The sequence below is a fragment of the Marinilactibacillus piezotolerans genome (assembly GCF_900114235.1).
Taxonomy (GTDB): Bacteria; Bacillota; Bacilli; order Lactobacillales; family Carnobacteriaceae_A; genus Marinilactibacillus; species Marinilactibacillus piezotolerans.
The window spans coordinates 1-43,275 of the sequence record NZ_FOSJ01000009.1; the positions used below are offsets into that span (position 1 = coordinate 1).

General features: G+C 35.2%; 38 protein-coding genes. 30 read left to right on the forward strand and 8 right to left on the reverse strand.

Features of this window, described 5'->3' with window-relative positions; all coding sequences use genetic code 11:
• Positions 1-127: 127 nt before the first annotated feature.
• Entirely contained in the window at positions 128-1,234 is a 1,107-nt protein-coding gene (locus BM212_RS03565; RefSeq protein WP_091896327.1) for an aminopeptidase P family protein, read from the reverse strand.
• A 254-nt stretch (positions 1,235-1,488) separates the two neighbouring features.
• Here BM212_RS03565 and ccpA point away from each other — a divergent pair, with 254 nt between their 5' ends.
• On the forward strand, positions 1,489-2,496 hold the full coding sequence (gene ccpA, locus BM212_RS03570) for a catabolite control protein A (RefSeq protein ID WP_091896331.1): 1,008 nt from the start codon (positions 1,489-1,491) through the stop codon (positions 2,494-2,496).
• A gap of 81 nt (positions 2,497-2,577) precedes the next feature.
• Here ccpA and BM212_RS03575 read toward each other — a convergent pair whose 3' ends face one another.
• Both BM212_RS03575 and trhO read right to left on the reverse strand, forming a co-directional pair.
• Positions 2,578-5,280 carry a transglycosylase domain-containing protein gene (locus tag BM212_RS03575; RefSeq protein WP_091896334.1) on the reverse strand — a complete coding sequence of 901 codons (2,703 nt, stop codon included), beginning with the start codon at positions 5,278-5,280 and terminating at the stop codon, positions 2,578-2,580.
• A gap of 242 nt (positions 5,281-5,522) precedes the next feature.
• Positions 5,523-6,488 (reverse strand): oxygen-dependent tRNA uridine(34) hydroxylase TrhO, encoded by a 966-nt coding sequence (gene trhO, locus BM212_RS03580; RefSeq protein WP_072695451.1) that lies wholly within the window; start codon positions 6,486-6,488, stop codon positions 5,523-5,525.
• 301 nt (positions 6,489-6,789) lie between these two features.
• On the opposite strand from trhO, the gene BM212_RS03585 reads away from it, so the two are divergent.
• Positions 6,790-8,208: a C40 family peptidase gene (locus tag BM212_RS03585; protein ID WP_083540576.1), complete on the forward strand. Its 1,419-nt coding sequence runs from the start codon at positions 6,790-6,792 to the stop codon at positions 8,206-8,208.
• 86 nt (positions 8,209-8,294) lie between these two features.
• Here BM212_RS03585 and BM212_RS03590 read toward each other — a convergent pair whose 3' ends face one another.
• Entirely contained in the window at positions 8,295-10,106 is a 1,812-nt protein-coding gene (locus BM212_RS03590; RefSeq protein WP_091896337.1) for a M3 family oligoendopeptidase, read from the reverse strand.
• Positions 10,107-10,136: 30 nt separating this feature from the next.
• Entirely contained in the window at positions 10,137-11,945 is a 1,809-nt protein-coding gene (locus BM212_RS03595; protein ID WP_091896340.1) for a M3 family oligoendopeptidase, read from the reverse strand.
• Positions 11,946-12,060: 115 nt separating this feature from the next.
• Between BM212_RS03595 and BM212_RS03600 the strand changes: the two genes are divergently transcribed.
• The 22 genes from BM212_RS03600 to BM212_RS03705 all read left to right on the forward strand — a co-directional run bounded on the left by BM212_RS03600 (position 12,061) and on the right by BM212_RS03705 (position 31,132).
• On the forward strand, positions 12,061-12,591 hold the full coding sequence (locus tag BM212_RS03600) for a VanZ family protein (protein ID WP_072695445.1): 531 nt from the start codon (positions 12,061-12,063) through the stop codon (positions 12,589-12,591).
• A gap of 117 nt (positions 12,592-12,708) precedes the next feature.
• Entirely contained in the window at positions 12,709-13,434 is a 726-nt protein-coding gene (locus tag BM212_RS03605; protein ID WP_072695443.1) for a YebC/PmpR family DNA-binding transcriptional regulator, read from the forward strand.
• A gap of 167 nt (positions 13,435-13,601) precedes the next feature.
• On the forward strand, positions 13,602-14,672 hold the full coding sequence (gene comGA, locus BM212_RS03610) for a competence type IV pilus ATPase ComGA (RefSeq protein ID WP_072695441.1): 1,071 nt from the start codon (positions 13,602-13,604) through the stop codon (positions 14,670-14,672).
• Complete coding sequence (gene comGB / locus BM212_RS03615; RefSeq protein WP_072695439.1) at positions 14,626-15,693, forward strand: competence type IV pilus assembly protein ComGB; 1,068 nt, start codon at positions 14,626-14,628, stop codon at positions 15,691-15,693. The genes comGA and comGB overlap by 47 nt, the downstream gene beginning before the upstream one ends.
• 3 nt (positions 15,694-15,696) lie before the next feature.
• A complete protein-coding gene (gene comGC, locus BM212_RS03620) occupies positions 15,697-16,041 on the forward strand; it encodes a competence type IV pilus major pilin ComGC (RefSeq protein ID WP_091896343.1) in 345 nt (114 codons plus the stop codon).
• Between the two features lie 4 nt (positions 16,042-16,045).
• The gene (comGD, locus tag BM212_RS03625; RefSeq protein ID WP_177206295.1) at positions 16,046-16,501 is read left to right on the forward strand and encodes a competence type IV pilus minor pilin ComGD; all 456 of its coding nucleotides are present in this window, start codon (positions 16,046-16,048) and stop codon (positions 16,499-16,501) included.
• Positions 16,479-16,820, forward strand: a complete 342-nt coding sequence (locus tag BM212_RS03630; RefSeq protein WP_072695435.1) for a hypothetical protein — start codon at positions 16,479-16,481, stop codon at positions 16,818-16,820. The genes comGD and BM212_RS03630 overlap by 23 nt, the downstream gene beginning before the upstream one ends.
• Positions 16,774-17,271, forward strand: coding sequence for a competence type IV pilus minor pilin ComGF (gene comGF, locus BM212_RS03635; protein WP_072695433.1), 498 nt, complete (start codon positions 16,774-16,776; stop codon positions 17,269-17,271). The genes BM212_RS03630 and comGF overlap by 47 nt, the downstream gene beginning before the upstream one ends.
• The gene (locus BM212_RS03640) at positions 17,261-17,593 is read left to right on the forward strand and encodes a hypothetical protein (protein WP_072695431.1); all 333 of its coding nucleotides are present in this window, start codon (positions 17,261-17,263) and stop codon (positions 17,591-17,593) included. The genes comGF and BM212_RS03640 overlap by 11 nt, the downstream gene beginning before the upstream one ends.
• A 351-nt stretch (positions 17,594-17,944) precedes the next feature.
• Positions 17,945-19,006, forward strand: a complete 1,062-nt coding sequence (locus BM212_RS03645; protein ID WP_072695429.1) for a M24 family metallopeptidase — start codon at positions 17,945-17,947, stop codon at positions 19,004-19,006.
• A 183-nt stretch (positions 19,007-19,189) separates the two neighbouring features.
• Positions 19,190-19,747, forward strand: coding sequence for an elongation factor P (gene efp, locus BM212_RS03650; protein ID WP_072695427.1), 558 nt, complete (start codon positions 19,190-19,192; stop codon positions 19,745-19,747).
• Between the two features lie 42 nt (positions 19,748-19,789).
• A complete protein-coding gene (locus tag BM212_RS03655) occupies positions 19,790-20,212 on the forward strand; it encodes an Asp23/Gls24 family envelope stress response protein (protein ID WP_072695425.1) in 423 nt (140 codons plus the stop codon).
• Positions 20,209-20,691 (forward strand): transcription antitermination factor NusB, encoded by a 483-nt coding sequence (gene nusB, locus BM212_RS03660; protein ID WP_072695423.1) that lies wholly within the window; start codon positions 20,209-20,211, stop codon positions 20,689-20,691. Before BM212_RS03655 ends, nusB begins: the two co-directional genes overlap by 4 nt.
• A gap of 207 nt (positions 20,692-20,898) precedes the next feature.
• On the forward strand, positions 20,899-22,242 hold the full coding sequence (xseA, locus tag BM212_RS03665) for an exodeoxyribonuclease VII large subunit (RefSeq protein ID WP_091896346.1): 1,344 nt from the start codon (positions 20,899-20,901) through the stop codon (positions 22,240-22,242).
• Between the two features lie 22 nt (positions 22,243-22,264).
• Positions 22,265-22,501 (forward strand): exodeoxyribonuclease VII small subunit, encoded by a 237-nt coding sequence (locus BM212_RS03670; protein WP_091896349.1) that lies wholly within the window; start codon positions 22,265-22,267, stop codon positions 22,499-22,501.
• 10 nt (positions 22,502-22,511) lie between these two features.
• A complete protein-coding gene (locus BM212_RS03675; RefSeq protein WP_091896352.1) occupies positions 22,512-23,402 on the forward strand; it encodes a polyprenyl synthetase family protein in 891 nt (296 codons plus the stop codon).
• A gap of 44 nt (positions 23,403-23,446) precedes the next feature.
• Positions 23,447-24,262, forward strand: a complete 816-nt coding sequence (locus BM212_RS03680; protein WP_091896355.1) for a TlyA family RNA methyltransferase — start codon at positions 23,447-23,449, stop codon at positions 24,260-24,262.
• Positions 24,263-24,484: 222 nt separating this feature from the next.
• On the forward strand, positions 24,485-24,934 hold the full coding sequence (gene argR / locus BM212_RS03685; RefSeq protein ID WP_072695412.1) for an arginine repressor: 450 nt from the start codon (positions 24,485-24,487) through the stop codon (positions 24,932-24,934).
• A gap of 44 nt (positions 24,935-24,978) precedes the next feature.
• The gene (gene recN, locus BM212_RS03690; RefSeq protein ID WP_091896358.1) at positions 24,979-26,688 is read left to right on the forward strand and encodes a DNA repair protein RecN; all 1,710 of its coding nucleotides are present in this window, start codon (positions 24,979-24,981) and stop codon (positions 26,686-26,688) included.
• 462 nt (positions 26,689-27,150) lie between these two features.
• Complete coding sequence (gene gndA / locus BM212_RS03695) at positions 27,151-28,590, forward strand: NADP-dependent phosphogluconate dehydrogenase (RefSeq protein WP_091896361.1); 1,440 nt, start codon at positions 27,151-27,153, stop codon at positions 28,588-28,590.
• Between the two features lie 302 nt (positions 28,591-28,892).
• On the forward strand, positions 28,893-29,585 hold the full coding sequence (locus BM212_RS03700; RefSeq protein WP_091896364.1) for a response regulator transcription factor: 693 nt from the start codon (positions 28,893-28,895) through the stop codon (positions 29,583-29,585).
• Positions 29,582-31,132 (forward strand): HAMP domain-containing sensor histidine kinase, encoded by a 1,551-nt coding sequence (locus BM212_RS03705; protein WP_281244376.1) that lies wholly within the window; start codon positions 29,582-29,584, stop codon positions 31,130-31,132. The genes BM212_RS03700 and BM212_RS03705 overlap by 4 nt, the downstream gene beginning before the upstream one ends.
• Before the next feature lie 24 nt (positions 31,133-31,156).
• Here BM212_RS03705 and yidC read toward each other — a convergent pair whose 3' ends face one another.
• Positions 31,157-32,116, reverse strand: coding sequence for a membrane protein insertase YidC (yidC, locus tag BM212_RS03710; protein ID WP_245750924.1), 960 nt, complete (start codon positions 32,114-32,116; stop codon positions 31,157-31,159).
• Between the two features lie 75 nt (positions 32,117-32,191).
• Positions 32,192-32,563, reverse strand: coding sequence for an acylphosphatase (locus tag BM212_RS03715; protein ID WP_091896367.1), 372 nt, complete (start codon positions 32,561-32,563; stop codon positions 32,192-32,194).
• Between the two features lie 176 nt (positions 32,564-32,739).
• Here BM212_RS03715 and BM212_RS03720 point away from each other — a divergent pair, with 176 nt between their 5' ends.
• The 5 genes from BM212_RS03720 (at position 32,740) to BM212_RS03740 (ending at position 40,329) form a co-directional block, all read left to right on the forward strand.
• Positions 32,740-35,076, forward strand: a complete 2,337-nt coding sequence (locus BM212_RS03720) for an FtsK/SpoIIIE family DNA translocase (RefSeq protein ID WP_091896371.1) — start codon at positions 32,740-32,742, stop codon at positions 35,074-35,076.
• A gap of 324 nt (positions 35,077-35,400) precedes the next feature.
• The gene (locus tag BM212_RS03725) at positions 35,401-36,471 is read left to right on the forward strand and encodes a BMP family lipoprotein (RefSeq protein ID WP_072695400.1); all 1,071 of its coding nucleotides are present in this window, start codon (positions 35,401-35,403) and stop codon (positions 36,469-36,471) included.
• A 258-nt stretch (positions 36,472-36,729) separates the two neighbouring features.
• On the forward strand, positions 36,730-38,304 hold the full coding sequence (locus BM212_RS03730) for an ABC transporter ATP-binding protein (RefSeq protein WP_072696174.1): 1,575 nt from the start codon (positions 36,730-36,732) through the stop codon (positions 38,302-38,304).
• Positions 38,288-39,376: an ABC transporter permease gene (locus BM212_RS03735; protein ID WP_425434168.1), complete on the forward strand. Its 1,089-nt coding sequence runs from the start codon at positions 38,288-38,290 to the stop codon at positions 39,374-39,376. Before BM212_RS03730 ends, BM212_RS03735 begins: the two co-directional genes overlap by 17 nt.
• A complete protein-coding gene (locus tag BM212_RS03740; protein ID WP_072695396.1) occupies positions 39,373-40,329 on the forward strand; it encodes an ABC transporter permease in 957 nt (318 codons plus the stop codon). The genes BM212_RS03735 and BM212_RS03740 overlap by 4 nt, the downstream gene beginning before the upstream one ends.
• Before the next feature lie 59 nt (positions 40,330-40,388).
• On the opposite strand, the gene mnmM is transcribed toward BM212_RS03740, so the two are convergent.
• Positions 40,389-40,949, reverse strand: coding sequence for a tRNA 5-(aminomethyl)-2-thiouridylate-methyltransferase MnmM (mnmM, locus tag BM212_RS03745; RefSeq protein WP_335629001.1), 561 nt, complete (start codon positions 40,947-40,949; stop codon positions 40,389-40,391).
• A gap of 288 nt (positions 40,950-41,237) precedes the next feature.
• Between mnmM and BM212_RS12910 the strand changes: the two genes are divergently transcribed.
• A partial coding sequence (locus tag BM212_RS12910; protein ID WP_143744895.1) for a LysM peptidoglycan-binding domain-containing protein occupies positions 41,238-43,275 on the forward strand: 2,038 nt, incomplete at its 3' end.

A 43,275-nucleotide genomic window follows, 5' to 3' on the forward strand; every position in this document is an offset into this window, starting at 1 on the left:
AAATTGCCCCCTGTTCATTACAGGGAACAATTTTTATCAGGTATTGCATAAGGTCTCTTTTTTTAAATGTCTTTGACATAGGGTCCATTTTAATAAGTTCTGTTATCATAGAAAGTCTTCTTTAATATCATTTTTTTTGTGACTGAACATTCGTCAATGTTTTCCTGGTAGTAGTGAATGGAATACAACCATCTGCTGTAACATATACACAGTCCTCTATTCTTATCCCAACTTTATTTTCAATATAGATACCAGGTTCAAGTGAAAAACACATACCTTCTTTAATTTCCATAGTACTTCCTTTGGATAAACTAGGAAACTCATGAACCGTTTTTCCCAATCCATGTCCTAATCGATGCGTAAAGTAATCTCCATAGCCAGCTTCTTCGATAACCGTTCGAGCAATATTATCCAGTTCTCCAGTTGTGATTCCAGGTTTAACTGCTGCTTGTGCTTTTTCTTGTGCTTTTAAAACAACTTCATAAATAGAAGCGATCTCAGAAGAAACCTCTCCAAAAGCAAAGGTACGTGTTACATCACTAGTATATCCTTCTGCAACAACACCTAAATCAAATAATACCAATTCATTTTCTTTAAGTTTACGTGAACCAGGAGTGCCATGAGGACTGCCTGCGTGATCTCCAAATAAGACCATTGTTTGAAAGCTCATTTCTGAAATCCCTAATTTTTTTAATTGATATTCAATTTCTGCAACCACTGCTTGTTCGCTAATTCCTACCTTAAGAGCATTTGCACCAATTTCCAATGCTTTATCAGCCATTTTACCAGCAATAGTCATTTTATTAAATTCTGCTTCCGATTTTATTAACTGAATAGATTGCAGTGTATTAGAAATATCTATAGTTTCAGATGCATTAGTAACGGCAAGTAGTTGTTTATAACGATCGACAGTCAAGCTGCTTTCTATAATACCGATTTTTTGGAAAGATTTACCATAACTTTTTAATTTCGCCTGAATAATTTCCCACGGGGTTTCTTCATCTTTATAACTGATAATATCTGAAACTGTGGAAACATTTTTAGCATCACTTGCTTCTAGGAAAGGAGTAAATAGAAATTCCTCGTTATTTATGATAAATAATGCCAAAAGTCTCTCATGAGGTTCGCTTTCAAAATCAGTAAAGTACCCAATTAAGTTTGGATCATCTATATACAGAAGATCTAATTTTTGATCTTGTATTTTTTGTTTAAGTCTTTGTAATGCAGGGTTCATCAAATTCCTCTTTTCTTACATATTGGTTGATATTTCTATTGTAACATGATTATAATAAGAGAGCATATTAATTAAAGTAAGCCTTTTCTGAAAAAAATAAAGAAATTTTCATGAAAACACGAATTACCTATTGAAATCTCTTACATGCTTTGCTAAAGTTAATAAAGTAAGAATACGCATAATTAAAATTAATGGAATGAATTTTGACACTTTGTATGCATGGCGCTTCAAAATATGAATAAAAGGAGAAGAAAATGGATAAACAAACGATTACGATTTATGATGTAGCAAGAGAAGCCGGAGTATCTATGGCTACTGTTTCTAGAGTAGTTAATGGAAATCCTAATGTAAAACCGACTACTAGAAAAAAAGTTTTGGATGTAATTGATCGTTTAGACTACAGACCAAATGCAGTAGCAAGAGGGCTAGCAAGTAAGAAAACAACCACTGTTGGCGTAATCATACCTGATGTTACGAACTTATATTTCTCATCTTTAGCAAGAGGAATAGATGATATTGCTACAATGTATAAATACAATATAATTTTAGCTAATTCAGATGAAAATGAACATAAAGAAGTTCAAGTATTGAACACTTTACTTGCTAAACAAGTAGACGGTGTAATATTTATGGGAAATAAAATTACAGAAGAACTACGAGCAGAATTTTCTCGTTCACGCACACCGGTTGTTTTAGCAGGCACAGTTGATCCTGATGGACAAGTTGGAAGTGTCAATATTGATTATAAAACTGCAACTGAAGATAGTGTGACTTCACTGATTGAAAACGGAAATAAGAAAATTGCTTTTATTTCTGAAAGTCACGATGAACCAATCAATGGAATGTATCGTTTAGAAGGATACAAATCTGCGCTGAAAAACGCTGGAATTGACTATGACGAAGAATTAGTTGTTCAATCTGAGTATACTTACAAAGTTGGGGAAGCTGTATTTGAACAGATATCTAAAGTAGGAGCCACAGCAGCAGTAGTTGCAGATGATGAATTAGCTGTTGGAATATTAAATGCTGCTTTGGATAGAGGAATTAATGTGCCGGAAGAATTTGAACTAATTACTTCAAATAATTCTAAACTGACAGATATGACTCGTCCGCAATTAAGCACGATAGTACAACCTTTATACGATATCGGGGCAGTTTCAATGAGACTTTTGACTAAACTGATGAACAAAGAAGAAATTGACGAGAAAACAATCAAGTTGCCTTTTCACATTCTTAATAAAGGAACAACAAAAGAAAATTAAACTATTAAAAAAGGAGTTTGAGGATTATCCTCAAACTCCTTTTTATTAATTATTGTTATTTTCTGAATCTTGTTCAGGATCCTAAACTGAATCATCTGGTGTTTCTTCTGTATTGTTTTCTTCTTCAGGTTGATCCGCTTCAGGATCTTCTTCCGGTTCCTCCGGCTCTTCAGGTTGAGAAGGGGGCGCAGTTTCCTCTTCTTCCTCTTTTTCTTCTGGATTTTCTTCGGGTTCATTTTCTGAATTGTTGTTCGAGTTACCACCGTTATTACTATCATCATTTGGTCTTGATTCATTCTCCTCATTTTCAGGAGTTTCTTCTCTATTAGATGGAGGGGAAGGGTCTTCTTCTTCATTGTTTTCCTCTTCATCATCTTCTTGATTATCGCTACTACTTGTCTCTGCAGCATTCCAGAATTCACTTAATTCTGCATCAGTTGCTCCGAGAGCAAAATCATAAACAGTAGTTTGAGGAAGATGAGCAGTATTGAAATATTCAGTAAAAGTATCCCCAGAGATAGAACGAGTTCCACCTTCAGGTAAATCAACAGTTCCTGGTAGCATACCTGTTTCTGCTAATACAGAACGCTGAGTAATATTACTAGGTTGTTGGAATTGTTCACCCACTCCCAAAAGTTCAGGGCGGACTTCATACATCTGATTTACAACCTTAGCCCAGAAATTACGATTTCTAAGACTAGGGGATTGGCCGTATTCATCAATCAAACCAACAACTTGGTTATCATAACCTATCCAAGTTCCAAAGGTAATACTTGGTGTACTTCCAATGTACCAGATATCATTCACTTTATCTGAAGTTCCTGATGTTCCTGTCTTGGAGATCCAGTCTGAATTGAAATTCAATTGACTAATTGTTCCTCTAGCTGTACCTTCTGTATGAACATCACGTAAAATATCTAGCAATAAGAAATTAGTTTGAGGGCTCCATACTTGAGCTTCACTTTGTTCATGTTCATAGATAGCTTCCCCAGCTGAATTTTCAATTTTTTCAATAACATAAGGTTCTACATGAGTTCCGTTATTTGCGATACTTGAAAATGCACTGATCAAATCGACAGGAGCAGCACCGCCGCTAACGCCACCGATAGCCGTAGAAGGATTGGCAATATAATCTTCAGCCGGGATTACATCCTCACTTATTCCCATTTTAGTCATATAATTTACTGGATTAACCTGTTTTACTAATTCATTATAAATTTTGATAGTAGGAATGTTTTGGGAAACGGTTAAAGCTTCTCTGGCAGTCATCCAGCGATTAGTCGTTCGAACAGCATTAGTAGGTTCATATACTTCACCAGTGACCAATGGTATAGACACGTCAGTATCAGGTACTATAGTTGCAGGGGTAATCAAACCAATATCCAAAGCTGGACCATATGTTGCTAAAGGTTTAATGATAGATCCAGGACTTCTCTCTGATTCAAAAGCCCGATTGTATTCTGAATCTTCGTATTCTCGTCCACCTATAAATGCTAAAACTTTACCGGTGGCATTATCAATCACAGAACCGCTTACTTGGATTGGCATAGTATCAGTATGACTAACGCCATCATCGTCTACCCAAGTGTAACTGCGGTCAGCTCCTAATGTATCAACTTGCTCTTCTACAACTTGTTCCACAGCATTATGGAGGTCTCGATCAATTGTAGTATAGACTTTATAGCCACCATTAATAAGTGCGGAATCTGCTTGTTCAAAATATTGATTATATAAGTCAGTATCTGCATTTAATTCATCCATCGTAAGATCATCAGCTTCAGCAAAGTATTGAATCAATAAATCTCTTGATTCTTCAAGGGCTAGGTCATATACATAAGAGCGGCTGTCTTGTTCAGCATCTGCTTTAGGAAGAAAATCCTGACTCAAATCATAACCAACTGCATCATTATAATCGTTTTCAGTAATATAACCTTCTCGGTACATTCTGAATAAGACTTCATCTTTTCGTCCAAGTCCCACGCTGTGATCTTCTTTAAGATCACCTGTTTGAGTATAAGGACTATATACAATTGGACTTTGAGGAAGGCCAGCTATAAATGCTGCTTGTGGTAACGATAGATCGGCAGCAGATACACCGAAAATTCCTTGCGCAGCTTCTTGCACACCAGCAATGTTTTGACCTTTATTATTACGCCCAAATGGAGAGATATTCAGATAAGCCTGCAAAATATCTTCTTTTGACATATAATTTTCCAGTCGCATAGCCAGTAGAATTTCGTTTGCTTTACGTGAATGAGAGACTTCATTTCCAACTAATTGCTGCTTAATCAATTGCTGGGTCAAAGTTGAACCACCGGAAGTGGAAGAACTATTTGTCAAGTCTTGAACTAATGCTCGAGCAACTGCTTTTGGTACAATTCCATTGTGTTCAAAGAAATATTCATCTTCTGTTGCTACAATAGCATCAACGACGGAAGATGATACATTTTCTAGATCAACGGGCGTTCTAATTAAGTCACTACGGACATCACTGATCACTTCACCACCAGCATAATACATTGTTGATTTTAATACGAAGTCATCAATTTGAGCTTCCATTTCTTCGTATTCAGGGATTTCACTACTATGAACCAATGAAGCAAAATAGCCAACAGCTGCACCGGCTCCAAGAGAACCTCCAACTAAGAGGGTTACAATGAAGAAGATAATAAGTGCTTTTGATACTCTATAAAAAATATCAAAGTAATAAAAAAATCCTCTTTTTGAAGAAGTCTCGGTAGTTTCTTCTGGATTATGTTCGTTTTTATGTTCAGATCGATTCATGCTAGACTCCTTTATTCGTTATTTATCATTAATATAAAATATATAGCTTGCTACATTATAGCAAATAGGGGATGAAAGTAAAACTAGGATGAAAGCCATCTATAAAAAAGATCAGTTTATTCAGTATATTGATAAATTATATAAGAATGTACGTTCTTTTAGTATGGATAAAAAAACCTCCATTAAATAGTAATTGATTAAATCAATCGTTTATTTAATGGAGGCTTATCAGAGGGAATACATTAAACCGTTTCGGGCAATTTCTCTCCAATGGCTTTTAATCTTGCAGCAACGTCTTCGCGACTTAAATGATGTTCTTTAACATAACGATTTTCTGGAGATATACGGCATTCATGAGAGCATCCTCGTAAATATTTATGTTCATTTTTTTCAGAAGTAATATATTGGCGGTTACAGAATGGATTACCACAGTTTACATAACGTTCACAGGGTGTTCCGTCATACCAATCTCTTGCAATGATTGTTTTTTCTTTACGGTTTATATCTACACTGATTCTTTCATCAAAAACATACATTTTCCCATCCCATAGTTCTCCTTGAGTTTTTGGATCGGTACCGTAGTTATGGATTCCGCCATGTAGCTGTCCTACATCCTTAAATCCTTCTTTTAATAACCAGCCACTGAATTTTTCACAACGGACACCACCAGTACAGTAGGTAACAACTTTTTTATCCATGAATTTTTCTTTATTTTCTTTGATCCATTGAGGTAGTTCTCTGAAACTACGAATATCTGGTCGAACGGCACCCCGGAAATGGCCTAAATCATATTCATAATCATTTCTAGCATCTAGAACGATTGTATTTTCATCTTCTAGTGCTGCTCGAAATTCTTCCGGTTTTAAATGTTTTCCCGTTAGTTCGTTTGGATTAAGATCTTCTTCGCCTAATTTCAAAGAAACGATTTCTGGACGGTAACGGACATACATTTTTTTGAATGCATGTGCATCTGCTTCGTCAATTTTGAACATTATATCACTAAAGCGATCATCAGAACGTAGAGCAGTCATATATTTATCAGTGTCAGAGACCGATCCAGAAACTGTACCGTTCAAGCCTTCATCTGAAACAAGAATACGTCCTTTTAAGTTTAATTCTCTGCATAAGTTTAAATGGTCAACTCTAAATTGTTCAGGGTTCTCAATCGTTACATATTTATAATAAAGTAATACACGATAATCACTCATGTAATGTTCCTCCTTGATTGATCTTTCGTTATTGGAAATTTTCTATCCTTAAACATTAAAATTATACTAGATTACTAAAGTAAATGCAAGATAGCATTAAGTGACAAGGATATGTAGTCAAAAAAGAAATTTATATGTAATATGATTGAAACCTTTTAGCAGAAAATAAGAGCTATACTCTTTCTAGACCTCAAAAAAGAAGAGGCAATGACAAAGTACTTAAATGAACGCAGAAATTGACTGTAAATATAACTAAAACTAACTTAACTTATATAGGATACTTTCTTGGAGGGAAAAAATAGTGAAAAGTAAATTAATCTTATTTTCCGCAACTACAACAATGTTATTAAGCTCAGTCATGGCAGCTCCAATCGTATCTGCTGCTGATTACGATACAAAAATCGATGAAGCAAAGAAACAAGTAGAAGAAAACGAAGAGCAAGTAAACTCCTTAAATGAAACAATTGATTCATTAGAAAACGAAACTACTGATACTGAAGCTGAATTAACTGCAATCAATGACGAAATATCAAAAAATAAAGCGTTTATGCAAGATGCAGTCAAGCGTCTAGAACAAGCTCAGGAAGAATATAAAACTTTGCAAGAAGACATTACTAAATTGGAAGAAATCATTGAAAAGCGCAATGGACAACTTGAAGAACAAGCACGTAAAATCCAAGTCGATGGTCAAACAGCAAATTACATAGAATTTGTTCTAGATTCTGAATCGATTACAGATGTTATCGGACGTATGAATGTTGTAACGAATTTAGTGGAATCTAATAGTGAATTAGTGAAAGCACAAGTTAGTGACAAAGAAGAAGTCGCTGCAAAACAAGAAAAAACTGAACAAACAATTTTACAACAAAATGCATTAGCTGAAGAGTTAGAACTTACAGCAGCAGATCTTGAAGAACAACAACTTGAACAAGAAGTATTAGTTGCACAATTAGCAGCTGAAAAATCTACTGTAGAATCTGAACGTTCAGAATTTCTTGCTCAACGTGATGCAGCAGAAGCACAAGTAAGCCAATTAGTTGCTTCAAGAGAAGAATCTGCTAAAGCAGCTCAAGAAGCCCAAGCTCAAAGTGAACAAGAAGAAGTATTAGCTTCAGCACAAGCTGAAGAAGAAAATGATGAAGTGGTATCAACTTCATCATCTCAAAATACGGTATCTTCAACTAATGATAATTCTGATGATTCTAGTGCCAATGTTTCGAATAATAACAATACTAATACGACTACCACGAATTCTGGTGCTTCAAGCGGCAGTAACAATGGTAATTCAAATAGTGGTTCTTCTGAACCTGCTAAAAAGACAGAGACAGTAGAGAAAAAAGAAACACCTCAACCAAGTACACCAGCAGTAACTGGAACTTCTTGGAGTTCTCTTAAATCTATTGCAGAAAGTAAACTTGGAAAACCATATGTCTGGGGTGCAAAAGGACCAAACTCCTTCGATTGCTCTGGATTTACAAGTTGGGTATTCAGTCAAGTGGGAAAAACAATTCCTGGTGACTCAAGAACCCAATATGCCAATTCAACGAAAGTTTCTAATCCTCAACCAGGAGACTTAGTATTCTTCGGCAAAAATGGAGTTGTCACGCATGTAGGTATTTATGCAGGAAATGGAAAATTTATTGGAGCACAAAATAATGGTGTTGCTTATGACAACGTGAATGCCAGTTACTGGGAATTGATAGGATATGGACGGTACTAATAAAATAAAATTATAGGCCAAACAAAAAGCAGTGATTGAGATTTTCTCAATCACTGCTTTTTTACTTTTTTAAAATCTAAATTAAATTATTCTGGAATATAGGACTCTGTCAGTTCTATAAAGGTTTGAATATCTTCTTTGATGATATTGATTCCTTTTACCCAGAAATCAGTAGAAGTCAGATCGACATTCAAATGTTTTTTTGCAAGATCTTCTGTATTCATTGATCCAGTATCCTGGAGTAATGCAATATATTGATCTTCAAAATTCGATCCTGATTCTAAAGCTTGAGCATAAATCCCTAAACTGAATAAGTATCCAAACGTATAAGGGAAGTTATAGAAAGATATACCACTAATATAAAAGTGTAATTTACTTGCCCAGAAGCTTGGATGATAGGAAGCAAGACTATCTTGATATGCTTCTTTTTGAGCTTCTTCCATTAATTCATTTAATCGTTCAGCTGAAACTAGTCCTTTTTCACGTTCTCGGTAGAAATTAGATTCAAAAATAAATCGTGCGTGAATATTTAAAAACATTGCCAAAGAATTTTGTATCTTTGTATCTAGTAAAGCTATTTTATCTTCATTTGAAGTTGCGGATTTAACTGTTGCATCTGATACAACTAATTCGGCAAAAGTAGAAGCAGTCTCAGCAACATTCATCGCAAAGTGCTGTTTAAGATAAGGCAAATCAAAAATAACATGATTATGGAAGGCGTGTCCCAATTCATGAGCTAGGGTTGCGACTTCACCTGGTGAATTTGAATAGGTCATAAAAATACGAGATTCTTTTGAAACCGGCAACTCTGCGCAATATCCACCTGGAGCTTTTCCAGGGCGATCTTCTGCTTCAATCCAACGATTTTCGAAAGCCATTTTTGCAAAATCAGCCATCTTCTCACTGAATTTTCTGAAGTTTTCAATAATAAACGCTGCGCCTTCGTCAAAAGTATAAGATTTTGGTTCACTATTTCCAACCGTTACAGGAGCTTCGACATCTTGCCAACCTAATTTATCTTTTCCTAGTAAAGCTGCTTTTCTAGAGAGGTATGAAGTGAAAGGGTCTTTGTTATCAGTAATGGCTTGCCACATTGCATCCAGTGTCTCTTTTTTCATTCTACTTGCTTTTAATGGTTTTTCCAAAAAACTATCGATACCGTGGGCTTTATAATCAGTCAATCTGAATCCTGCAAGGTGATTTAATGTATCGGCATATAAATCTGCCTGATTTCCCCAGGCAGATTCCCATTTTGAAAATAAGGAAGCTCTTACGTCTGGGTTTGGATCATTATACATACGATTTTCTGCTTGTCCAGCAGATAGCAACTGTTCCTGGCCTTCTTTATCAGTTACTGAGATTTCGATTTTAGATACCAGGGTATCATAGTGTTGTTCCCAACCTTGAAATCCATCGACTGCTAATTTAGACAGTAGAGCTTCTTCTTTTTCACTTAATAATTTTTTAGCGTCTTCACGGTCTTCATTTAAATTAAAAGCGAATTCTTCAAATTCAGGTAAAGACAATAAAGACTGCCAGTCTTCATCTGATACTAAAGCCAACTTTTTATAAAACGGAACTGTAACAGTAGATAATTCACTATATAAGACAGAAATTCTTCCCAAAAGAGTTTTGGCTTTCCCATTATTAACATCGGCTGATAATGTACCATTAATGAACATACCCGCTTCGGAAATCTCAGGCTGGAGGTTGTTTAACGAATCTAATATGAGTTTCATTTTGTTATAATCAGGTTTATCTTGCTCTGGATCCCAAGCAGCAATTGTTTGTCCAAGTTCTGGAATTTGTTTTTCCCATTTTGATAATGCTTCTTCAAGTTCAGTAGAGTTTACACTCGGATAAATTGACTCTAAGTTCCATTTCATGCTATAACTCATTTTATCAATCCCTTTTTTTATTTATTTTTGTTAAATATATTTTGCAGTCAGCTCTAAATACTCATCAATATCTGTGTGTACCATATCGATAGCAGATTGCCAGAAATCCGGTTGCGTTAAGTCTACATTCAAGTGCTTTTGTGCTAATGCTTCTGTAGTCATACTAGCTGTGTCACGAAGCAAAGCAATATATTTTTCTTCGAAACCTGATCCTTCTTCAAGCGAACGAGCATAAATTCCTAAACTGAACAAGAACCCAAAGGTATAAGGGAAATTGTAAAAAGGGACACCGGTGTTGTAAAAATGCAGTTTGCTTGCCCAGAATGTCGGGTGATAAGTAGATAACGAATCCTGATAAGCTTCTTTTTGAGCATCGACCATTAGCTCTGATAAGCGATCATCTGTCACGATTCCGTTCTTGCGTTCCTCATAAAAAGCTGTTTCGAATAGATATCGAGAATGAATATTCATAAACATTGTTGCTGCACGAGCATTTTTGCTGTCTAATAGATTGATTTTTTCCGCTTCAGATGAAGCTTCACGAACAGTTGCATCTGAGATGACTAATTCTGCAAAGGTTGATGCCGTTTCAGCAACATTCATTGCATAGCGGCGATTCATAACAGGTAAGTCTCTCATGACATAGCTATGGAAAGCATGCCCCAATTCATGTGCTAAAGTGGAAACATTACCTGCTGAACCAGAAAATGTCATGAAAATTCGCGATTGTTCTGATTCGGGAAGATTGGCACAATATCCTCCAGGACGTTTTCCATCACGATCTTCTGCTTCGATCCAGCTATCTTCAAAAGCAGTTTTAGCCAGCTTTTGCATCTGATTACTAAAAGAAGAGAAGTTTTCCATTATAAATTCAGCTGCTTCGTCATATGAATAGTGACGAGGCTCGAAATCTCCTACAGAAACAGGCGCTGTAACATCTACCCATGATAACTTTTCTATACCCATCAATTGGGCTTTACGGTTCAAATATTCTACCACTTTAGGTTTATTTTTGGTAATGGTATCCCACATTATATCCAGTGTCTCTTTTTTTAGACGATTATATTCTAAAGGACGAGCCATGAAATCTTCTGTACCATGCAATTTATAATTTTCTAAGCGAAAACCTGCAAGATGATTGAGCGTATCTGCAAATAAAGAAGATTTACTTGCCCATGCAAGTTCCCACTTTTCAAGCATTTTCTGACGAGTTTCAGGATCTTTAGCTGATCCCATAAGATTGGCAGCTTGTCCTGCAGAATAAGAATTAACTTTTCCATCTTTATTCTCAAAATCAACTTGGACAGTTGCAACTAATGAATTATATAAATCACCCCAACCTTTGAATCCATCGTTAGTTAAAGCATTTATGACAGCTTCTTCATTTTGTGACAGCAGCTTTTTCCCTTGTTCTCTTTGTTCATTTAAAGGAAAGGCACTAGCATTAAAAGGTTCGATTTCTAATAAATCTGCCCAGTCAGCGTCATCAATTCCTACGTATTTTTTTGTAAGTACTGTGGTGCTATTACTTAAACTACTGTATAAAGTACTTAATTCATTAGTTAGTTTAGCAGCATTTTTGTCTCTAACATTGGCAGATAAAAGTCCTCGAGAAAAGGTCATAGCTTCTGAAAGACTATTTCCGATTTTTTCGCTTAAATTTAGAACTTCTTTTAAATGGTTATAATTTAAACGATCTACCTCAGGATCCCAAAGCTCAACAGTTTGATGAAATTGCTCGATCTGTTCTTTTAGAGTTTCGATCTTTGTACGTAATTCGGATGATTGACTTCCCCCTGTAAAAACTGAATCCATATCCCAATTAAGTTGATAACTCATAATATAACTCCCTCTCATATAAATTGTATACTTCTTTATTCTACAAGTTTTTCCTTTTCATATCCATATACATAAGCTAGAATATGTATATTCGATAGAAAGTAGGGTATCAAAAATGCGGAAAACTCATGAATGGAAAGATACAATATTTATTTTATTAGCATTTTGTATAATGATCTTATTATATTTTAGTTCTAGCATGTCTTATCAGGATCAGAATGTTCAGCCCTTTTTAGAGAGAATCTTATCAGGAGAACCGCTTAAAGGTCTACTGGAAGTGGTCAGATTTTCATACGCCGGTAATGAAGTCAGTATACAAGCATCTGGTTATGCAGGCTTTGTAGAATTCTTTATCCGTAAAGCAGCCCATTTTGGATCTTTCTTTTTGCTGGGTGTATTCTGGTTTTTAGGGCTGAAAAATAAAAGCAGCAGTTATATATTAGCTGCTTTATTAGCTTTGTTACTAGCTGCTGGATATGCCGGGTTTGATGAACTCAGACAATCGTTTAATCCAAATCGTACAGCTTTAATGGAAGACGTATACCTGGATTCATTAGGAGCGATGACGGGAATTGCCATCTCTTGGTTAATGAGCACAAGAGGGTCGAATAAGAAAAGTAACCGCAGAAAACTGAAGTTTAGATAAATAACAGATATAGAAAATGGAAGCGTTCAACAGGTGTTTGAACAAAATAAAAATTTTGCTATAATAAGATAGGTTCCAAGTCTGTTTGAAAATGTAAATAGGAAAGTAGGAATAAAGATGGCAGGACATTCGAAGTGGAAAAACATCCAACACCGTAAAGGTGCACAAGATGCCAAACGTGGAAAGATTTTCCAGAAACTATCAAAAGAAATTTATAAAGCAGCTAAAGACGGAGGTGGAGATCCCGAAACCAACGCAGCGCTTCGTTTAGCAGTAGATAAAGCAAAAGCAAACAACATGCCTAATGATAATGTAGATCGTGCAATTAAACGCGCCACAGATGCTGGTCAAGGAGATAACTTTGTTGAAGTCATGTATGAAGGGTATGGACCTAATGGGATTGCTGTTTTAGTAGAAGGTCTGACGGATAATTTGAATCGAACCAGTACAAATGTCAAAGTTGCCTTCAATAAAAATGGTGGATCATTAGGGGAAAAAGGCTCAGTGAACTATATGTTTGATCGTAGAGGTTATATTGCGATTGACAGAGAAGGTCTGGACGTAGACGAAGATACAATGTTGATGAGTGTACTAGAAGCTGGTGGAGAAGAATTAGAGACTTCAGATGAAGTATTTGAGATTTATACCGAGCCTCAAGATTTTACAGATGTACGAGATGCATTGACAGCAGCTGGCTACACATTAGATCAGGCAGAGTTAACTATGGTTCCACAAACGACTGTAGCAGTTCCAGAAGATAAAATCCAAACATTTGAAAACATGATTGATGCATTGGAAGACGATGATGATGTTAGTGAAGTTTACCATAACGCAGAGATTTAAGATAAAATCCAAATTATACGAACTACTGAAGGATGACATTTTGTCATCCTTTTTTTTATGAAATGAACTTCTCGAAATTTGAACAGTATATATAGATGAGAAGATAATTCTCAAACAGCAATATCAGAATTAAATACCTTATAAGTAAAAAGGAGGATAAAAGAAAAATGGAAATTGAATTATTTGCGAAACATTTAATTACACTAGCAGATTCATATGATACCAGTGATATTCATATCTTACCGGAAGAAAAGCACTATTCTGCTTACTTTAGACTATATGGAAGAATGGAGAAACAATTCTTCTTGGATATGGAAGAAGGAAAGAGGCTCATATCTTATTTTAAATTTATATCGAATATGGATGTAGGAGAACGAAGAAAACCGCAAAGCGGATCTTTATCGTATGAATTGAATAATAAATTTATTGATTTAAGATTTTCAACAATCACTAACTATCATGCGAAAGAATCATTAGTCATTCGTTTGCTGCAGGAAAAAAAGCGAACAGATCTGTATAAAAGTTCCTTCTTTAAATATGAACTTGAGCAACTGCAGACGCTGATGACTTTCAAAAGTGGCTTGATCGTTTTTTCAGGACCAGTTGATTCGGGTAAGACGACTACAATTTATCAATTAGTCAAAAACAGAATTTCAGATGACAAACAGCAGGTAGTCACAGTTGAAGATCCCGTAGAAATTCATGAAGAGCAGTTTCTGCAGACGGAAGTTAATGAAAAAGCAGGAATCACTTACGAGCATTTACTTAAATCAAGTCTTAGACATCATCCTGACGTCTTGATCGTCGGCGAAATCAGAGATGAAGAAACAGCGAAAATGGTCATTAGAGGCGCTTTAACAGGACATTTGATTATTGCATCAGTGCATGCCAAAAATGTTCAAGGAGTGGTTTCAAGGTTGATGGAATTGGGAATCTCAATTGAATTATTACAACAAACAATCATTGGAATTACTTTCCAGAAATTGCTTCCGATTTATTGCCCGCTTTGTGTTAAAAATTGTAGTCCCTATTGTACACATCTTTTTCAGAAACAAAAAAGAGCAGCATTATATGAAGTAAGGTCTGGAGAAAATTTGAAAATTCTGTTTGATCCTTCTTTTAAATTAAATCTGAGTGAAAAATTATCAGCAAACAGAGAGTTTAATCATTTATTAAGAAAGGTGCAAATGTATGGGTATATTTCAGAAAAAACTTACCAGCAATACTATATACCGTAGCCAAAAGGAAACCAGAGAACAAGGATTGTTTTTGAAGCGAATGGGAACATTACTCTTGGAAGGATTTTCGCTTAAAGAAGCACTCCGTTTCTTGTTAACGATCACAGACAGTAAGCAGGTGAAATGGGTAAAAGTAATTGAACAGAACGTAAATACAGGCAATTCATTGTTCCAGGGGTTGAGGGACGTTGGATTCAGTGACTTGATATGCACGCAAATCTATCTGTCTACGATACATGGGAAATTTTCTGAAACAATTTTTAAGGCTGGTGAGCAAATGATTGAATCAGCAAAAAGAAAGAAAAAAATACAATCGATTATCCAATATCCAATAATGCTCCTTATATTTATTGTGATTATGCTCTTTTCTATGCGTTATATTTTGCTTCCTCATATTAAAAGAATAGCTTCTCCAGAAGAAGCATCCCTAGGAGCAGGAACAAGATTGATTGTAGGTATCGTCGAGACTGCTCCTTATTGGATGCTTGGAACTGTCTTATTAATGACAGTAACATTTTTTGTACTCTCTATAATTACAAAGAAAAAATCAGCTATTGAAAAACTGAAATTCTATAGTAAAAATAGGCTGATACGTTCATACCTGCAACTATATTGGACAAGGTTTTTCACTCTTGAGTGGAGTCAGCTACTTAAAACTAACTGTACATTGATTCAAATTGTTCACTTGATGCAGGAAGATAAATCTTCAGTCCTATTTCGTGAAGTTGGTAGGTTAATTGAACATAAAATGAGAAAAGGATACTCGTTTAAAGAAGCGATTTCTTCCCTCGATTTTTTGAAGCCGGAAGTCGAGGAGATTATAATGCATGGAGAATTAACTGGAAGGATGGGAATTGAGCTAATGCTTTATTCTTCAGATTGTGAAGCAGAATTAAATCAAAAAATTGAAAGTATGATGGAACGTATTCAGCCGATCGTTTTTATATTTGTTGCGCTTATGATCATTGCAATTTATGCAGCACTGTTACTGCCTACGTTTTCAATAATGGAAGGACTGTAGAAAATGATAAAACAATTGAAAAATAAAGTACAAAACACACTAAAAGAAGAAAGTGCTTTCACCTTGATAGAAATGACTTTGGTCCTTTTCATTATTTCAGTATTGCTGCTGCTGATTATTCCAAATATCGGATCATATCAAGGGACAGCTCAAGATACAGGAAACAGTGCATTAGAAACTGTTGTTCAGACACAAATGGATCTTTACGAAATGGAAAAACACGCTGCTCCAAATACTTTAGAAGATCTTCATGGGGATGGATTTTTAAGCGAATCTCAATATAGCGAAGTGAAAAAATTGTTTACTATCGATTCTAATGGGAATCTAGTCAAATTGAATGGAGAATAATGGATTGATAAAGAAATTGCAAGAACAGAATGGATTTACTTTGATAGAATCATTAATTGTTTTAAGCCTAGTTGGTATATTCTTGCTCATACCCGTTATCCCATTTAATAAAATGGAAGCGGATATAGAAAATTCTTTGTTTTTTGAAGAACTACAGTCGAGTATAACACTTCTGCAGAATGAGTCAGTATTGAATGACGAATGGACAGAAATCGAAATGCGCCCGAATGCTCGTGAAATAGTTTTTAGAGTAATTGGAAAGCGAAACCATATACTTAATCGGTCTATAGCGTTACCTGATACAATAGAAATTTTAGGAGGTTCTAAAGTGTATAGATTTTTATCAGAGTCAGGAAATCAAGGGAATTTAAATAAGACAAGGTTTCAAGTAGGAGATAAATTTTACACACTCAGTTTTAAATTAGGAAGTGGACGATTTGAACTATCGGAAGAAAAATGATTTTTTAACTATTCAAGACGGTTTTATATTGTTAGAAAGTCTGGTGAGTTTGAGTTTACTGACTTTTATTTTGATGTTTTCTATTCCACTGACAGTAAATCTGATTTCTTATTTAGAAATGCAGAGAATTGAAGTTGAGATTGATCGGGCTTTATACGATTCATCAAGAGTTTGGCAGCGAAGAAACTCCTTTTCAGAATCTCATGAATCTTATAACCAAAGTTTAGACATTATAGAAACTGAAAATGCAATTACAGTGGAGGGGAACCAAGGTGCAGAAAAAAGACTGGAAGTCATATCTGTCAGTTGGAATGAATGATAGTGGATTCACGTTACTGGAGACAATGGTTGCTATAAGTCTAATGAGCCTTGCAATATTACTGCTATCCACTTTTACTGAACAGTCATCCAGAATACAAAAGGATATTAAGTCAGACAGGCAGATTGAGTGGCATCTTTTCCTGAATCAACTTGAATATGATTTAAGAGATAGCAAACTGATTTCTATTAGTTCAGAGAGATTTGTAGTTGAACGACCAAATAAAGAAGATGAAATCGAAAAAATTTCCTATGAAAGATACTATAAACTGCTTAGAAGAAAAGTTGGAAATGAAGGACATCAACCTGTTTTGACCAGGTTGAGAGAAATCCACATGAAAAGTAAAGAAGATCAGCTATGGATAGCTGCTACTTTTCAAGATGGAGAATCATATACTGCTAGTCTGTTGTTGCCGCTAAAAGAAGAGGAGCAGTTTAGTGATGGAAAATGAAAAAGGAAGTATTCTGATATCGACTTTATTATTTGTCTCGGTATCCGCTGTTCTTATAGTAGGTATTGCTAAGGTTGTAAGTACGCAAACAACTCAATTAAAACAAATACAATATAGTTATGAAGCTAGAAGTATGATTTCTATGACAGAGACAATTTTATTTGAAGAGCTCAAACAGAATCTGGAATTAAAAAATGGAAAGGTAATGTTTAATAATGGAGAAGTAAAAATTACGAAACAATCAGACAAGATTTTTTTGCTAAAAGCATCATTAGACGATGGGTATGCTGTAAGTAAAGAGTGTAGTATAAATACAGAATAGAAAAATGCATAATGACAAAATACAACAATATTTTGAAGAGATTTACTTGATCATTGATCTGGTTGATCTCTTCAATACATAGGTGACGTTTATTCATAGCAATAAAACTTATTCAAATCTGTAAAATATTCAAATCTTTAATTTGAAATTTATACTGAAAATATGATAACCGTATAGGGAATGCATAGTTACGTTTCTTTTTTTTCAATGGTTTGTTATAATGAAGAATGTAAAGACAACTCTTACTATCCACTATATTTATCCATTTTTATAGTGAAGATAATGGATGAATAGAAACGGATAGTCCATGCTGATATGGAAAAGAGATAATTAATTAGATAGGGTGTTTAGATGTCACGAGTAAAAAATATACAAAGAAAACTGAATGAAAAACAGATTGATGCTCTGCTTGTTACCAGTAGTTATAATCTGGAATATGCTTCAGGCTTCACCGGGACAACAGGATTGAGTGTGATTACGGCGGATAAAGCACTATTTGTGACTGATTTTCGTTATACTGAACAAGCTGCTAAACAGGCGGTAGGATTTGAAATCATACAAAATACAGGTTCGATATATGATGAAGTTGCTCAAATCATTAAGGATGAAAATATTACTAAATTAGGTTTTGAAGAAAATCATGTAACATATGCTACTTATCAGTCAGTGAAAGAATTGTTTGACTGTACGCTTGTCCCAGTGAGCACGCTCATTGAGGAATTAAGAGAAATTAAAGATAGAGATGAAATAGATTTGATTCAAAAAGCCATTAATATTACCGAAGCGGCTTTTGAGCATATATTATCTTATATCAAACCTGGAATGACTGAGATTAAAGTTGCAAATGAACTTGATTTTTTCATGCGCGAAAAAGGCGCTACTGGTGTATCTTTTGATACAATCGTAGCCAGTGGTGTTCGTTCTGCTATGCCTCATGGTGTTGCAAGTGATAAAGTGATTGAAGCAGGAGATATGATCACAATCGATTTCGGCTGCTATTATAAAGGCTATGTATCTGATATGACTCGTACATTCGCACTAGGAGATCCTGGTGAGGAATTAAAAAAAATCCATCAAATCGTTTTAGAAGCAAACCAAAAAGTTACAGAGGCTGCTAAAGCTGGAGTAACTGGAGCTTATCTAGATAATATTGCAAGAAGTTACATTACTGAACAAGGCTATGGAGATGCATTTGGACATTCAACTGGTCATGGTATTGGACTTGAAGTACACGAAGGACCTGGTATTAATTTTAAGAATGACCAACCTTTAGTAGTTGGGAATGTAATTACTAACGAACCTGGTATTTATATCCCGGGATTAGGTGGAGTCAGGATAGAAGATGATCTTTTGATTACTGAAGAAGGTAACCTTAATTTAATGAAGTCATCTAAGGAATTGATTATTTTATAAACGACTATTCTTTCAATAAATCTTAAAATAAAGTAATATACTTTATCGGTGTATTAAAGCATTATTGCCAGAATCATGGTACAATAATCATATATATATTAAAGAAATTCATATAAAAAGTGGTATTAAAACCAATTTAAAATGCAAGTAATGATAAGAACCCCCTAGGAGGAAACATAAATAATGATTTCAACAAATGAATTTAAAACAGGACTAACCATCCAATATGATGATAATATCTGGAGAGTAATTGAATTTCAACACGTAAAGCCAGGTAAAGGAGCAGCTTTCGTTCGCTCTAAACTAAAAAACTTACGTACTGGTGCTGTACAAGATAAGACTTTTCGCGCTGGTGAAAAAATGGAAGCAGCACATATAGAAAATAAAACAATGCAATATTTGTATGATAATGCCGGAAGTCATGTGTTTATGGATTCCGAAACATATGAACAACTTGAAATTCCTCAAGAACAGATTACGGATGCTTTAAAATATATGAAAGAAAATATGCTTGTGGATATCATGATGTTTGGAAATGAAGTATTAGGAGTGGAATTACCTACTAAAGTAGAACTTAAAGTAGTAGAAACTGAACCGGGCATTCGCGGAGATACTACTTCAGGTGGATCTAAACCGGCGACTCTTGAAACTGGAGCAGTTGTAACTGTGCCTTTGTTTGTAAATAAAGATGATGTATTAATCATTAATACGTCAGAAGGAACATATGTCTCACGTGCTTAGTTGAATTGATATTAAATGATAAATAAAGAAGGAGGAATAAAAGTGGTAGAACAAACGCATATTACTAAACATAATATCAACCCTTATGGCGAAATTGAAGTTGCTCCCGAAGTGCTGGAAGTTATTTCTGGTATAGCAGCTAATGAAGTTGACGGCGTATACGCTATGCAAGGTAGGTTCACAACAGAATTTAAATCAATATTTGGAAAAACAAGTCATAATAAAGGTGTTCATCTTGTTTCTAACGAAGAAGGATTAAAAGTAGAAGTTTATTGTTACTTTAAGTACGGCGTTAACGTACCCAAAGTGGCGCTTGATATTCAACAACGCATTAGAGAACAAGTATATCATATGACAGAAATTGAGCTGTCAGAAATCAATATTCATATTGTAGGAATTGTCCCTGAAAAATCAAATCTCCAAGAACTATTTGAATTGGAATCGGAAGAAGATGAGGAAAAGTGAGAACGGTTAGGCGTGTGATTCGGGAAAAAGCCTTTCAGTCTCTTTTCCAGTTGTCCACAGATATTGATTGTACATTTGAGGAAGTAATTCAGTACTCTTTAGAAAGTGAACTGGATATGAAAAAAGAATTCAGTTTAGAAGAAGCAATGAAGCAGGTATTACCACAAGATAAAAACGGAAATCAGATCGTTAAGGATGCATTGGATTATCTATCTATACTCGTCTCTGGTGTTAAAGAAAATGAAAGTGTAATAGATGAAACAATCACTAAGCATTTGAAAAGCTGGACACTGTCTAGACTAGAAAGAACTAATTTACTGATTTTAAGATTAGCTGCTTATGAATTGTTGTACCAAAAAGAGATAGATAAACGTGTTGTAATGAATGAAGCAATTGAATTAACGAAAGACTTTAACGATCAGAAAGCCAGCAAATTTGTTAATGGAGTACTTCAAAGCATTGTTGATACGCAATCTTAATACTATTTTCTAATTAAAAAAGTAGTGACTCCAAAATGTACACATCAACTTAACTTCTAAAGTTTACGGCTATGTCTTAGTGGAAGATATAAAGACAGTCAAAATTAAGAGGGAAGAAAAAGGAGTGCAGTGAGCTATAAGCATTCCTTTTTCTTTGCTCTATTTCTTTTTTGAAAAATAGAAACGTATAGAGAGGAGGATAATAGATTGAACGAACAGTACCTGACGATTTCGCAATTAACCAAATATGTAAAAAGGAAATTTGATAACGATCCCTATATGGAAAGAGTTTTTTTAACTGGTGAAATTTCTAATTTTAATCGTAATCGTAAAAATAGTCATCAATATTTTAGTTTGAAAGATGAACAGGCAAAAATATCAGCGGTGATGTTTTATGGAGATTTTAAAAAGCTGAAATTCCAGCCTGAAGAAGGTATGAGTGTATTGGTAATTGGCAGGGTTTCGGTTTACGAAAGAACAGGATCATACCAAATTTATATTGAACATATGGAACCTGACGGAATAGGTGCTTTATATCAGGCTTATGAAGAATCTAAAAAGAGACTTTCAGCAGAAGGTGTTTTTGATCAATCACGTAAACAAAGTCTTCCAAGGTTTCCAAAACGAATAGGTGTGATCACAAGTCGAAGCGGTGCGGTAATTAGAGATATTATTACTACAGTTAATAGAAGATTTCCCTCTGTTCAACTTGTTTTATTTCCTACGTTAGTACAAGGAGAAAAAGCCGCTGGATCTATCGCTGAGAATATTCAAGCCGCAGATGCAAAAAACAATTTAGATATTCTGATAGTAGCTAGAGGCGGTGGCTCTTTTGAAGACTTATGGCCATTTAACGAAGAAGTTGTAGTTAGAGCCATAGAAGCTGCGAATACACCAGTTATTTCATCAGTAGGACATGAAACGGATACGACTTTATCTGATTTAACAGCTGATGTTAGAGCTGCTACGCCGACTGCAGCTGCCGAACTAGCAGTTCCTGTCTTATCAGACGAGCTAATAAAGATAGAACAGCAAGAACATCGTTTGTTTAGATCTTATAAAAATCAGATTTCAGCACTAAAAGAAAGATTAGAAAGAATAGAACGGTCTTATATTTTTAGACAGCCGCAACGGCTTTATGAAGGGTACAGCCAGAATGTAGACCAACTACAACAACAATTGATCCAAGTTATGAAAGAAAAAATTCTACTATTAAATCAAGATAGTAATTTATTAACTCAAAGATTAAAGGCTCTTGATCCAACTCAATCAATTGAACTATATAAACGAAATGTGGAGCAGTTGGAAAAACAACTCCTTAGAGCACAAAAGCAAATTGTTCAGCAATCTGATAAACAGTTGACCTATTACATTCAATCTTTAGAGCATCTATCTCCATTGAAAATTTTAGGCCGAGGTTATTCATATGTAAGAAAAGATAATCAAGTAATTAAAACTACAAAGTCTTTATCAGTTTCTGATAAAATTTCAGTACAGATGTCAGAAGGATCATTTACAGCAGAAATTACCGATATAGAAAAAGAAAATTAATTTTTTGAAAGTGAGGATCAGTATGGCAAAAGAAGTGAACTTTGATACAGCTTTAAAGCAATTAGAAGAAATTGTTTCTAAATTAGAACAAGGGGATGTTCCTTTGGAAGAAGCGTTAGATCAATTTCAAGAAGGGATCAAGTTAAGCAGACAATGTAAAAAAACCTTGCTAGCCGCTGAAGAAACGATGACAAAGATTATCAATGAAAATGGTGAAGAAGAACCATTTGAAGAAGATCTAAATAATCAAGAAAAATAGGAGTGAATAAATGAAGTTTCAAGAATTTTATCAAAATGAATTTGATGGTTTTGAAGAATACGGTCTTAATCTAATAGCACCTAAAAGCGGAACGGTCATTGAAGAAGCTATGTCTTATTCACTTACAGCAGGAGGAAAGAGACTTCGTCCCATGCTGCTTCTTGCAGTTATTAAAGCCTATGGAAAAGATCTGGTTCAAGGTTATCCTGCAGCAGCAGCATTAGAATATATCCATACTTATTCATTGATACATGATGATCTTCCAGCAATGGATAATGATGATTTACGCAGAGGTAAACCGACTAGTCATATTAAATATTCAGAATCAACGGCGATTCTAGCTGGTGATGCATTGTTGACGAAAGCTTTTGAACTGATCACTATTGGAAATCTTTCTGCTGAAAAAAAAGTAACGTTAATCAGAGAGCTAGCAATCTGTTCTGGTTATGAAGGAATGATTGGTGGTCAGCAAGCAGATATAGATGGTGAAAATAATAGTCTGTCCATTGACGAATTAGAAGCGATTCATGCACGAAAAACCGGGGAATTATTACGCTTTTCTATGTTTGCCGGTGGTATAATTGCAGATGCGGATAAGGAATCGTTAACTCTATTAGAAGACGTAGCGAGAAAAATAGGAGTTGCTTATCAGATTAGAGATGATTTATTAGATGTTGTAGGTGACGCTGAAGAACTGGGGAAAGCAACTGGAGCTGATAATAAATTAGGAAAGAGTACTTACCCTGCTTTGCTGGGACTTGACCCGGCATTTGAAAAATTAAGCTCAGAATTGGAGAAAGCCAAAGAAAATGTCAGTAAAATCAGCGATAAATCTCCTTCATTTGATGAAGAAATACTCTTGACATTTATTGATTCTTTGTCAATTACTAATGATAGATGAAATAAATTAAAAGTGAGTGTTTCTGATTGAAAGGAGAAGTATCTTTGAAAAAGCAACGAGCTGACAAATTATTAATCCAGCAAGGATGGGTAGAAGATAGCGAAAAAGCTAAAAGAGTAATTATGTCTGGAAAGGTCTATACTCGTGAGGAAGTACAAGTGCTCACTGCAGGAGAAAAATTGCCTCTTTTTACTGAACTTTATATTAAAGGAAAACAGTTAAAATATGTTAGTCGTGGTGGGTTGAAGTTAGAAAAAGCAATTGATCTTTATAAATTAGACTTAGAAGATAAAATAGTATTAGATATTGGTTCTTCAACGGGTGGCTTTACAGATGCTGCATTGCAGAACGGAGCTAAAAAAGTCTATGCGGTAGATGTGGGTACCAATCAGTTAGCATGGAAATTGAGAAATGATGAGCGTGTTATCGTAATGGAACAGACTAATTTCAGACATAGCAAATTAGAAGATTTTATTGAAGGACGGCCGCAGTTTGCAACAATAGATGTCTCTTTCATTTCCCTGAAACTCATATTACCAGTCTTGAGACCAATCATAGAAGCTGAAGGTGAAGTTATAGCGTTAATCAAACCTCAGTTTGAAGCGTTTAAAGAAGAGGTTGGAAAAAATGGAATTATAACAGATAGTGCGGTCCATAAGCGGGTGTTGGGAGATATACTTTCATTCGTATATCAGCATGAATATACATTATCTGGATTGACAATTTCCCCTATTACAGGAGGTAAAGGAAATATTGAATTTTTAGCATATTTAAAAAATATCAAATCCAAAACTGATTTAAATACAGATGTAATTGAAAAGGTTTTAAATAGCGAAGAATATAGTTTGAAAAAAAATTAGATGGGTAATCGTAATTTTTTTAATCAGTTCAGAAAATAATATTGATTGATCAACTTATCACTTTTATCTGTGAGAGTTCTAGAGTATACTATAAAATAAGTGTATGTATAAATATACTCTATATGTATGCATAAACTGAAAAATCTTATAAAAAAAATATAGCCCATACTTACTAACAACTATTGATTTAGTGTACTAGTACTTAGAGTAGGAGTGATAATAGTGAAAAAAAAGGAACGACATCATTTACTAAAACAATTAGTTCAACAAGAGACAATTCAAAAGCAAGAAGATTTTGTTGATATTTTACTTGAACGGGGAATTGAAGTAACTCAAGCAACGATCTCTCGCGATATTAAAGAGATGCAGTTGATTAAAGTTCCTTCTCAATCGGGAGGATATCAATACAGCTTACCTCCAGAAATGAATTTTAATATATCAAAAAAATTATCTAGATTGATGAAAGATGCTTTCGTATCAATTGATACACAAAAAGAATTTGTTATTATAAAAACATTACCTGGAAATGCTTTTGCATTAGGAACTTTAATTGAAACGGCGAATTATGAAGAAATATTTGGCTGTATCTCTGGAGATAATTCAGTACTCATTATTTGTAGATCAGAAGACCAGGCAGATACATTCCAAAGAAGAATGATTTCATTTGTATAAATCAATCAAAATGTCTATTCAATTTTAGAGTGGGAGGGTTTGCTTTGCTGCAAGCATTGCATATTCAGAATTTTGCTATTATTCAAGAATTATCATTAGACTTCAGCCAGGGAATGACCGTATTGACTGGCGAAACCGGTGCAGGTAAATCAATTATAATTGATGCAGTTGGACTACTTGCTGGTGGCAGAGGATCGGCAGAATTTGTAAGATACGGTACAAAAAAATGTTTATTAGAAGGCCACTTCTCTTTGAACGAAAATCAAGAAGTTATAAAGCTGCTTGATGAACATGCGATTGATTCAGAGGATCATGTTATCATGATCCAGAGAGAAATTTTTGCTACAGGGAGAAATGTTTGTCGTGTTAATGGAACGATTGTAACGATATCTGTTTTAAAAGAAATTGGAAATGCATTGATCGATATACATGGTCAGAATGAACATCAGGAACTGATGGTACCGGAAAGTCATATTGAATTACTTGATCAATATGGCGATAAAGATTTAGCAACAGCAAAAAAACACTACAAAGAATACTATAAGCAGTATAAAGCTGTAAAAAAAGAACAAAATGAATGGCAGTATAATGAACAAGAGCTAGCTCAGAGAATGGATATACTAAGGTTCCAGGTTGATGAAATAGGGGAAGCACAGCTTGAGGATCATGAGGAAGAAACCTTAAAAGAAGAAGAGCAAAAGCTTTCAAATCATCAATCAATAGTTGAAGCTCTTTCATCTAGTTACAATGCACTCCAAGGAGAAGAAATTAGTGGGTTGGATCTCGTTGGACAGGCAATGGATAGTTTGTCTTCGATAGAAGGAATGGATGATAAATTTAAACAAATCTCTGATACAGTTTCGGCTGCCTTTTTTCAGATTCAAGAAGCTTCAAGTGATATTTATAATGAAATGGATAATTTGGAATACGACGAAGAACGCTTAAATGATATTGAGACAAGGTTGAATCTTATTCAGCAACTCAAACGGAAATACGGACAGTCGATTGAAGAAATCAAAGCCTTCTATGACAAAGCGGTAGCCGAACTAGAAAAAATAGAAAACCGCGAAGGCCAGATGGATCATTTAAATAAGAAGATAAAAGATTTAGAAGCTAAATTGTTGAAAGAGGCTTACGAGTTATCTAAATACAGAAGACAAGCAGCAAAAAGATTAGAAAAAGCTATACATGAGCAATTAAAAGAATTATTTATGGATAAAGTTATTTTTTCGGTAAATTTCAGTAAAGAAATGAAAGAATTTGTAATCAAAGATGCTTATGAAAATGGGATGGATAAAGTGGAATTCTATGTAGCTACCAACCCGGGAGAACCTTTAAAGCCTTTGGTAAAAGTTGCCTCTGGTGGAGAATTATCGAGAATGATGCTAGCAATGAAAACAATTTTCTCTAAAGAGCAGGGAATGACAAGTATTATTTTTGACGAAGTGGATACGGGTGTAAGTGGTAGAGTTGCTCAGGCAATAGCAGATAAAATATATTCTGTAGCACAATATTCTCAAGTATTATGTATTACTCATTTGCCCCAAGTAGCTGCGATGGCAGATCAGCATCTTTACATCAGTAAAGTAATAGTGGACGAAAGAACTAGTACACACGTTGAAAAACTAAGTGAGGGCAGTAAAGTTGAAGAAGTGGCTCGTATGCTTGCGGGAAGCGAGATTACAAAGTTAACGATTGACACTGCTAAGGAGCTTTTAATATTAGCTTCTAAGAAAAAAGCAGATAAATACTAATAAAAAATAGAAAAAGTCATGGAAAAATATCCATGACTTAACTTTACATTATAGCGCCTAATAGGGATGCTATGGCTGGAACAGCCATAGTGATGACCATTGCCCAGATAATGATTTTAGTAATGACGTTTGATTTTTTATTTTTATCGTTTTTTGCCACGAGTCTACACCAGCTTTCTTATTGATGGTTATTATTCGTTATTAGTGTAAGCAAAATGAGCTTTTTTTTCAAGAGTGTAGAAGATTGTTTTAAAAATGTTCAAAGTTTGATACTATAAAGCTAAGCAATAAAAGTATTATGCGCGATCAGTCGTTTTAATATTGATGAGGGTGTATACTTTAATCATAACGTTGGGAATTTGATCAGATAGATTGAGTAGATTCGAATAAAGGCATAACTTTTGTTCTGTGTTCTGACTGTACTTAGTCTTCAAGATCATCCTGAGAGGAGAGTTAAATAATTTGAGTAAACAACAAGTCGGCGTAGTCGGTATGGCAGTAATGGGGAAAAACCTTGCTTTAAATATTGAAAGTCGCGGATACAGTGTATCCATCTATAATCGTACTGGATCAAAAACAGATGCAGTAATCGCTGAAAATCCAGGTAAGAATTTAGTCGCAACACATGAGTTAAAAGAATTCGTTGATTCATTAGAGAAACCTCGTAGAATCTTGTTAATGGTTCAAGCAGGTAAAGGAACAGATGCCGTTATCCAACAACTTCTTCCTTTCTTAGACAAAGGAGATATCCTTGTAGATGGAGGAAATACGTTCTACAAAGATACAATTCGTCGTAGTGAAGAATTAGCAGAATCAGGAATTAACTTTATTGGAACTGGTGTATCTGGCGGAGAAGAAGGCGCACTAAAAGGTCCTGCAATCATGCCGGGTGGACAAAAAGAAGCGTATGACTTAATCGCTCCTATTTTAGAGAAAATCGCTGCTAAAGCACCTGCAGACGGTGAACCATGTGTAACATACATCGGCCCTAATGGTGCTGGACATTATGTAAAAATGGTTCATAACGGTATCGAGTATGGAGACATGCAGTTGATTGCTGAAGCCTATCATTTGCTTCGTGATGTTGCAGAATTAACCAATGAAGAAACAGCTGAAGTCTTCCGTGAATGGAATACGACTGAACTAGATAGTTTCTTGATTGAAATTACTGCAGATGCATTAACGAAAAAAGATCCAGAAACTGGTCAGCCAATGGTTGATGTTATTTTAGATCGTGCTGGAAACAAAGGTACAGGTAAATGGACTTCTCAAAGCGCGTTGGATCTTGGTGTACCATTACCATTGATTACTGAATCTGTATTTGCTCGTTATATCTCAGCGTTGAAATCAGAACGTGTTGCTGCAAGCAAAATTTTACCTAAACCAGATAAAAAAGCCTACGAAGGCGACAAGAAAGAATTAGTAGAAAAAATTCGTCAAGCATTATACTTTAGTAAAATCATGAGTTATGCTCAAGGTTTTGCACAAATGGGGACAGCTTCCAGAGAATACGGCTGGGATCTGAAATATGGTGAAATCGCAAAGATTTTCCGAGCAGGATGTATTATACGTGCGGGCTTCCTTCAAAAAATCACTGAAGCCTATGATAGAACTCCTGAATTGAAAAACTTAGTACTAGACGAATATTTCATGGACATTACTAAAAATTATCAACAAGCAGTTCGTGATCTTGTTGGAGTAGCTGTTCAATCTGGTGTTCCTGTACCAGCATTTTCTTCAGCTATTGCGTACTACGACTCTTATCGTACAGAAAACTTGCCAGCTAATATTATCCAGGCACAACGTGACTACTTTGGAGCACACACTTACGAACGTACAGATAAAGAAGGTACTTTCCACTTTGACTGGTACGGAGATAACGGACAAGAGCAGTGGGATTGATTTGTTCTCACTAGTAAATTTATGAAGTTAGGCGTATAAGAAAAAATGTGGGATCCACTTTTTTGGATCTCGCATTTTTTGTGCGCATAGACTGAAACAAATGATAAATTCAGATATTAGAATAAAATTAGAAAAAATTATAAGCTTGCATTTTTTCTATCTGTAAACTATGTTAAACTAGTTGTGTATAGATAGTCAGAAAAGTCCATACGCAAATTCTTATTCTTTTTTAATTTATCTAGAAAATAACAAATGAATAAAATCGTATTAAAAAAACTAAAAGATAGCTAGGAGCTGAAAAAATGGGTAAAATTTTAATAATTGAAGATGAAAAAAACCTTGCTCGTTTTGTTGAATTAGAATTGAATCATGAAGGATTTGAGACTGAAGTGCGTTTTAATGGACGTACTGGTCTAGAAGCTGCCCTTGATGAAAACGAAGTATGGGATATTGTATTGCTTGATTTAATGTTGCCTGAGTTGAATGGGATAGACGTTGCCCGACGTATACGTCAAGTAAGCAATGTTCCAATTATAATGATGACAGCGAGAGATTCTGTCATTGATCGCGTTTCAGGATTTGACCATGGTGCAGATGACTATGTTGTAAAACCTTTCGCAATTGAAGAATTATTAGCAAGAATGCGCGCATTACTTAGACGTATTGAAATAGAAACAGAAGAAAATGCCAACAGACAAACAACTGTAACGTATAAAGATTTAACTGTTGAAAAAGAAAATAGAGTTGTACGTCGCGGAGAAGATGTAATTGAATTGACTAAACGTGAATATGAATTATTAGTTGAGTTAATGGAAAATGTCAATGTTGTATTATCCAGAGAAGTACTCCTCAACAAAGTATGGGGATATGAAACAGAAGTGGAAACTAACGTAGTTGATGTTTATATTCGTTATTTAAGAAATAAAATTGATGTTCCAAATCGAGAAAGTTACATTCAGACTGTACGTGGCACAGGGTATGTGATGCGCACGTGAATCGGTCGTCAGCTGTAGAAAATGCACTTAACCAGAAAAAACGAATTTCATTAAGATGGAAATGGACAACTGGTGCAGCTATCGCAATATTTTTAACATATACGATTTTTTCTACAGTCTTGTATGTTACTTTTCAACAGATTATGCTGGAGAATGAAGAAGATTCACTGAGAGAAACGGTTCAAAGCCTATCAGATCGCTTTGGTCAACAATATTATGCTTTGACAGAAGAATCAGTGGCTGAAACTCTTGAACTTCGTCAGTTGCAGCTGCTGCCATCTTATTCTGAGCAAACTGGTCCTGAAACAACAGAAGAAAGTATATTATCAACTACCCCTTTGAGTACTAGTCATGGGGGTATGTTTATACGAGTATATGATCCTGATGGTGAATTGTTATATGAATCTTCCACAGTTGAAGCGTCGTTTGAACGAACAGATAAAATGAGAATTGATACAATCGATGGACCTAACGGAGAAGCATTCTCAGCTCGTACGCCTATTTTTTCTTATCTGAATAATGAACATATTGGGTATTTGCAAGTAGTCAATACACTTGAATCGTATCACAGATTATCCAACAGTATTTTAATGGCTATTCTAGTTACAGGTTTAATCGCATTAATGTTTAGTGCCATTATTGGGTATATTATTGCTCGTAGATTTTTACAACCCATTAGAAAAATTACTGATGCTATGAAAACAATTGAAAGAGAACCTGAGTCTCTTGATAGGATTGATGTTGGGGATGGACAAGATGAATTAACAGATCTTGCAAATGCCTATAACAGCATGTTGAATCGAATGCAGAGAAATATTGAACACCAGAAGCAGTTTGTAGAAGACGTTTCACATGAATTGAGAACCCCTGTTGCTGTAGTAGAAGGGCACTTGAAATTGCTGAATCGTTGGGGAAAAGATGATCCAACAGTGCTGGAAGAATCTCTAGATGCTTCGCTGCAAGAAATTGGAAGAATGAAAAGTTTAGTTCAAGAAATGCTTGACCTTTCCAGAGCAGAACAAGTTGAGATCCATTATAAAAATGAACAGACACCAGTGCGTCAGATTATCAATGCAACATATAATAATATCAAGTTAGTTCATCCGGATTTCACTTTTATTTTAGATGATGACTTGAGAAAAGAAGTATACGTTAATATTTATCGAAATCATTTAGAACAGATCCTTATTATTTTACTAGATAATGCAGTAAAATACTCCACAGATAGAAAAGAGGTACACATATCAGTATCGCTGGATGAGAGAAATGTTCAGATTGCCATTCAAGATTATGGTGAGGGCATGTCGGAAGAAGACACTGAGAAAATTTTTAATCGTTTCTATCGCATTGATAAAGCTAGAAGTCGATATAAAGGTGGAAATGGATTGGGACTTTCCATTGCAAAACAATTACTTGAAGGATATAAGGGAAAGATCTGGGCTGAAAGTGTATTAAATCATGGTTCTATTTTTAGAATCATTTTACCGATTTTGAAAACCACTAATGAAAAAAGTACATTAGAAAAAGAGTCACAAGCGAAGGAATAACCTCACTTGTGACTCTTTTATTTGTCATCTCTTTTGTTTGCCTTGATTTCTTTTATTTTTACTTTCAAATGGACTTGCGTTTTTCTTATTTCGGTTTGATGAAGAAGCATTTTGACTATTATCTACTACTTTTTCTGCTTCTTTACGTGGTTTACGTTTGCGTTCTACTACTTGTACTTCACCATGTTTTTCTTTCAATTCTGCTTGAACTTTAGGCTTGTAATAAAAAGTTGTAATTACAGATTGCGCGATGGCTACGAAACCACCGACGAGCCAATAGAGTGTTAAACCAGCAGGACTTGAGAAGGATATGAACAACAGCATGATCGGATTCATTAGCATCATAGTGTTAGACTGTTTTCTTTGTTCTTCGGGCATCCCTAAAAGCATAACTCTTGACTGGATATAGTAGACAGCCCCGGTTGCGAGAGCAAGTAATATACTACGCTCACCTAATCCTATCCCTAGAAAAGATGCATTTTGGATAGATTCAGACATTCTGATTGCTTGGTACATTGCTGTGAAGACGGGCATCTGAATGAGCAAAGGCAAACATCCACCAAGTCCACCAAGCATATTCACATTGTTCTCACGGTAAAGCTCCATTAACTCTGCTTGGAGTTCTTGTTTTTGTTTTGGATCAGCTGCTTCTTTCATTTCAGCTTGAATTTCATCAGCTGCTGGTTTTACCACGGACATTTTGACTTGCTGTTCCATAGTAGCCCGTTGTTGACGAATACTTAAAGGTAAAATCAATATTCTTACGATAATAGTGATGGCAATAATGGCTAAGCCATAGCTGCCGAAGATACCGTGCAGCAATTCAATGAACTGTTGGGTAGGTAATACCAGATAGTCATATAAGAATTGAGAGATTGATCCAGCAGGATTGCCAGACTCATCAATACGAATACAACCAGCCATGAATAACATTAAAGATAACATTCCGCCGGAAAGTATCCACTTTTTTGTTCTAGTTTTCAATTTAATTCAATCCTTTGATTAATTAGTGAGGTGCTAAAACGCCAATTCTCACTATACCTTATAAAGTTGAATAATTCAATTAGACTGAGAAAAATTCGATTTTTCTTCAATGTTTTTATCAAATTTGACTACAACCTTGTCAACTTGAGCTGCTGGACTCGGTCCTTTACTCAAGGCTTCGATAAATTGATTAATTTGTTCAGCAGATCCTACGGCTTCTGAATAAACTGATCCATCGTTTTCATTTCTGACAATTCCTGTCACTCCAATCTCATCGGCTGTCTGTTTAGTAGTGAAACGAAAACCTACACCTTGTACAGCTCCGTAGATTTTAACGGATACTTTAACTTTATCAAGGTTTTTATCCCTTTCATTAATATATTCAATCTCAGCAGCTTCGGTATTTTTTTGCCCTTTTTTAAAAAAACCATCAAAAATCGATCCCATTTTTCTTCCTCCTTAAGCTTTTTTAGATATACTTAGTTTACAGGTAAACGAACTGAAACGTCAAAAGTAATGAAGTGTGCTGTATAATGAATAAGGATAGGCAGAACAAACTTTCGCACCTTTTTGTTTCATGTTATAATAATCAAGAATGAAATCAACTTAAGGAGTTAATTAGAATGGCTCGAGCACGTAAAAGAGGTAGACCTAAAAAGAAAAAAGCAACAGTATCAACAGAATTAATAGGAGTGATCCTGCTTGTAATCAATTTCCTGGCAATCGGTCAATTCGGATTTGTCGGTCGTTTTTTTGCAAATATTTTGCGTTTCTTTGTTGGAGAGACCTACATAATGGCATCTGTTGCAATGGTTATAATTGGAATTTATTTATTGATTAAAGGAAATCGTCCTAGCCTTAAAAATCCTAAATGGATTGGTAGCTTTCTTGTGTTTTGCGCTCTAATAGTCTGGCAGCATGCTCAGTTGTTTTCTCCCATAATGAGTGCTGATGTCAATATTATTAATGCAACTTGGAGGATGTACATCCCGCAGTTTAAAAGTATTGCAATTGGACAGAATATCGGTGGAGGTATGATAGGCGCAGTACTATATGCAATCAGTTACTTTTTATTTTCTTCAGTCGGAACCTATTTGATGATGATAGTCTTAACTTTTATAGGAATTATGACATTTTTCCAGTTTTCCTATAAAAATTTATTAGAAAAGTTTCGCATCGGTGGACGAAACATAAAGAACTTTATTAAAGCTAAGATTACCTCGTTTAAAGAAAGTCAGAATAAACGAAAAGTAAATAAAGAAAAATCTAAAAGTATTAAGAAAAAAAGTGTAAATAAAGACACTGTTAATACTGAAATTCCTGCTAGTGATGATCTGGCAGAATCTGCTGCTGATGGAAAAACAGATCAAGAAGAAGTAGAGGATACACCAACAGGACAGATGGCATTGAAAATTGAAGGCTTTCAACAGAAAAATGTCGAAAGAAATGAAAAAGAAGAACAGGCACAGTCTGATGAGGGAACGGTCGATTTCGAAATCGGAGAAGAAGAAAATGAGCAATATAAAATGCCTCCGATATCACTCTTGAATCAACGTGAAGCAGTCGATCAGTCATATGAATATTCACTTATTCAAGAAAATGTTAAAAAATTAGAAGAAACATTTGAAAGTTTTGGTGTTAAAGCAACCGTTACAAAAGCAAATCTAGGTCCTGCTGTTACAAAATATGAGATACAGCCCGCAACAGGTGTTAAAGTCAGCAAAATTGTTGGTTTGACAGATGATATTGCACTTGCTTTAGCTGCTAAGGACATTAGAATGGAAGCACCAATTCCTGGTAAAGCACTGATTGGGATAGAAGTACCAAATTCAGAAGTAAGCATGGTTTCTTTCAGAGATGTAATTGAAGGTCAAATCAAAAATAAAGATCAATTACTCGAAGTGCCGCTTGGTAGAGATATTGGTGGTAATGTAGCAATGGCAGATCTTGCTAAAATGCCTCACTTACTGGTAGCTGGTGCAACAGGATCCGGTAAATCTGTAGCGATAAACGGAATCATCACGAGTTTGTTGTTAAAGGCTAAGCCAAATGAAGTAAAATTGATGATGATTGATCCGAAAATGGTCGAATTGAATGTCTATAATGGTATTCCCCATTTGTTGACACCAGTTGTAACTAATCCGAAAAAAGCAGCTCAGGCTTTGCATAAAGTTGTTCAAGAGATGGAAAGAAGATACGAATTGTTTGCTGCTAGTGGAACTAGAAACATGGCAGGATATAATCAGTTCATTAAAAAGAAAAATGAAAAAAAAGAAGAAGCTTTGCTCCCTCTTCCTTATATTGTAGTTATTGTAGATGAATTAGCAGACTTAATGATGGTAGCATCAAATGATGTAGAAGATGCGATTACTCGTCTAGCGCAAATGGCACGTGCAGCAGGGATTCATATGATTTTAGCTACTCAAAGACCAAGTGTCGATGTTATTACTGGGATAATAAAAGCGAATGTCCCTTCCCGGATTGCTTTTGCCGTATCCAGCGGGACTGATTCTAGAACTATACTGGATGGTAATGGAGCAGAGAAACTTCTTGGTAGAGGAGACATGCTGTTCCAGCCAATGGGTGAAAATAAACCGAACCGTGTTCAAGGTGCTTTTATCTCTGATGAAGAAGTTGAAGCAGTCGTGAAGTTTGTAAAAGAACAGCAAGAAGCGAATTATGTTGAAGAAATGATTCCAAAAGATGAACCGAAAACTGAACAAGGTGAAGTAGAAGATGAACTCTATGATGAAGCCGTTGCTTTAGTTGTGGATATGCAGACAGCTAGTATCTCGTTGTTACAGAGAAGATTTAGAATTGGATATAATAGAGCGGCAAGAATAGTTGACGAAATGGAATTAAGAGGAATCGTGGGTCCTTCTGAAGGATCAAAACCGCGTGAAGTTTTAGTCCAAGCTGAACTTGAACCGAGTCAACCAAAAGACTCTTCCGAACAATAGCGTAATGTAAATATAAGGTAAAGACTCGACTGAATGATAAAGTATTCAGTCGGTTTTTTTGTACAAAAAATGTCAATTTAAGAATAAAAATAGACGCATATAGTGAATGTATTGTTATATAGCGGTTTCAAATGAACAATCTGACAACAATACACATTTAATAATCGTATTTTAACTTTATTTTTCTTTACAAAAATGGTACTATTAGTTCGAGATATAAAAGATTTTGCGAACTGAGTAGAATGCCATTATTAATAAAAAATAATATGCTTGTCTCTATTCAATAGCAAATCTACATACAACTTTAATTGGAGGAATTTAGTAATGACGACTAAATTAAGAAATCTTTTTGCAATTGGAGCATCTGCATTTTTACTTGCTGCATGCCAGGGAGAAAACGCGGGCGATTCATCAGAGGGTGCCGGAGATTCAAACGATACTGATACAGAAGAAACTGCAGATTTTAAACTGGGTATGGTTACAGATGAAGGCGGAGTAGATGACCGTTCGTTTAATCAGTCAGGTTGGGAAGGTATGCAGGCATGGGCAGAAGAACATGGAGTTGATGACAGTGCTGTAAAATATTATCAATCAGATGATGCAGCAGACTTTGTTCCTAACTTGAATCAAGCTATCCAAGATCAATATGATATCATTTATGGAGTAGGGTTCCAATTGTCAGATGCTGTTACACAAGTAGCTGACGCTAACCCGGATCAACATTTCGGTATTGTAGATGCAGTTGTTGAAAAAGATAATGTAGTATCATTGAACTTCCGCGATAACGAAGCAGCTTATTTAGTCGGTGTTGCAGCAGCACACACTACTGAAACAGATAAAGTTGGATTTATTGGCGGAATCGCTGGTCCTGTAATTGATAAATTCGAGGCAGGATTTGTAGCGGGTGTAGAATCTGTAGATCCTGAAATTGAAATTGATATTCAATATGCTGAGTCATTCTCTGATGCAGCTATAGGACAACAAATTGCTGCCGGAATGTATAGTTCAGGTGCAGATGTCATCTATCACGCATCAGGTGCAGTTGGTAATGGAGTATTTACAGAAGCAACTGATCGTATGGAATCTGGTTCAGAAAATCAATTATGGGTAATCGGAGTAGACCGGGACCAAGAAGAACTTGGTGAATATGCTGATGGTAACTTGACATTGACTTCTTCACTTAAAGGTGTAGGAACTGCTATTCAATTAGCTTCTAATCAAGCAATGGAAGAAGGATTCCCTGGTGGAGAGAATCTTGTCTACGGTTTAGCTGAAGATGGTGTTGGTATCACTGAAGGTAATATGTCAGAAGATGCTTGGGCAGCTGTTGAAGAAGCAAGACAACAAATTCTTGATGGTGAAATTGAAGTACCTGAAGCTCCAGAAGCTGAGTAAAACTAAACAGTATAAGAAGAATATTCAAACATAATAAAGGGCGCTGGTCACTCGACTAGCGCTTTTTTATACCTAATCTATTTTGAAGAAGAAAGGTAATTATGAACTTTTTTTACGGTAATAGTAACTTATCAAGAAATTTTCGTTTAATTTTTCAAGGAACCTTGAATACTTTAGATCTATAATGGATAATAAGACAGAGATTCTATGAGTTTCATTAATTAAATACTAATCTAATAAGGAGGGCTTCTTTTGCCGATGTCACAATCTGTTATCGAAATGAATGGAATAACAAAAGAGTTCGGGACTTTCAAAGCAAATGATAATATTCATTTAGAGTTAAATAAAGGCGAAATTCATGCATTATTAGGAGAAAATGGTGCAGGTAAATCTACTTTGATGAATATTTTGTCAGGGCTTTTAGAACCGACTTCCGGTGAAATTAAAGTCAATGGAAATAACGTGAAAATATCATCTCCAGATGTAGCGAATGAGCTGGGAATTGGGATGGTTCACCAACATTTTATGCTGGTAGACAAATTTACAGTTACAGAGAACATTATGTTAGGTAGAGAAAAAAGTAAATTTGGATATATCGATAAAAAGAGTGCTGAAAAAGAGATTAAAGAATTATCTGATCATTATGGGCTTAAGGTTGAACCAAGTGCTAAAGTTGAAAATATTACTGTTGGTATGCAGCAGCGTGTAGAAATTTTAAAAACATTATACCGAGGTGCCAACATTTTAATTTTTGATGAGCCAACTGGTGTATTAACTCCTCAAGAGATTGAAGAATTGATGAGTATTATGAAACAGCTGGTCAGTGAAGGTAAATCAATTATTCTCATTACTCATAAATTAGATGAAATTAAACAAGTTGCAGATCGCTGTACAGTTATTCGAAGAGGTAAAAGTATTGATACAGTTGATGTAGCAGATACATCCCAACAAGAATTAGCTGATATGATGGTAGGCCGCTCAGTAACATTCAAAGTTGAGAAAAAACCTTCTAATCCAAAAGAGACAGTACTGAAAATTGATAATCTGATTGTGAAAGAAACTCGAGGATACGATGCAGTAAAAAGTGTCAATTTGGAAGTTAGAGCTGGAGAAGTTTTAGGAATTGCCGGTGTTGATGGTAATGGTCAGTCAGAATTGATTCAAGCTATAACTGGATTGACAAAAGTTAGTGCAGGCAGTATACAACTTGCAGGTACAGATATAACAAACAAAAAGCCTAGAAAAATCACAGAAGTAGGTCTTGGACATATCCCTGAGGATCGTCAGAAATATGGTTTAATTCTACCTATGACTTTAGAAGAAAATATTTCACTTCAAACTTATTACCAAAAACCATTCAGTAATCATGGATTTTTAAATTATAAAGAAATAAAAATGCATGCTAAGCGCCTGATTGAAGAGTTTGACGTAAGGACTATTAGCGAAGAACATACGGCTGCTTCGTTATCTGGAGGAAATCAGCAAAAAGCAATCATTGCTAGAGAAGTTGATCGAGATCCTGCATTATTAATTGCTGCTCAACCAACTCGTGGTTTAGATGTTGGAGCCATCGAATATATTCATAAACGCTTAATAGAATTAAGAGATAATGGGAAAGCAGTATTATTGATGAGCTATGAATTAGATGAAGTAATGAACGTGTCAGACAGAATAGCAGTTATGTACGATGGCAAGATAATTGCTATTGTTAATGCTGATGAAACAAATGAATCAGAACTTGGATTATTAATGGCCGGGGTTCCCCTTGCTGAAGCTAAGAAAAAGTCCGATGAAAAAGGAAAGGAGAAAGATGCAGTTGATTCGACAACATAAAAAATGGCTGAATAGTTTACTTGTGCCAGGTTTATCCATAGTGTTTGGGTTTATATTCGGAGCAATTTTAATGATTGCATTCGGCTATAATCCTATTATAGCTTATGATGCAATGATATCTGGTGTTTTTGCAAGTCCCTATTTTATTGGAGAAGCTTTAAGACAAGCTACTGCACTAACTTTTACTGGTTTAGGTTTCGCATTGGCATTTAAAGCAGGATTTTTTAATATTGGTATTGCTGGCCAAGCTTTAGCTGGATGGGTCAGTGCAATATGGTTTGCACTAGCTTTCCCAGATTTACCTAGAATTATACTCGTTACACTTAGTATAGGTGTCGGTATACTCGTTGGAGCTTTATGGGCTTCAATTGCAGGCGTTTTACGTGCATACTTTGGAACTAGTGAAGTTATTGTGACAATCATGCTGAACTATACAGCATTACAGATTACAAACTTTTTAATTAGAGATGTTCTTTCTGAATCAGGAAATACAACTGAATCTGTTGGAGAAAATGCAAGTTTGAGTATAGGATGGCTTTCTACTTTAACTCAAAGTTCTCGGTTAAACTTAGGATTTTTCTTAGCGATTGTGGTCGTTATCCTTTATTGGATTTTTATGACTCGCACTACAGCCGGATTTGAAATTAGAGCTGTGGGATTAAATCCATATGCTTCGACTTATGCAGGAATGAGTGCAGAAAAAAATATCATTCTTTCAATGTTTTTAAGCGGAGGTTTAGCAGGATTAGGCGGAGCAATCCACGGTCTTGGTACATTTGGAAATATCTTTACTCAAGGTGGACTACCAGATATTGGATTCAATGGGATTGCGGTAGCTTTACTAGGATTAAGTAATCCAATCGGTATTTTCTTTTCTTCTATTTTATTCGGAGTATTAGACATCGGAGCTGGATTTATGCCTAACCGTGCAGGTGTTCCAGATGAGATGGCAGATATTGTTACTTCAGCAATTATCTTTTTTGTAGGAGCAAATTATATTATTCGCTATTTTGTAGATAAAAGAACCGCTAAAAAAGAAGCGGCAAGTTCAACAAAAGGAGGAGACGTATGAACGCATTAGATATTATTCAGTTGATTGTATCCAGCTCATTGATCTATGCAGCTCCTTTGATCTTGACTGCATTAGGCGGGACATTTTCTGAACGTAGTGGTGTAGTTAATATTGGGCTAGAAGGTATTATGGTTATGGGTGCATTTATGTCCGCAGTTTTTAATATCCAGTTTGCTTCGGCATTTGGTGGTTGGACTCCGTGGATGGGGCTGATTGCCGGAGGCTTTATCGGTATTTTATTTTCAATTATCCATGCTGTTGCAACAATCAATTTAAGAGCAGATCATATTATTTCAGGAACAGTTATCAATCTTGCAGCACCAGCTATTGGTGTGTTTTTAACGAGAGCGATATTCGGAGCTGCACAAACAGGGCCATTGCCTGAGTCATTTGGAAGAACCAGTATTTTCTTATTAGATCGTATACCGATTATTGGACCAATTTTCTTCGAAAATACTTCTGGACCAGCTTATTTTGGAATTGTATTAGCCGTTATTGCATGGTTTGTCTTATTTAAAACACGTTTCGGACTACGTTTACGTTCTGTTGGTGAACATCCACATGCTGCTGAAACACTTGGGATCAAAGTATATGCAATGAAATATTCTGGAGTATTAATTTCTGGATTACTTGGAGGTATGGGCGGAGCTATTCAAGCTCAAGCGATCTCTAATGAATTTGGTATTTTAACGATTGCCGGACAAGGATTTATCGCAATGGCAGCAATGATATTTGGTAAGTGGAATCCGTTAGGGGTTATGGGTGCGGCAATATTCTTTGGGTTTGCACAAAGTTTAGCACGTATCGGTACGTATATCCCGATCATCCAAGATATTCCTTCAATATGGTTATTAGTCATGCCATATCTATTAACAATTTTAGTGTTAGTTGGAGTAATTGGTAGAGCAGAATCTCCAGCAAAACTTGGAGTTACTTACATTAAATCGAGATAAAAGTAATTATAAAGTACAATATAGAGAGCTGTCTTCTACTTGGAAACAGCTCTCTATTTTTATTTTCTTTTTTCAATAGCAATTAGAAAGGGAGGGGTATTCTTTTGATTGATAAATCCATATTGAAGAACGGAAAAATTTTCTTGAGGTAAGGTTTTAATATAAGAGAGCACAGCGTCTTTTTCTTCTGGACCACCTTCATGTCCATAATAAATCATCATTAATATCTGACCTCCTACATTCAATAAATCAAGGCCTTGCTCTAAAGCAGATAAAGTTGTAGCAGGTAAAGTAATAATTGATTTATCTCCTCTGGGTAAATAACCTAAATTAAAGACCAGTGCTTGGACTTGAATATTGTGGGGCAGGTATTTTTTAAAATTTTCGTGACCATCAGCAATCAGTTCAATTTGTTCAGTTAAACCTGTCAATTGGGCCTTTTTTTTTGTTTCTTCAATTGCCGCTGTTTGGATATCGAATCCATAAACCTTTCCAGTCTTTCCAACTAATTGAGCTAATTTTATTGTATCTTTTCCATTTCCTACTGTGGCATCTATTACTGTATCACCAGTTGAGATTAATTGAGATAGTAGATGGTGACAATACCGTAAAGGAGTCATAAGCATAATTAAAATCCTTTCTGTTAAAATGATGTGTTCATATATTGTTCCCCAACTTGATTTTTAATATGTAACAATATTAGCTTAAATTAAAGCTGTTAGGGAAGGTAATTCTTTTTTTAAAAAAACATATTCAAAAACTATAAGGAGTGTTCGCTTTATCTACTGTTACAAGTTAATGACATTTAATAAAAACCTTACAATTAGGTTCCTTTTAGCTCTTACTAATTGTATAATAAATGGACAAAGTAACTTTAGAGAACTTGTTTTTGAGAGGGGTATAATTATATGAGAAAACCAAATGATATGTTATCTTTTTACAAAAAAAGTACCAGAAAACGCTCAATGAAGCTCGCGATGTCTTCAAGTGTATTAGCTAGTGTCGTTGCGGTTTCAGCATTCAGCGAAGCAGTACAAGCCGAAGAAATGGACTTGAATAGAGACGAAGTACAAGAATTATATAATCAGTATAACGAATTACAAGCTGCTGTCAAAGAACAGCCTACAACAAGTGATGAAGTTGCAAGTGATGAAGCCCCTAAAGAAGTCGAACTGACAAACTCCGAAAAAGAAGAATTAGAATTTGTAAAAGCCCAACTCATTAACATGATTGAAAAAGTTGGAGGCGAAAGTCTTTTAGTACAACTTGACGTTGAGAACTTATCTGTTAATGATCTAAATACTGTATTTGAAACTTTACTTACTTATCAACTAGAAGAAACTGAAAAAAATGAAACTACTACCTCTCAGGATAGCGAAGAAATTCTGAAAGATTCTACTTCAACAGAAGAATTAGGAGAAAATGGTGAAAGTGTAGAAGATGAAGCTATTTCAACAGATACTGATGAAATAGCTTTAGATGACGCTGATGTGGATAATGCAGAAGAAAGCGAAGCGGATCTTCAAAACGAAGAGCTTGTTGAAAGTGGTGACCTTCTTCAAAAAAGCAATATAAATGAAACTTCCGAATCTATAATTCCTGAAGAATCTGAGAATGTTTCAGAAGATATTCAAAATACTGATTCAACAGTAAAAGAAGTTGAATCTAATGAAGAAGACTTTGCAGAGCCTGCAAATGTAGAATCTACACAAGCGTCCAAACAGTTAGAAACAGAAGTGAAAGAAGAAGTAACAGTTGAGTCTGAACCTGAAGTAAAAGTAGAAACTGAGTCTGAACCTGAAGTACAGATAAAAGCTCAAACAAAAGTTGAGACTGAAGTCGAAACTAAAGCTGAAGAAAAAGTAGCAACAAAAACAGAAGAAAAAGCAATTATATATACTGTCAAATCTGGTGATACTTTAACTAAAATTGCCAAGACTTATAATACATCGGTTAGCAGTCTTGTTTCTCTAAATAAATTATCTAATGCCAATGTAATTAAAGTTGGTCAGAAATTAGCTATTAATCAAGCAGCTGTTAGTTCAGTAACTTCTTCGACTTCGTCAACAGCGAATTTGAATCAAACACAGTCTTCAAGCGATTTTATTAAACAAATTGCTTCTTATGCACAACAGGTAGCTAAAGAAAATGGAATATACGCATCTGTCATGATTGCTCAAGCAAGTCTGGAATCTGGATATGGGAAAAGTCAATTAGCTGCACCACCAAATTATAATCTTTTTGGTATCAAAGGTAGTTACAATGGACAATCTGTAGCTATGAAAACACAAGAATATTACCAAAGTACTGGCTGGATTACCATTACAGATTACTTTAAAAAGTATCCAAGTTACGCTGAATCACTACAAGATAATGCAAGTCTTATCAGAAGCGGGACAAGTTGGGATAATTCTTATTATTCTGGTGCTTGGATTGAGAACACTACTTCTTATAAAGATGCCACAGCTTGGCTGCAGGGAAGATATGCAACAGATCCTACCTACGCAAGTAAGTTGAATAGTATAATCGAAATGTATAACTTGACTCAATATGATAGTACAGGGAATACAGGCAATAATAGTGGTGGAAATAGTTCAGAAACCCCTACTGATCCAGAAACCTCTCCATCAACTGGAAATAATACGAATGGAAATTCTTATACAGTAGTTAGTGGAGACACATTGACCTCTATAGCAAGAAAATATGGAACGACAGTTTCAGCAATTAAAACAGCAAATAATCTAAAAAGTGATTTAATTCTTGTAAATCAAAAACTCATTATTCCGGTTAGCGGGGATGCTAATACCTCTCAGCCAGATACATCAGATGATAGTGATCAAGAAACGAGTAAAACTAGTTATACAGTAGTCAGTGGAGATACATTAACTTCTATTGCGAAGAAATACAATACAACCGTTTCTTCAATCAAGTCATTGAACAATCTGA

What these genes read in the sequence shown, in the direction of transcription:
- mnmM (WP_335629001.1), bottom strand. Translation starts at nt 40,949, where the DNA reads ATGACTCCTTTACGGTATTGTCACCATCTACTATCTCAATTAATCTCA.
- BM212_RS03670 (WP_091896349.1), top strand. Translation starts at nt 22,265, where the DNA reads ATGGCAAAAGAAGTGAACTTTGATACAGCTTTAAAGCAATTAGAAGAA.
- comGA (WP_072695441.1), top strand. Translation starts at nt 13,602, where the DNA reads ATGGAAATTGAATTATTTGCGAAACATTTAATTACACTAGCAGATTCA.
- efp (WP_072695427.1), top strand. Translation starts at nt 19,190, where the DNA reads ATGATTTCAACAAATGAATTTAAAACAGGACTAACCATCCAATATGAT.
- BM212_RS03740 (WP_072695396.1), top strand. Translation starts at nt 39,373, where the DNA reads ATGAACGCATTAGATATTATTCAGTTGATTGTATCCAGCTCATTGATC.
- comGB (WP_072695439.1), top strand. Translation starts at nt 14,626, where the DNA reads ATGGGTATATTTCAGAAAAAACTTACCAGCAATACTATATACCGTAGC.
- BM212_RS03725 (WP_072695400.1), top strand. Translation starts at nt 35,401, where the DNA reads ATGACGACTAAATTAAGAAATCTTTTTGCAATTGGAGCATCTGCATTT.
- BM212_RS03730 (WP_072696174.1), top strand. Translation starts at nt 36,730, where the DNA reads ATGTCACAATCTGTTATCGAAATGAATGGAATAACAAAAGAGTTCGGG.
- BM212_RS03575 (WP_091896334.1), bottom strand. Translation starts at nt 5,280, where the DNA reads ATGAATCGATCTGAACATAAAAACGAACATAATCCAGAAGAAACTACC.
- BM212_RS03590 (WP_091896337.1), bottom strand. Translation starts at nt 10,106, where the DNA reads ATGAGTTATAGCATGAAATGGAACTTAGAGTCAATTTATCCGAGTGTA.
- comGC (WP_091896343.1), top strand. Translation starts at nt 15,697, where the DNA reads ATGATAAAACAATTGAAAAATAAAGTACAAAACACACTAAAAGAAGAA.
- BM212_RS03600 (WP_072695445.1), top strand. Translation starts at nt 12,061, where the DNA reads ATGCGGAAAACTCATGAATGGAAAGATACAATATTTATTTTATTAGCA.
- BM212_RS03595 (WP_091896340.1), bottom strand. Translation starts at nt 11,945, where the DNA reads ATGAGTTATCAACTTAATTGGGATATGGATTCAGTTTTTACAGGGGGA.
- BM212_RS03675 (WP_091896352.1), top strand. Translation starts at nt 22,512, where the DNA reads ATGAAGTTTCAAGAATTTTATCAAAATGAATTTGATGGTTTTGAAGAA.
- ccpA (WP_091896331.1), top strand. Translation starts at nt 1,489, where the DNA reads ATGGATAAACAAACGATTACGATTTATGATGTAGCAAGAGAAGCCGGA.
- BM212_RS03715 (WP_091896367.1), bottom strand. Translation starts at nt 32,563, where the DNA reads ATGGGATCGATTTTTGATGGTTTTTTTAAAAAAGGGCAAAAAAATACC.
- BM212_RS03645 (WP_072695429.1), top strand. Translation starts at nt 17,945, where the DNA reads ATGTCACGAGTAAAAAATATACAAAGAAAACTGAATGAAAAACAGATT.
- BM212_RS03565 (WP_091896327.1), bottom strand. Translation starts at nt 1,234, where the DNA reads ATGAACCCTGCATTACAAAGACTTAAACAAAAAATACAAGATCAAAAA.
- BM212_RS03605 (WP_072695443.1), top strand. Translation starts at nt 12,709, where the DNA reads ATGGCAGGACATTCGAAGTGGAAAAACATCCAACACCGTAAAGGTGCA.
- trhO (WP_072695451.1), bottom strand. Translation starts at nt 6,488, where the DNA reads ATGAGTGATTATCGTGTATTACTTTATTATAAATATGTAACGATTGAG.
- BM212_RS03720 (WP_091896371.1), top strand. Translation starts at nt 32,740, where the DNA reads ATGGCTCGAGCACGTAAAAGAGGTAGACCTAAAAAGAAAAAAGCAACA.
- BM212_RS03640 (WP_072695431.1), top strand. Translation starts at nt 17,261, where the DNA reads ATGGAAAATGAAAAAGGAAGTATTCTGATATCGACTTTATTATTTGTC.
- BM212_RS03700 (WP_091896364.1), top strand. Translation starts at nt 28,893, where the DNA reads ATGGGTAAAATTTTAATAATTGAAGATGAAAAAAACCTTGCTCGTTTT.